Below are 53,535 nucleotides of genomic sequence, written 5' to 3'. Positions count from 1 at the left end.
GCTCTCCAGCGGCACGGTCGAGGTCAAGGTCAGGGAGAGCCCGGATGACTCGAACGTGGCCCGGCCGTCGTGCAGGCGCACGCTGTGCTCCTGCGCGGCGTAGTCGAACCGGGGCGCGACCAGCACGCGGAACGGCAGCGAGCCGCGTACGCAGACCAGCCGCCTGATCAGCCGGTGCCGGTCGGCCTCGTGCGTCTCCTCCTCGACGACCGGCATGAAGTCCTGGACCTCGGCCATCCCCTCGTCCGCGAAGAACCGGGTGACGAGCACGTTCGTGTCGGGGATGTAGAACTGTTTGGTCCGTATGTCGAGGTCGGCGGTCAGTTCGAAACAGCCGCCCCGCTCGGTGTCCAGGATCGAGCCGAAGACGCTCGGCGCGTCGAAGCGCGGGCAGCAGTACCAGTCGATCGTGCCGTCCGTGCCGACCAGGGCGACCGTTCGCAGGTCGCCGATCAGCCCATGTTCGCCGATCGGCAGATATCCCATGACATCAAACTAGACCCGTCAAGGTCGGCAGTTGCCAAAACATCCGGCAAGGGATGTACTGCGTCGTGGGTCCGGACGGCCTCGGGGAGATTGCCACGATGGATTTCTCGATTCTGGGGTCCTTACGCGTACAAGGCGCAGAAGGGCCCGTTCGGCTGAGCGCCAAGCAGCGCGCGGTGCTCAGCGTCCTGCTGCTCCATCCCAATGTCGTGATTTCAACCGAGCGCTTGGTCGCCGCCGTCTGGGACGACCCGCCGCGCTCCGCCGTGGCGAACCTCCAGACGTACGTCTCCCAGCTGCGCCGCGTCGTCAGCGGCACCGCGCTCCGCCTGCGCACGGAGCCCGCCGGGTACGCGTGCGAGCTGTCGCCCGACCGGCTCGACCTGCTCGCGTTCGAGGACCTCGTACGCCGGGCGCGGCGCGCGCGGCAGGCGGGCGAGCACCAGGCCGCGGAGCAGGCCTACAAGGCGGCGGTGTCCCTGTGGCGGGGCAGGCCCGCCGAGGACAGCCGGCTCGGCAGCGCCATGGAGCCCAGGATCGCCGAGCTGGAGGAGCAGCTCCTCCTGGCCAGGTCCGAGTGGATCGACGTCCGGCTGGAGCTCGGCGGGGAGGATCTGGTGGCCGAGCTGCGCACGCTGGTCGCGGCCGACCCGCTGCGCGAGCGGCTGTGGGCGCAGCTCATGCTGGCCCTGCACAGGAGCGGGCGGCGCAGCGAGGCGCTCGACGCCTTCCGCCAGGCCCGCGCGGTGCTCAGCAGCGAGCTGGGCATCGAGCCGGGCCGCGAGCTGGCCGACCTGCACGCCGCCCTGCTGGCCGGCGATCCCGCGCCGAGCGCCCCGGTCCCCCCGCGCGTGCCGCTGTGCCAGCTGCCCGCCGACACCTCCGACTTCGTGGGCCGCAAGGCCGAGCTGGACGTGCTGCTCCCCGCCGCGCGGGCCCGGCCGGAGCGGATGTCGCCGCCCATCGTGGTCGTCTCGGGGCTGCCGGGAGTGGGGAAGACCACGCTCACCGTGCACGCGGCGCACCTGTTACGCGCCGACTACCCCGACGGGCAGGTCTTCCTGCGGCTGGGCCGGGACGCGGCCGGCCCGCGGCGGCCGGAGGACCTGCTCGGCGAGCTGCTGCGCTCGCTGGGCGTGGACGGCACGCTGGTCCCGGGGCCGCTGGAGGAGCGGGCGAGCCTGCTCAGGCAGCGCCTGGCCGACATGGCCGTGCTCATCGTGCTCGACGACGCCCAGGACGAGACGCAGGTGCGCCACCTGCTGCCGGGCACCGCGCGCAGCTGCGTGCTGGTGACGTCCAGGTCGCGGCTGCCCGCCCTGGAGGGGGCCACCCGGCTGCAGCTCGACCTGCCCGGCGAGCACGACGCCCGGCTGCTGCTGGAGCGGGTGGCGGGCGGGGCGCGCTTCCGCGCGGCGCCGGAGGCCGCGCGGGCGATCCTGAAGGCCTGCGGGCTGCTGCCGCTGGCGATCAGGGTGGCGGGCGCGCGGCTGGCGATCCGCCCGTCCTGGCCGGTCGGCGTGTTCGCCAGCAGGCTCGAGGACCGGCGGCTCGACGAGCTGATCGTGGGCGGGCTGGACGTGCGGGGCACGTTCGGGGAGAGCTACGCGGCCCTGCCGGAGCCGGCGCGGCAGGCGTTCCGGCTGCTGGGGCTGGCCGACCTGGGGAGCATCGCCGAGTGGTCGGCGGCGGCCCTGCTCGGCTCGTCCGGGCTGGAGGCGGACGCGGCGCTGGAGACGCTGGTCGCCAGGGGGATGCTCGACTCGGGCGAGGTCGACGGGGCGGGGCAGCCGCGTTACCGCCTGCACGACCTGTTACGCGTGTACGCCGAAGAGCGGGCCCGGGTCGAGGACGACCTGGAGGAGCAGCGGGCGGCGCTGACCCGGCACGTGCTGGAGTGCCTGCGCCGGCTCAGGGCGGCCACCAGCGACCTGCCCATCCCGACCGCGCCGCCCTTCCCTCAGGCCGAGGCGATCGACGGGGTCGGGATCGCGTGGCTGGCAGCCGAGCGCAGGACGCTCGTCCACAGCGTGTCGGCGGCCGTCGAGCTGGGGATGGCGGAGGAGGCGGCCGAGCTGGCGCACCACCTGTCGGCGTACCTGAGCCTGGAGGGGTTCTTCGACGACGTGGAGCGGCTGCAGGGGATCGTGATCGCGGCGGCGCCGAGCGAGCGGATCGCGCTGCGGGCCGAGCTGGTGCTGGCCGGGGTGCCGCTGTCGCGCGGGGCCTACGGGCCGGCGGGAGAGCACTTCCATCGGATATATCAGGACTGCTTGCGGATCGGGGACTTGCACGGGGCCGCGTACGCGCTGATCAACCGGGCGGCCTGCCTCCACGGGGCCGGGCTGTTCGAGGAAGGGCTGGAGGAGGCGTACCGGGCCATCGCCCTGATGGAGGAGCTGGGTGACGAGGGCGGGCTTGACTACGCCTGGACATGGCCTGTCTGGATCCACATGGAGCTGGGCCGGTACGGCGAGGCGGTGCGGCTCTGCCAGGAGCGGCTGGCCAAGGCGGGGGAGGACCGGCGGGCCCGCGGCGACCTGCTGCGGGCCCTGGGCACCGCCTGCTACCTGCGCGGCGAGGTGGCCGAGGCCGTGTGGTGCTACCAGGAGAGCCTGGTGGTCAGCGAGATGATCGGGGATCGCGTCGCGTCCAGCAAGGTGCTGCGCAGGCTCGGCGAGGCGCTGGGGGCGCTCGGGCGGTTCGACGAGGCCGTGGACGCGCTCGACCGGGCCAGGTCGCTCTTCCGCGAGTGCGGGGACGGGCTGGGGGAGGCGCTGGCCACGTACGCGCTGGGGGAGGTGCGGCTGCGGCAGGGGCGCGCCGCGGAGGCGCTCGGCCTGCTGGTCACCGCCCGCGACGGGCTCGGGCCCGGCGGACCGCCGACCTGGCGGGCCCGCGTGCTCAGGGAACTCGGCCGCGCGTACGCCGAGCTGGGGGAGCACCCGTGCGCGGCGGCGGTGTGGCGCGAGTCGGCCGAGCTGTTCGAGAGCGGGCCGGAACGGGCCCAGGTCGAGGGCTTCCTGAACGAGGCCCAGGGCTGACCTACTCGGCCGGGCGGTGCCGTACCACGGGGACGGTTGCGAGGCCCGACTGCCGTGCCGCCCGCCGGGCGCTTCCCGGCGTGGGGCCCTCGCCCACGATCTCGCCGTCGGCCAGCGCCACCCACACGCCCGCGGGGATCATCTCGCCCAGCGCCCGCTCCACCACCGGCCGCGACGGCGCCGGGACCGGGCGGGTGCGCCAGAAGAGCCACTGCGCGACGATGAGCGGGCCGAGCGGGGTCAGCAGCGGTATCGCGCCGCTCCCGGACAGGAAGGCCGTGGCCGCGACGGCCAGCAGCGCGGCGTCGATCCCGGCGGCCAGCCAGCCGGCGCGCCGGCCGTACCTCTTGTACGCCACCAGCGGCCACAACGTGAGCATGAGGCAGTCGCCCAGCCCGACGAGCGAGGCGTCGGCCCCGTAGCGGGTGGCCAGCACCGGCGCGAACGGCAGCCCGTCCAGCCGCGCCACGAAGTCGAGCGTGAGCGAGCTGAGCCCGGTGGCGAGCGTGTCGTAGCAGGTCAACGCGGCGGCCAGGGCGGCCACCTGGGCCGGGGTGACGGCCGTCTGGACCCAGAGGTTGACCACGCCGACGACGAGCAGGATCACCGCCACGTCGTTCAGCACGAGGACGGCGGGCTCCCAGCCGGCGAAGTACGCGGCCACGTCGCCGCCGACCAGCACCGCCGCCGCGATCGCCGCCGTCCGCCCGCCGAGCACCGGCGCCAGCGTGAGCTGCGCGAGCGTGAACACCACGATGCCGAAGATCGTCACGACGATGCCGACGGGGATGTGCAGGTACGCGAACGGCATCGCCACCAGCGCCACGATCATGACGGCGATGTCGGACCCGACGAACTTGCCGACCGGCGGTCGCGGGATCTCGTACCGGGACAGGAACAGGGCCGCCAGCGCGACGGTCAGCGCGATGAGCGTGTGCAGGCCCAGGACGTGCGCGGTCATCGGACTCCGATCGGGAGGTGCGCGGCGTGCTCGAAGCTCTGCTCGATCAGGTCCGCCCGGACGTGGCAGGGGCGCGGCAGGTCGTCCGGGCTCTCGACCAGCACGATGCCCTTGAGCTTCGTCGCGGCGGCCCGCTCCTCCAGCCGGCTGAGCAGCGCCGGGTCGTCCTTGCCCGACACGACGTGCAGGATCCCGTCCTCGACCGCGAACCTGGTCGGCAGCGGCAGCGCGTGCTCGGCCTGCAGCAGGTCCAGCACGTCACGGGTGGTCACGTCGCCGTCCACCGCGCGTCCCAGGACGCGGGAGGTCGCCGGGATCGCCGCCAGCGCGCACGTGGGCAGCTCGGGCAGGGTTCTGACCAGGTCGCCGGTGACGTACCGGAGCAGCAGCGTGGTGTCGCGGAAGGTGGAGTACGGGGTGACGACCAGGACGCCGAGCGCGTCCGGCCCGGCGGGCTCCATGGTGACCGGGTCGAGCACCTCGATCAGGCCCTGGTCGGAGGGCAGATGCAGGTGGCCGTCATCGCACACCCGCCCGGTGACGGGCGCGATCTCGGTCATGGAGTAGCCGTCGTAGACCCTGGCGCCCAGGGCCTCTTCGGCGCGCAGGCGCAGCGCGTCGGTGAGCACCTCGCCGCCGGACGTCACCTCGATGAGCCCGAAGTCGCGCGGGCTCCAGCCACCGCGTTCGGCCTCCTGCACCAGCGCGGCCAGATAGGAGGCGGTCACGTTCAGGTGCGTGATGAGGGGCTGCTTGCCGGGGACGTGCATCGGCGTGGCCAGCCGGTCGAGCGTGGCGCGCGGGTCGATCATGCCGAGGTGTACGAAGCCCGCGCCCGTCATCGGCACCGCCCGCTCGGCCACGATCTGGGCGATGGAACGGGAGCTGATGGCGTTGGCCCACAGGTGCTCGGAGCGCAGGCCGCCGTTCAGCATCGCGGCCAGCGCCGCCATCGACGACATCAGCTCGATCTCGTACGCGGAGAACCACACGAGCGTGGGGCTGCCGGTCGTGCCGGTCGTGTGCGCGAGCACGGCGGGACGGGCCAGCTCGGAGACGAACGCGGCGGACATGCCGCGCAGTGCCTGCTTGGGGGTGGGGGCGATGCCGGCCAGGTCGTCCGACTCGAGACCGCGGTAGTACGGGACCTCCGCGCGGGCGTGCCTGATCGTGCGGCGCAGGCGCCGCTTGGTGAGGTCCTCCTGGATCTCCGGGTCGGCGGCGGCGAGCATGTCGTCGGAGCCCTCACCGGGCGATCCGAACGCCTCCATGGTCGCCCGCGTGTCCTCCACCAGCGCCCGCACGTCCTTGATCCGGAACCTGCGGCCGGACATCATCGTCCACGCGTAGCCCAGTTGCCGCACCGCTGTGCCGAACACGCCTCGCCCTCCTGTCGCGATGGTGCAGTGTGCCCCCGGGCCCGGAGCGCCCGGGGGACACCTGGGTGTCAGCCGTTGAGGACGAAAACCGCGGTCGACAGCGTGCTGATGGCGTACTTGGCGTACCGGCGAACAGTCTTGACCATGGGACTCTCCCTCGTTGTTCGGGGCAGGGGGGCTTCTTGCGCCCCTCTGCCGTAAACGATCAGCCCGGGTCCTACAGGGTCGCTACAAGCCCGCTACAACCCTGCGCCGCCGCAGGACCAGGCCGGTTGCGGAGGCGAGGACGAGCAGGCCCCCCACCCCCACCAGCACCCGCCCGTCGGGCCCCGCCTCACCACCGCCACCCGTGTCGGCCGCGCCCGCCGGGGTCCTGGTCTTCGTCGCCGTTTCGGCGGGGGTGGGGCTGGAACTGGGGTTCGTGGTCTCACCGGCTCTGGTGACGTTGAGGGGGTAGTCCGTCCGAGCGTCCCCGTTCTTGACCTCGCACTCGATCGCGCGATCGCTGGGGCTGGTGCCGAAGTTGATGGAGGCCGCGTGCACGGTGCCGGTGCCCGGGTTCTTGGGTGTCGTCTTCATGTCGACCGTCGTCGCGGGGAGTCGGACGGGTGCCCCGGGGATGATCGGCTCGAGCTCGGCGACGCCGGTGGCCGACGTCAGCTTGTCGATGCCGCTGATGCCCGCGTACGCGTACAGCTTGAGGCCGTCCTCCAGGCCCGTGGTGGGTGCGCGTAACTCGGAGCCCTCCACGTACGAGCCGTGCCAGCCGATGGCCATCTCCTTGCCCACCTGCGCGTCCGTGGGCACCGTCAGCTCGACCTCGACCTTCACGTCCTCGGTCTCGCCCGTGGCGCGGACCTTGCATTCGTACTCCACGACGTCGGCCCGGGCGGCGGCGGACGAGAGCAACAGGGTGGCGGCTGGGACGAGCAGCAGAACACGCACGGCGACTCCTTGCGACGGATGGGGACCATGAGGAGACGGTGCAGGGGGACGCCTGGTTGACAGCTCCGGCCGCAATAGGGTGACGGCATGGGGTTCATCGTCACCACCGGTGCCACCGGCCGCCTCGGCGGGCGGGTGGCAGCACTGCTCGCCGCCGCCGGGGTCGAGCAGCGGCTCGTCTCACGGCAGGCCGACCGCGTCGCCCCGCTCGCGGGCGCGAGCGCGGTCAGCGCCGAGTACGGCGATCCCGGCGCGGTGCGGCGGGCGCTCGAAGGGGCCTCCACCGTGCTGTTCGTGTCCGCGTCGGAGAGCGCCGACCGCCTCGACCGGCATCGCACGTTCGTGGACGCCGCCCGCGACGCCGGTGTCGCCCATCTGGTGTACATCTCGTTCTACGGCGCCGCCCCGGACGCCACGTTCACGCTGGCGCGCGACCATTGGGCCACCGAGCAGCACATTCGCGACAGCGGCCTGCCCTTCATCTTCCTGCGTGACAACCTGTACGCCGACTTCCTGCCGGGCATGGCGGGGGAGGACGGCGTGATCCGCGGCCCGGCCGGTCAGGGGCGGGTCGCGGCGGTGGCCCAGGACGACATCGCGGAGGCGGCAGCCGCGGTCCTGCTGGATCCGGGCGCGCACGAGGGCGCGACCTACGACCTCACCGGGCCGCAGGCCCTGACGCTGGACGAGGTGGCCGCCGCGCTGACCAGGGCGACCGGGCGCGCGATCACGTACCACCCGGAGACGGTCGAAGAGGCTTACGAGTCACGCCGCGGCTACAACGCGCCCGATTGGCAGGTGGCGGCGTGGGTGTCGACGTACGAGGCCATCGCCGCCGGTGAGCTGGAGGGGGTCGGCGACGCGATCCCCACGCTCACCGGGCACGCCGCGACCACGTTCGAGGAGCTCCTGGCCAGGGGCCAAGGCTAGTCCGGCCACTCCTCGCCCCAGCTCTCGCTGTTGCTGCAGATCTTCACCGTGGCGCTCTTCGTGAACCTCGTCGGGGTGACCACCTCGAAGACGACATTGTACGTCCCGGCCCCCTTCCAGGTGATGGACGGCAGCAGGGGTTTCGACGACGACGTGCCCTCCTGCCTGCCCTGGTTCTGGCCGTTGACGAGCCACCGGTAGCTGTAGGTGCCCGTGGCCGAGACCGTGGCCCAGATGTTCGTGTCGTTGCGCCAGCAGTCGCTCAGCTTGTAGCCCTCGTACCTGAAGGACACCGACTTCACCCCGCGGCCGCCGCTGGTCGCGGTCGGTTTGGAGGTGCTGGGTTTCGTGGTCGGTCTGGACGTCCGGCTGACGGTGGGCTCGGCGGTGGGGCGGGTCGTGGTGGTGGCCTTGGGGGTTGTGGAGGTCTTGGGCGTTTTCGGGGTTTTGGAGGTCTTCGGGCTCTTGGTGGGGTGCGGGGTCTTGGCGGATCCCTTCGCCCCGGTGCCCGAGCCGGAGACGGTCGGGGTGGAGGCTGTGACGATGTTGGCGGTGGTGGCACGGCCGGGCCACCACGGCGCCCAGGCCCAGGCGGCCACCACGGCGCCGGTCACGACGACCGCGGTCCCGCCGGCCAGGAACGCGAGGATGCGCCCGTTGCCGGAGGATCCCCGTCCGGGGTTGGTCCGGAGGTGGGCGATCGGCGGCTGGTGCGGAAAGGGTCCGCCGGGGTGATGCGCGGGCCCCCGGCCAGGCCCATGGGGTCCGCCCGGGAAAGGCGCCTGACCGGGGACGGCCCCATACGCGGGCCCTCCCGGAAACGCCCCCGGACCCGCATGTCCTGATCCCATGGGCGCCATTCCTTGAGGCACCGGGCCGCCTGGGAACGCCCCCGGCCCCGGTCCTCGTGAGGCCGGATGGGCCGAACCACCTGGCGGAGCTGCCTGGCCGCCGATCAGCTGGAAGAGGACGTCGTGCATGGCCGGGCGGGCCGCCGGATCCTTGGCCAGGCAGGCGTACACGATCGAGCGCAGCGGCTCCGGCACCCCGCCGAGCTGCGGCTCCTCGTACTGGATCCGTCTGAGCACCGCGGGCACGGAGTCGTTGCCGAACGGCGGGGCGCCCGTGGCCGCGTACACCATGACGGCCCCCCACGCGAACACGTCCACCGCCGGACCCGCGGCGGCGCCCATGAACTGCTCGGGCGCCATGTACGCGGGCGTCCCCACGACGCTGCTGGTACGGGTCAGCGCGGCGTCCATGGCGCGGGCGATGCCGAAGTCGATGACGCGCGGCCCGTCGCGTCCGAGCAGGACGTTCGCGGGCTTGAAGTCCCGGTGGACGACGCCGGCCCGGTGGATGGCGGCCAGTGCGGTGGCGGTGGCGACGGCGAGCCGTTGCAGGTCGGCTCCGCTGTGGCGGCCGGCCTGGTGGAGTGAGGGGCCGTCCACGTACTCGGTCACGATGTACGGTCGTGGGCCGCCCAGCGAGGCGTCCAGCACCTGCGCGATGCAGAACGGCTCCACCCGCCGCGCGGCCGCGATCTCCTTCGCGAACCGGCCGTCACCCGGCAGCCCCTCGTGCAGCGCCTTGACGGCGACCCGGGTGCCGTCGGGGGCGGTGGCCAGGTAGACCACGCCCTGGCCGCCCTCGCCGAGCTGCTTGACGACCCGGTACGGGCCGATGGCCTCCGGCATCATCATGTCGGGATGGCGCAGACGTTGAACGACACGCTCTTCTGCGTCGCCGACGGGGAGGTGACCTTGAGGGCGACCGTGTGGCGCCCGGCCTTGAGCATGTACTGGCCGGAGGTCGCGAACGCGGTGTACCCGCCCTCGGACACCCACGACCTGTTCCCCGTGACCGCCTTGCCGTCCAGCAGCCACTTGTAGGAGACCCACACCTCCTGCCGGGTCGACTCCACGTTGGTCTGGAAGTGGACCGGTGGCATGTAGCAGCCGCTTCCCTGGCTCTGGCCGGGGCCGCCGAACAGCTCGATCTCGAGGATGCTGATCCTGGCGTTCGCGACCGGCTTCTTGGTGGTCTTGGTGGGGGTGGGAGCCACGGTCGGGCGCGCCGTGGTGCGCGTGGGCGTCGCCGACGGTGGCGTGGACGTGACCTTGGGGGTGATCTTCTGGGTGGGTTTGGGGGTGGCCTTGCGGGTCTTCCGGGGCGGCGTCTTCGTGGCCGGGGGCTCCGTGGTCTTGGTGGCGGCGGACGGGCTGAGCTGATCGGCGGCGAACGACGCCTGACCGGGCTGCTTCGACCAGGGGGCAAGCCAGACGACGCCACCGACCAGCGCCACCACCATGACACCCGACACACCCACGGCCACCGGAAGCACAACCCGCCGCCCAGCCACCCCCCGCCGCCCCGGCCCATGCCCCTGGCCTGGGCCATACCCCTGACCCGGCCCAGGCACTGGTCCTTGCCCCGGCACCGGCCCATATCCCGGCCCGGGCACCGGTCCCTGACCCTGCACTGGCCCACGTCCCGGCCCGGGAATGGGACCTTGCCCCGGCACCGGCCCGTTCCCAGCCCCGAAAACCTGACCCCGCCCCGGCCCCGGCCCTTGCCCCGATATGGCCACCGGCCCCTGCCCCGGCCCTGGAATCGGCCCTTGCCCTGGCACCGACCCGTAACCTTGCCCCTGCCCCTGCCCCGGCATCGGACCGGACCCCGCTCCCTGGGGGACCCCGGACATCGGACCCTGCCCTCCGGAGTTCTGCCCGCTCAGCAGCCGCAGGATGACGTCCCGCATCGTCGGCCGGGCATGCGGATCCTTGGCCAGGCAGTCGTACAGGATGCCCCGTAACGGATGCGGGACGTCGCCGAGCTGGGGTTCGTTGTGGAGGATGCGGTTGATGATGGCCGGCAGCGTGTCCTGCCCGAACGGCGGCGTCCCGTTGGCCGCCCACGCCATGACCGACGCCCAGGCGAACACGTCCGCCGCCGGCCCCACCGACTGCCCCGCCAGTTGCTCGGGCGCCATGTACGCGGGCGTGCCGACGATGCTGCTGGTGTGCGTGAGGGCGTCGTCCATGGCCCGGGCGATGCCGAAGTCGATGACGCGCGGCCCGCCGGGACCGAGCAGGACGTTCGCGGGCTTGAAGTCCCGATGCACGATGCCCGCCTGGTGGATGGCGGCCAGCGCGGTGGCCGTGGCGACGGCGAGCCGTTGCAGGTCGGCTCCGCTGTGGCGACCGGCCTGGTGGAGCGAGGGGCCCTCCACGTACTCGGTCACGATGTACGGTCGTGGGCCGCCCAGCGAGGCGTCCAGCACCTGCGCGATGCAGAACGGCTCCACCCGCCGCGCGGCCGCGATCTCCTTCGCCAGCCTGTCGTCGAACCCCGCGCCCTCGCGCAGCACCTTGACCGCCACGGGGCTCCCGCCGGGAGCCTGCCCGAGGTAAACGGTCCCCTGGCCGCCCGCGCCCAGCCGGCCGAACAGGCGGTATTCCCCTACTGTCGCTGGGTCATCCTCCCGCAGCGGTTCGACTTGCGGCATGAGAGAAGTGACTCCTGAGACGGGGGCGGCTGATCGTTACGTACGATAGCGACTGCATGCGGATTTGTGGCGAAGTTCCGGATCTGTCGGAAACCTTCCGGTAATCCCAGGCGCGGCCAGAAGGGTGCGATCATGCCGCTGACCACGGACGACGAGTTGGAAGGCTCGCCCGTCGTGGCCAACAGCCTCATGAACCGCGAACGCCGCCTCCCCTCCTACAACCGAGAGCTCGGCATCGACGTCATCGACGTGCTCCGCGCCACGGAAGCCCGGCCGGCGCGCTGGCTGGACCTGTGCTGCGGCACGGCGAACGCCCTCAACGAGGCCACCGCACTGCTCGGACAGGACGCCGAGATCGTGGGCGTGGACCTGGTCGACTTCTTCGCCTGCCCACCGACCCCGCCACGGCTGCGACTGATCACCGCCTCCGTCACCACGTGGCGCCCCGATACCCCGTTCGACCTCATCACCTGCGTACACGGCCTCCACTACATCGGCGACAAGCTCGCGCTCCTGGCGAAGGCCGCCGACTGGCTCACCGAAGACGGCCTCTTCGTCGCGAACTTCGACACCCGCAGCATCCGCCTCCCGGACGACACCCCTGCCGGCCGCCCCCTGACCACCGCCCTGCGCTCGCAAGGGATGACGTACGACGGGCGCACGAGGAGGATCAGCTGCCGGGGTCGCAGACGCCTCGACCTCCCGTACCGCTACCTGGGCGCGGACGACCAGGCCGGCCCCAACTACACCGGCCAGCCCGCCGTCAACGCGCACTACGCCCCAGCCTGACCACCCCGGAACTGTCGGTGGAGCCTGGCAGAGTGTCCCCGAATCTTCAGACCGGCACCGGCGACCAGGGGCGAGTGCCGATGCCACGCGCGTCGAAAGGGGGCACGGTGTCCGATCGCAGCCACCGGAGCACAACCGAGCCCCAGCCACTCGACCCCACCGCACCCAACACTCACCACCCCGCCGTAGGTGACCCCCGCCACCTCGCGGCACCCGACAACCACCACCTCGCCATAGGCGAAGCCCGCCACCTCGCGGCACCCGACGCTCGCCACCTCACGACGCCACTCGGCCCGAGCACCCCGGGTGCCACGGGCGTCGAGCCCGATCCCCGTGCCATGGCCACCGTCCCTGACACCGCCGTTCCAGACGCCGCCGTTCCAGACGCTGCGCGCGTCCGGGCTGATGCCGGCGCTCGGCTCGCGGTGGATGGGCAGCGAGACGCCGGTGGCCGGGTGGTCTCGCCTCGTTCTCGTTCGCGTTCGATGTTCGCGCCGCTGGCGGCCAAAGGGTTCCGGCGCTACTACCTGGGTCAGACCGCCTCCGCGTTCGGTGACTCGCTGACCCCTCTGGCGATCGCGTTCGCCGTCCTGCACCTCACCGGATCACCCGTGGACCTGGGGATCGTGGTCCTGAGCACCCGGCTGCCCGTCATCCTCCTGACCCTGCTGGGCGGCGCGGTCGGCGACCGGTTCTCCCGCAGGACCGTGATGCTGCTTGCCGACCTGACCCGCTTCGCCGCGCACGGCATGACGGCGGTCCTGCTGCTCACCGGCGCCGCGCACCTCTGGATGCTGATCGCCCTGCAGTTGATCGCCGGCGCGGGATCGGCGTTCTTCACCCCGGCCGCGGCGGGCCTCGTGACCGGGCTGGCCGGCAGGGAGCATGTGCAGGCGGCCAACTCCCTGATCTCGATCTCCAGGAGCACGGCGTCGATCCTGGCGCTGGGCGTCGCCGGAGCCCTGGTGGCGCTGGTCGGGCCGGGCTGGGCCATCCTGGTCGACGCGCTGACGTTCCTGGTGAGCGCGGCCTTTCTGTACCGCCTGCCCCTCGAGACGGGACGACCGCGCCCGAGCGGCGGTGTGCTGGCCGGCATCGGCGGCGGGTTCGCGGAGTTCTCCCGGCACCGGTGGCTGTGGATGTGGACGATCCACAGCGCGCTCACGAACGTGCTCGTGGTCTCCCCGATCCTGGTCCTCGGCCCGTACGTAGCCGACCAGCACCTCGGCGGCGCGCCCGCCTGGTCGGCCATCGGCATCGCGTACGCCGTCGGCGGGCTGGCCGGGGGCTTCGTCGGCGCCCGGTGGCGGCCGGGGCGGCCCGTGGTCGCGGCGCTCCTCTTCTTCCTCCTGATGGCCCCGCTCCCGGCGCTGCTGGCGATCCCCGCCGCGCTCTGGTTACTGGCGCTCGCGGCGGCGGCCGCCGGCATGGAGCTGGTGGTCTACAACGTTCTCCAGACCACCTCGATCCAGCGCCACCTCCCCGAGGAATTCGTCGCCCGCGCCACCTCCGTCACCATGCTCGGCGCCCTCGTGGCCGCGCCCGTCGGCATGGGCCTGGCGGGGCCCGCGGCGGCGCTGCTGGGCAGCGGGCCCGTCCTGGGTGTGTGCGCCGTGGCGGCCGTGCTCGTCACGGCCGTGAGCCTGTTCGCGCCGCCGGTGTGGCGCGTTCGTGACTAATCCGGATGAACTTTCCGCCGGGTCCACCACTCGAAGCATGCGTACCGTTCGACACAGGGGAGATCATCGTGATGAAGGTGCTTGTGGCGGTCCTGGCAGGCGGGGCACTGCTCACCGCCGGCGCGCCGGCGTTCGCCCAGTCCGCCCAGACCACGCTGGGGCCCTATGGCTATGGCAAGGTCCGGCTCGGCATGAGCGAGAAGCAGGCCAAGGCGACCGGAGAGGTCGTGTTCAAGAAGGCCGGCGAGGCGGGCTCGTGCGCGGGCTGGGACCTGAAGGCCCTGCCCACTGGCAAGGACAACGTGGGCCTGTACATCTCCAAGAAGCGTGGCGTGGCCCTGATCTTCGCCGCGAAGGGTGTCAAGACGCCCGAGGGCATCGGCCTCGGCTCCACGATGACGCAGATCAAGAAGGCGTACCCGGGCGTCAAGACCGCGGCGAGCGGTTACCCGTACGTGAGCGTCCCCGGCAACTCCAAGGCCAACTACTCGTTCCTGCTCTCCAAGGGCAAGGTCTACGAACTGGCGCTCAGCCTCAAGACGCAGGACTGCGTCAACTGACCAAGCGATCCACACGGGGGTCGTAGGACCGCGTGCACCACGCCCCACCCCGTCGCAGCCGGGGGGAGTACGGCCGTGTACCGCCGGGCCGTCGTCGTCAACGACGGGGGCGATGCCCGCAGTTGGCCGGTGTCGGCGCCGATGATCCTCGCCGTCCGTCCCCGCGAGCACGACGATCTGCGCGTCCGCGCGGATACGGCCGAAATCGGAAATCGGCCGGACGAACGGATGGGTGGCTGCGGGGACCGCTGTGCCGCCGAGATGTGCGTGGGCGTGTTGCGGGCTTACTGCCGGGCCGCTGAGAAGGGCGCGGGCGCGTGGCGGCTGGCCGGCCGCGGCGCGGGGGTGGGGTGCGGGCGGGCGGTGGCCGGACCGACATGGCACCGAGATGGGTGCGGGCGTGTTGGTTTGGCGGTGGTTCGTGGCTGTCTGGTCGTGTTCGGTGGTGAGCTGTTGGGGACGGTCAGGGGAGTACGGAGCGGACGGCGTCCTCGGACCGGGCGACCACCGTCGTTCCGTCGTCGGCCGTGATGATCGGTCGCTGGATCAGGATCGGGTTCTCCGCCAGCGCCCTGATCCACCGGTCACGGGCGTCCGCGTCGCGCGGCCAGGTGGCCATGCCGAGTTCGGCCGCCCGCGCCTCGCCGGTCCTGGTGACGTCCCACGGTTCGAGGCCCAGCCGGGCCAGGACCGCGCGGATCTCGGCCTCGTCGGGTGGGTCCTCAAGGTAGCGGCGCACGGTGTACTCGGCGGCCTCGGCGTCCAGGATGGACAGCGCGGAGCGGCACTTCGAGCACGCCGGATTGATCCAGATCTCCATGACACCCGACAGTACCGAGCTAATGGAAGGCGAGCGGCAGCGACGCGGTCACGACCAGGCCGCCGCCCTCCCGGGGCTTCGCCCGGACGTCGCCGCCGTGCGCCACCGCCACCGACCGTACGATCGACAGCCCCAGCCCCGCGCTCCTGGCCGTGATCACGCGCTCGGCCCCGTGCCGGTGGAACGGCTTGAAGAGCTGCGGGATCTCGTACGGCGGCACGTCCGGCCCGGTGTTGCTGACCTCGACCTCGGCTCTCCCGTCCGAGCCGCCGAAGCCACCCGAGCCACCCGAGCCGCCCGACCCGCCCGACCCGCCCGACCCGCCCGACCCGCCCGATCCGGCCGATCCGCCGGAGCCGCCCAAGCCACCCGAACCGCCCGGGCCGCCGGACACGACTCGGCTCACCACCCGCACCCACCCGGTCCCGTCGTCCAGGTTGTGCCGGATGCCGTTCTCGACCAGGTTGTGCACCAGCCGTTCCAGCAGCAGGGCGTCCCCGACGGTGGGCGCCTGCGCGGTGACCTCGTGCACGGTGACCTTGGAGTCGTGGGCGTCCGCGGCGGTCTGCCTGACCACGTGCGTCACCACGTCGGCCAGGTCCACCGGGGAGCGGTCCGTGATCTCCTGCTCCGACCTGGCCAGCAGCAACAGCCCGGAGATGAGCCGCTCGTGGCGGGCGTTGATCTCCAGCAGGCTCTCGCCCAGCTCCTTGATCTCCGCCGAGGCCGTACGGCGGTGCATGGCCAGCTCGACCAGCGCCCGGTTCAGCGTCAGCGGCGTGCGCAGCTCGTGGGAGGCGTTCGCCACGAACCTGCGTTGCCCGTCGAAGGACTGGTCCAGCCGCTCCACCATGGTGTCGAACGTGTCGGCGAGCGTCTTGACGTCGTCGTCCGGCCCCGCCAGCGCGATCCGCTCGTGCAGCCCGCGCTCGGCCATGGGAGCGGCGGCGATCCTGCGTGCCGTCTCGGTGACCCGGTGCAGCCGGGCCAGCACCCGTCCGGCGACCACCCAGCCGAGCCAGACGGCCACGGCGCCGACCACGACCAGCGCGATCAGACCCTGCGTGAGGAGCGACGTGATGGCCGCGCCGCGCAGCGTCAGCTCCTGCTGCCGCATCCACTCGTACGCCGCCTCGCCGGAGAGCTGGACGCCGTCCTGGACGAAGAACAGCTGCTTGGACTTGCCCGGCGGGGCGATGAACCGGCTCTCGAACGAGTTCGTCAGCTGCTGGTTGAACAGCAGATAGGTGACGCCGAGCAGGGTCAGCCCGGCGAGCATGAACAGGGCGCCGAACAACAGGGTGAGCCGCAGCCGCAGCGTGGGCCGCGGCCGTACGAGCCGCCTCAGGAAGCTCATGCGAGGGAAGCTCATGCGAAGGAAGCTCATGCGAAGGAAGCTCATGCGATCCGGTACCCGACCCCCGGCACGGTCTCCACCACCGGCGGGTCGGCGAGCTTGCGGCGCAGCTTGAGAATGGTGAGCCGGACCGCGCCCGTGAACGGGTCGGCGTGCTCGTCCCACGCCTTCTCCAGCAGCAGCTCGGCCGAGACCACGGTGCCGTTCGCCCGCATCAACTCCGTCAGGACGGCGAACTCCTTCTTCGACAACGGGACGAACCGCCCGTTCCTGAAGACCTCCCTGCGCGCCGGGTCCAGCGTGATCCCGGCCCTGCGCAGCACCGGCGGCACGGCCGGCCGCGAGCGCCGCCCCAGCGCCAGGACCCGCGCGGCCAGCTCGGGGAACGCGAACGGCTTCGACAGATAGTCGTCGGCCCCCAGGGACAGCCCCGTGACCCGGTCGTCGAGCTGGACGGCGGCGGTCAGCATCAGCACCCGCGCGTCGCGCTCGGACGCGACGAGCTCACGGCACACGTCGTCGCCGTGCACGCGCGGCAGGTCGCGGTCCAGCACGACCACGTCGTATTCGTTGACCGCGATCCGTTCCAGCGCCGCCGCACCGTCGCGCGCCAGATCGACCGCGTGCGTCTCCTCACGCAGCCACTCGGCGATCGCGTCGGCGAGCAGCGGCTCGTCCTCCACCACCAGCACCCGCATCGTGCACCTTTCTTCTGCTTACGGAGCTGAGTGTGGCGTAGACGGCATTTGCTCAAAATAAGCCGCGGAACAAACAGCGGACGGAAACGCTGAGGAAACAGCGGCCCCTATTGCATCTCTCCTCGAACCACGTTCATTCGACGGAGGAGAACACCCATGCGAGGACCAGTCCTCAGCGCGATGGCCCTGGCGCTCACCATGACCCTGGCCGCCTGCGGTTCGGGCGGTGGCGGCGGCTCGGACGTGGCGTCGGTGTCCGGTACCGGCACCCAGGCCGCGGCCAGCGCGAAGCCCAGCGAGGACCCGCAGGAGCGCGGTCTCAAATTCGCCCAGTGCATGCGCGAGAACGGCGTCGAGGTCCCCGACCCCGAGCCCGGCAAGGGCATCATGATGAAGTTCGACGGCAGCGTCCCGCGGGAGAAGGTCGAGGCCGCCCAGCAGGCGTGCAAGCAGTATGCGCCGAAGATGGGCGGAGAGGGCGGCAAGATCGACCCCCAGCGGGCCGAGGCGCTGCGCAAGGTCGCGCAGTGCATGCGTGACAACGGCGTCGAGTCCTACCCCGACCCCGAGGGCGGCATGGTGCGCATCAACGCCGAGGTCGGCCAGGACCCCGATTTCAAGTCCGCCCAGCAGAAGTGCGAGAAGGAGCTCTCTGAGGCGGGCATGGGAGGCATGTGATGGGGATGGCCACCATCGACGGGAAGGCGGAGCCCGGCTCCCCGCCCTCCCGGCCGCGCCGCCGGCGCGGCCGGGGCAAGGTGGTCGCCGGGCTCCTGATCGCGCTGGTCGCCGCGGGCGGCGGGTTCGTGGCGATCAACAGCGCAGGTCTGCTGAAGGGCGGCGCCGGCCCCACCCGGTCGGCCACCGCCCTGCCCCCGGCCACCACCGCGGTGACCAGGCAGACCCTGAACGACACCAGGGACGCCGACGGCGAGCTCGGCTACGGCCCCGTGACCACGGCGATGAGCAGGAAGCCCGGCACGATCACCTGGCTGCCCGACAGCGGCGCCCAGATCACCCGCGGCCGGTCGCTGTACCGGGTGGACAACCAGCCGGTCATGCTCCTGTACGGCGACACGCCCGCCTACCGCGACCTCAAGGTCGGCGTGGAGGGCAAGGACGTCGAGAACCTGGAGCGCAACCTCAAGAAGCTCGGCTACGACGGTTTCACGGTCGACGACGAGTACACCTACGACACCGCCGAGGCGGTCAAGGAGTGGCAGGAGGACCGCGGCCTGGACGAGACGGGCGTGGTCGAGCTGGGCCGGGTCGTCTTCGCCCCCGGCAAGATACGGGTGGAGAGCCTGGAGTCCGAGGAGGGCCAGCCGGCCACCCCCGGGCAGAAAATCCTGACCTATACGGGCACGTCCAAGGTGGTCACGGTCGAGCTGGAGGCCGAGGACCAGCGGATGGCCAAGAAGGGCGCCAAGGTCGAGGTCACGCTGCCGGACGGCAAGAACGTACGGGGCAAGGTCACCGAGGTGGCCACGGTCGTCAAGCCGGGCGAGGGCCAGAACGCCGAGCCGGAGACCCGGGTCGAGGCGCTCGTCTCGATCGGCGAGTCCAAGTCCGCCAAGGGGCTGGACAAGGCGGCGGTGGACGTGACGTTCACGGCCTCCCAGCGCAAGAACGTGCTGACCGTGCCGGTCGCGGCGCTGGTGGCGCTGCAGGAGGGCGGCTACGGCCTGGAGATCGTCGAAGGGGGCAGGTCCCGCTACATCAAGGTCGAGACGGGGCTGTTCGCCGGGGGACGGGTCGAGGTCAGCGGTGACGGGCTCACCGAGGGCATGACCGTGGGGATGCCGAAATGACGTACCCCATGATCGCGCTGACGGACGTGTCCAGGACGTACCCCGGCGGCGTGGCGGCGCTGCGGGAGGTGTCGCTGCGCATCGAGCACGGCGAGCTGATCGCCATCGTCGGGCCGTCCGGCTCGGGCAAGTCGACGATGCTCAACGTCGTCGGCACCCTCGACCGGCCCACCTCCGGGACCATCCACATCGACGGGTACGACGTGTCCAAGCTCTCCGACAACCAGCTGTCGGCGCTGCGGGCCACCACGATCGGGTTCGTGTTCCAGTCGTTCCACCTCGCCGCGAAGGTCCCGGCGCTGGACAACGTGGCCGACGGCTTGGTCTACACCGGCCTGAGCCGGTCGGAGCGGCGCCGCCGCGCGGCCAAGGCGCTCGAACGGGTGGGGCTCGGGCACCGGATGGACCACGAGCCGCACGAGCTGTCCGGCGGCGAACGGCAGCGCGTGGCCATCGCCAGGGCGGTGGCGGGCGAACCGCCGCTGCTCCTGGCCGACGAACCGACCGGGGCCCTGGACTCGGTGTCGGGTACGGGGGTGATGGAGCTGCTGCACGAGCTGAACGCGAGCGGCACCACCATCGTGATCATCACGCACGACCGGGAGATCGCCGCCAGCCTGCCCAGGCAGGTGCGGATGCGCGACGGCCAGATCATCTCCGACAGCGCGCGGGTCCCGCTGGAGGCGGTGTGATGGCCGTCGTGGAAGCGCCCCGGCCGAAGTTGTCCCCGGCCAGGATGCGGCCCCGCGACGTGATGCGCGTCGGGGCGGTCGGCCTGCGCACGCGACCGTTGCGGGCCTTCCTGTCGGCGCTCGGCATCGCCATCGGCATCGCGGCCATGGTCAGCGTGGTCGGGCTGTCGTCCTCGTCGGGCGCCGAGCTCGACCGTACGCTCTCCGCGCTCGGCACCAACCTGCTCACGGTCTCGTCCGGAACCACGCTCATGGGCGAGGCCGCGCAGATGCCGAAGGACGCGGAGGCGATGATCGAACGGATCGGCCCCGTCCAGGCGGCCTCGTCGATCGGGCGCATAAGCGAGGCCAAGGTCTACCGGTCGGAGGAGATCCCCGAGGCCCAGACCGGCGGCATGAACACGTACGCGGCCCGCCTCGATCTGCCCGCCACCGTCGGCGCGACGCTGCGGAGCGGGACCTGGCTCAACGCCGCCACCGAACGCTACCCGGCCGCCGTGCTCGGCTCCTCCGCCGCCCAGCGGCTCGGTGTGGGCTCGATCGGGCCCGACACGCAGGTCGTGATCGGCGGCGTCCGCTTCGCGGTCGTCGGGGTCATGAACCCGGTGGCGCTCGCCACCGAACTGGACAGCGGCGTCCTGGTGGGCTGGCCGGTGGCGGAGTCCAGGCTGGGCTTCGACGGGCACCCGACCACGCTCTACACCCGTTCGGAGGAGTCCAAGCTGGAGGCCGTACGCCAGGTGCTGGCCGGCACCGCCAACCCGGAGGCGCCCAACGAGGTGGACGTCTCCCGCCCGTCCGACGCCCTGGCCGCCAAGCAGGCGACCAGCCAGGCGTTCGCCAACCTCCTGCTGGGGGTGGGGGCGGTGGCGCTGCTCGTGGGCGGGGTGGGGGTGGCCAACACGATGGTCATCTCGGTGCTGGAACGCCGCGCCGAAATCGGCCTCCGCCGCTCGCTCGGGGCCACCCGGGGGCAGATCCGCACCCAGTTCCTGGCGGAGTCGCTGCTTCTGTCGGCGCTTGGCGGGGGAGGGGGGATCCTGCTGGGGACGGGTGTCACGATGGGCTACGCGCTGTACAGCGGCTGGCCTTCCGTGGTCCCGGCCTGGGCCACCGTCGGCGGCCTCGCCGCCACCCTGGCCATCGGCGCCGCGGCCGGCCTCTACCCCGCCATCCGCGCCTCCCGCCTCTCCCCGACCGAGGCCCTGTCCACCCCCTGAGGCCCTCCCGGCGGCGGACCCAAGGGGCCGGGTGGTGTCAGTCGGTGGCGTAGCAGGTGGTCTTGCCGATGACCCGGATGCCGGGCCGGTCGCCGGAGAGCACGGTCAGCTCGAACGTCAGCCGGGTCTCGGGATTGCGCAGCACGGAGACGTCCTGATCCCCATCCCGCAGGTCCAGGTCGTCGACCACCTTGTCGTACCCCATCGCCTGGAGCCGATCCAGCAGCCCCGAGGAGGCGGAGGCGAGGTCACTCTCGGCGCGGAAGTACCGCCGCACCTGACCCGGCACGCACGAGTCGTCGTCCACCGGCGACTCGGTCGACAGCCGGAGGCCGGCGGAGCTGAGCAGGGCGCCGCCGTCGGAGTCGAGCTGCCGGGCGGCGTCTTCGAGTGTGGGCAGCTCGGCCGCCGCCGTGCAGGCCGTCATCGCCGCGACGCAGAGAAGCACCGCGGATAAGCCGTGACGGCAGGCGCGCACGATCGGACCATATCCGAGATCGTCCGGGGCCCTCCACCAAAAAGCGAAAACAGAATGATCAACGGCGCCGGCGGAGCCGGGCACGCAGTCCCAGGTCGTCCACGCAGGTGCCGAGGCCGAGCGCCACGCACTCCAGCGGCCGTTCCGCCCGCCGTACCGGCATGCCCAGGGACTCCCGCAGCCGCTGCGCGAGCCCCGCGAGCAGCGCGCCGCCCCCCACCAGCACCGCGCCGCGTTCCCCGAGGTCGCCGATCAGCTCAGCGGGGCAGCGCTCGACGGTCTCCCTCGCCGCCCACACGATGGACTCGATCGCCGGCCCGGCCGCCTCCCGGATCCGCTCCACGGGCAGCCGCACGTCGTGCTCCTGACCGGTTTCGGGGTCCCTGACGCGTACGGTGACGGGGCTCCCGTCGGCGCCGGCGTGGTGTTTGGCCGCCTCGGCCTCGCGTTCGTCGATCGTGCGGCCGTGCTCGTGCTCGACCAGGCGGGCGATGGCCCGGTCCACGGCCCGGCCGCCGCCCGGGACCGCCGTCGTGGCCACGGCCTCCCCGCCGGAGAGTACGGCGATCCGGGCGGAGTCGCGCCCGATGTCGATCACCATGCCTCCCACGTAGTCGCGGACCGGCAGGCCCGCGCCGAGGGCCGCCGCGAGGGAGTGCGGGATCAGCCGGATCTGCCTGGCCTCCGCCTCGTACGCCACGTCGCGCAGCGTGGCCCGCTCGATCGGCGTGGAGCCGTCGGGCAGCGCCATGATCAGGCGTGGCCTGGCGAGCGGGCGCCGGTGCACCTTGCTCAGGAAGTGCTTGACCATCCGCAGGGTGAGGTCGCCGTCGGCCGGCAGGCCGCCGCTGACCGGCCGGCAGATCTCCTCGCCCGTCGCGTCCGCGCCGTACCCGATGATCTTGCCGGTACGGCCGTCGATCGTCACCGCGGAGGGCTCGTCGAGCACGATGCCCTTGCCCCTGACGTAGATCCGCGTGCGGGAGCCCCCGAGGTCCATCGCCAGGTCGCGGCCGAGGAGACTCATGACGCGACTGCGGACGTGGCGATCGTGGCGGGCATGCCGGGTCTATTTCCTGGGCCGCTCCAACGCAACACCAGGAACGGAGTGGTTCCCCTTTACCTGAGCGGGCGGGCTCAGCGGCTCCTGAGGGCGGCCAGGGTCTCCTCGGCCCACTCGATGCCGGTGCGGACCTGGGCCAGCCCGAGCCGCAGTGCGTAGTGGCCGGTCCCCTCCGCAGGCTGGCAGTCGAGGACCACCAGCCGTGCCTCGTACCCGGCCTTGATCCGCTCGACCACCGCGATCGCCTCCTCCGTGGAGAGCAGCGGCAGCAGGAACGCCTGCAGCGCGGTCTCGTTGCGTACGACGAAGACAGGCTCGTGCTCCACCAGCCACGTGTGCAGCTCCCGCGCCCCCTCGGGGGTGATCGTGTAGATCTTGCGCCCCCTCGCGCCCTCCGACGAGGCCGCCACCAGGCCGTCGGCCGCCATCTTCACCAGCTCGGGATAGATCTGCGTGTGCCCGGCCTGCCACACGTGGTTGAGCGAGTGCTCGAACTTCTTGGCCAGGTCATACCCGCTCGCCGGGCCCACGGCCTCCAGCAGCCCGAGAAGCGCGATCCGAAGGGACATGCGCGCCAGCATATCGAAGACTTGACATGTCACGACTTACATATCAGTCTTCACATGTGAATGATGACATGAAGCCTCAAGGGCTCCTCTTGCTCGCGGTGCTCGGCGGGATGTTCCTGGCGATGCTCGACCAGACGATCGTCGGCACCGCGTTACCGCGGATCACGGCCGAGTTGGGCGGTACGACGCTCTACGTCTGGGTGGTGACGGCGTACCTGCTCACCTCGACGGTGACCGTGCCGCTCTACGGCCGGCTCTCCGACCAGCACGGCAGGAAGGCGCTGCTGCTGATCGGGATGGTGGTGTTCGTGGCCGGGTCCGCGCTGTGCGGGGCGGCGCAGGACATGCCGCAGCTCATCGCGTTCCGTGCGCTGCAGGGGCTCGGCGCGGGCGCGCTGCTGCCGCTGTCGATGGCGTTGGTGATGGAGATGTTCCCTCCGGGTACGAACGGCGCCCGCGTGCAGGGTGCGCTCGGCGGCGTGATGGGCCTGACGTACCTGGCCGGGCCGTTCCTGGGCGGGTTGTTCACCGACCACGCGACCTGGCGGTGGGCCTTCTACGTGAACGTGCCGATCGGCCTCGTGCTGATCGCGATCGTCGCGCGCCGCCTGCCGAACCGGCCGGGCGTGGGCGGCGGCGGGCGCCCCGACTACGCGGGCATCGCGGTCTTCACCGTGGCCATCAGCGCGCTGCTGCTGGGCCTGACGGAGAAGGGCCTGGACGGCAACACCTGGACCGACGCCGCCGTGGCCGGGCCGATCGTGCTCGCGGCCGCGTTGCTGGCGGTGTTCGTGCTGGTCGAGAGGCGGGCGGTCAGCCCGATCATGCCCATGCACCTGTTCGGCAACCGCACCTACACGCTCGTGAACGTCACGTCCTTCTTCACGGCCTTCTGCATGTACGCCGGCGTGGTGTTCCTGCCGCGTTACTTCCAGCAGTCCCTCGGCGTCAGCGCCACCGAGTCCGGGCTGAGGATCTACCCGATGACGCTGGCCATGGTCCTGGGCAGCGTCGTCATGGGCACGCTCATGTCCAGGACCAGGGTCTACAAGCCGTGGCTGGTCGCCTCCCCGTTCCTGCTCGTCGCGGGCACCCTGCTCTGCCTGAACCTGACCGCGCACACCAACGGGCTGCTGCTGGCCGGCTGGATGCTGCTGATCGGGCTGGGCATGGGCCCGATGCTGTCCGGCCTGACCGTGGCCTCCCAGCAGTCCGTCGAGCCGCAGTACATCGGCGTCGCCTCCGCGAACCTGACCTTCTTCCGCCAGATCGGCGGCTCCGTGGCGCTGGCCGTCGGCGGCACCCTCTACAGCTCGACGGTCACGGTGGACGCGCCCGTGCACGGCCTGGCCGCCGCGCACGCCTCCGCCGCGGCGGCGGTCATCCCGTCGCTGGGGGTGGCAGGGGCGCTGCTCGCCCTGATCGCGCTGGTGGCGATGCCGGCCAGGCGGCTGGAGGTGCCCGCCACGCCGCAGAACAGGGTTGAGGCCAGTTTCGCGTCATAAGCGGCGCCATGCGAAGCTGTGATAGTCCCCAACACCATGGAGGTCCTCATGGCGGAAACACCGGAGCCGGAAGTCAGCGAGACTCCCGAGGACGAGATGAAGCGCAGGTTCCGCGAGGCGCTGGAGCGCAAGCGTAACCAGCACGCGGACTCGGGCGCGGGTGGCAAGGGCGGCGACCCATCGAAGATCCACGGGGCGCACGGTCCGGCTGCGAGTAAAAGATCGTTCAGGCGCAAGAGCGGCGGCTGAGGCCGGGAATTTCAAGGGGGTACGGCAATGCCGTGCCCCCTTTCTCTATGCCGGAGGCAGGTAGATCTTTACACCGATTCATGACGAACTGTTTGTGTTTGTCCGGAATACGTGGTTAGAGTGATGCCCACTTACCAGCCGGTGGCGTGGACCACACAAGGGAACCAGCCGGCTGGCGCCTAATCCCGATCACTCGGGAGCCGGGGACCCACCTCCCTGGGGTGAATCCGACCTTGCGTCGGTAGGGCAACTCCACCGCCCGAACCCGTCAGCTAACCCGGTAGGCGAGATGGAGAGGACTTATGCAGAACTTGAATGATCACGTAGAACACCCATACAGCGTGATGACGGCCGCCCTCTGAGCGGTCCCTTCTCCAGGTTCGTTTCGCGCTCCGCGTAGCTTTCCCCCTGTCAGGTGCTTTCCCCTGCTACGCCCTTTTTCAAGCGAGCGCAATCTCCCTGCCCCCTCGCGAAGGACTGTACTTTTCATGTCTGCACGTTCTGGTTTGCGTACCCTCGCTCTGCTCACCGCCTCCACCGTCGGCGCGCTCACCATCGCCGGCACCGCGGCCCACGCCGACTCCAACACGGACGAGAAGGTCCTGCTCAAGGGCTCGACCACCGCTTCGTACTTCTGGGACGACTCCTCCGGCCGCGCCGGGGACACCGGTCTGCCCGCCAGCGGCAAGCCCATGCAGAAAGGTCTGGCCGCCAGCCCGAGCTGGCCGCTCATGACCGAGGGATACGTGATCCACGACGGCAAGAAGCTGCCCTTCTTCGTCGGCGACCGCGGTCCGGGCGTGCCCTCCAACAACGGCGTCATGCTCGACCTGGACGGCAAGACGTTCGCGGAGCTGACCGGCGGCTCGTTCAACATGGAGACGCTCGGCGTCGACGGCGTCGGCGGCCAGGGGCACATCAAGGTCGACTACGTCATCACCAAGTGGGGCAACGGTCCCGGCAAGAAGAACTACCCGGTCCCGTTCTCGACCGGCGCCTGGTCCGAGCGCGACGACAACCCGGCCGAGCCCCCGGCGGCCGGTGCGGCCGTGCCGCCGCCGGCGCGCGAGGCCGGAGAGTGGAGCGCCAGCACGGGCGCCGTCGTCGCCAGCGCCGTGGCCGCGGTGGGCGGCGGCGTGGTGCTCGCCAGCGACCGCGTTCGCAATCTTCTCAAGGGCTGAACTTTACGGACCTGGACCAGAATGTCATTCTGGTCCTCGTGACCACCCGCGTAGCCGCGAACGGCATCGAAATCGCCTACGAGAGCTTCGGCTCGCACGAGGGGCGCCCCCTGCTCCTCATCATGGGGCTCGGCGCGCAGCTCATCCACTGGGATGAAGGGCTCTGCGCGCTGCTGGCGGACCAGGGACACCACGTCGTACGGTTCGACAACCGCGACGCCGGTCTCTCCACACACTTCCACGACAAGGGCGTTCCCGCGATGGGGGCGCCCTCGCCGTATCTGCTGGACGACCTGGCCGACGACTCGGCGGGACTCATGGACGCGCTGGGCTGGCCGGCCGCCCACGTGGTCGGGGCGTCGATGGGCGGCATGATCGCCCAGGCGCTGGCCATCCGCCACCCGGACCGGGTGCTGACCCTGACCTCGATCATGTCCACCCCCGGCCCCTCGGCGGCCCCGCCCACCGAGGCCGCGCTCGCCACCCTCATGGCCGCGCCCCCCGCCGACCGCGAAGCGGTCCAGGCCCAGGCGGTGCGGACCTGGTCGGTCATCGGCTCGCCCGGATACGAGCTGGACCGCGAGCGGATCACCCTGCTGGCCGGACTCGCGTTCGACCGCTGCTTCGACCCCGGCGGGACGGCCCGGCAGCTCGCCGCCATCATGGCCTCGGGCGACCGCACGGCGGGGCTCGCCGGGGTGCGGGTGCCCACGCTGGTGCTGCACGGGGAGGCGGACCAGCTCGTCCCCGTCGCCGGTGGCCACGCCACAGCCGCGGCCGTGGCGGGCGCCCGGCTGGTGACCTACCCGGGCATGGGCCACGACCTGCCGCGCCCGCTCTGGCCGTCCGTCGTGGCCGAGATCAGCAAGCTCACCGCTCCCTAGCCGAAGTGGGCACGGGTCTCCGCGAACGCCTGGTCCGTGCCCTCCAGCGCCCTGGCCACGTCGGCCTCCGTGTGCGCGGCCGACATGAACCAGTTGTGCCACGGGTGCAGGTAGACCCCGTGCCGCAGGCAGGCGTCGCTCCACCACATCGCGACGGAGAGGTCGGCGTCCCCGTCGAAGCTGAGCCACGGGATCGTGACGGGTCCTGTCTGGTTCACCACGAACCCGTGGGACTTGGCCTGCGCGTAAAGCCCCTCGCGGAGCTGCGTGCCCGCGCGTTCCATGGCGCCGATGCCGTCCGTGTCGCGTAGCGTCTCGATGGTCGCCTTGGCCGCCGCCATGGCGACCGCCGAGAACCAGAACGACCCCGTCGAGTACAGCGTCTGCGCCGGTCCGCGCAGCGCGTCCGTGCCGGTGACGGCGGCGATCGGGTAGCCGTTCGCCATGGCCTTCGACCAGGCGGTCAGGTCGGGCCGCACCCCGTACGGCTCCCAGGACCCCCGCAGGTCGACCCGGAACCCGGCCCGCACGTCGTCGATCACCAGCGCGGCCCCGAGCCGGTCGGCCAGGGCGCGGGCGCCCCGCGCGAAGGCGGGCTCCACCAGCTCCTGGTCCTCGAACGAGTCGTGCTTGAACGGCGTCACGATGATCGCCGCCACGTCGCCCTCCACGGTCGCCGCCGCGGCCTCCAAGGACTCGAGTGAGTTGTACGTGAACTCCACCAGGTCGGCCCGCTCGTTGGGCGTCGTGCCCGCCAGGGAGGGCGTGCACCAGGGGTCCGCCCCGTGGTAGGCGCCGTGCGCCATCAGGACCTTGGTCCGCCCGGTGGCGGCGCGGGCGACCATGAGCGCCTGCGTGGTGGCGTCGGTGCCGTTCTTGGAGAACATCGCCCAGTCGGCGCTGGGCACGGTGTCCACCAGCAGCTCGGCCAGCTCCACCATGATCGGGCCGGGGCCGTTGAGGCAGTCGCCGAGCGCGGCCTGCCGGGCGGCCGCCTCCTCCACGCGCGGGTGGCGGTGGCCGAGCACGACCGGGCCCCAGCTGCACATGAAGTCGATGTACTCGCGACCGTCAACGTCCCACTGGCGGCAGCCCTCGCCGCGTTCGAAGAACTGCGGGAAGCCGGGGGCGAAGAGGGCGGCGTTGAGGTGGCCGTACATGCCGCCGGGGACGACCTTCAGTGCGCGCTGACGGAGTTCTGCGTCGGTCATCCGAGAGTCCTTAGAGTCGAGTCGAGATCGATGAGGCCGGCGTCCGAGCCGAGCCCGGTGGCGACGCGGGCGGCGGCGGCCGTGCCCCAGCGGGCCGCGGTCAGCACGTCCTGCCCGTGCAGGAGGCCCGTCAGGAACCCCGCGCAGTACGCGTCCCCGCAGCCGGTCGTGTCCGAGACGTCCACCTTGAGTGCGGGCACCGTCTCCGCGCCTTCCGCAGTGACCACCAGGCTGCCCGCGGCCCCCAGCGTGACGAGCACGCCGCGCGGCCCGTCGGCCAGCAGCGCCCGGGCGGCCTCGCCGACGTCGGAGGCGCCGGTCATGAGGAGGGCCTGCGACTCGTTCGGCAGCACGTAGTCCACGTGCGGCAGGAAAGCGCGGGCCATTCCCAATAAGTCGGGCATCTCCGAGAGGAGGTCCATGGTGATGACGGTGCCGGACGCGCGTACCTCGTCCAGGAGGGCGAAGAACGCCGGGTCGCCGAGGCCGAAGGTGACGTCCATCCCGCCCAGGTGGATCGCCCGGACGCCGCGCAGCACGTCGGGGTCGAGGTCCGCGTACGTCACGCTGAGGTTGGCCCCCGGCACGTGGAAGCTGGGCCGCCCGCCGTCGAGCCTGATGGGCAGGATCGACGCGGCCGTCTGCTCGCCCGCCCTGCGCACGAGGCGCGAGACGTCGACGCCGCGCTTGGCGAGCACCGCCACCAGGAAGTCACCCAACTCGTCGTCGCCGGCGGCTCCCATGGTGATCACGGGGTTGCCCAGCTTGACCAGGTCGACGGCGGTTCCGGCGGCGGCGCCGGCGGCGGTGAGGCGGATCTGCTCCACCAGTACGGTGTCCTGGCCCTCGGGGATGTGATCGATGGGCCTGGCGAGAATGTCGACGATGTGGACGCCGACGGTGGCGACGGTCATAGTCTAAATAGACAGACGTCCGAATAAAAAGTCAATGGAGGAGCCGATGCCCAAGATCGTCGATCACGACGAGCGCCGGCGCGAGGTCCTGTCAGCCGCCCGCCGGGTGATCGTCAGGGACGGGATCGACGCCGCCACCACGCGGGCCATCGCCAAAGAGGCCGGATACTCCAACGGCGTGCTCGCCCACTACTTCGCCGACAAGGACGAGATCCTCCTGTCTGCGCTGCGCCAGTCGCACCAGCGCATCCGCGACCGGCTGACCCGCAAGGTCGAGGGCGCGACCGGGCTGGCCGCGCTGCGCGAGCTGCTGCTGGACAACCTGCCGCTGGACGCCGAGCGCACCCAGGAGTCGCGCCTGGAGGTCAGCTTCTGGAGCCGCAGCCTGGCCTCGGAGCGCCTGGCCGAGGTCCAGCGCACGGAGGCGGACGAGCTGCGCGCCGCCGTACGCGACCTGCTGGCGCAGGCCCGCGCGGCGGGTGAGCTGCGCACCGAGGACAACCTGGACGACCTCACCGAGCACCTGCTCGCCCTGGTCGACGGCCTCAGCCTGCACCTGCTCCTCTACCCGGGCCGGCTCAAGCGCGTCGACGTCGAGCGCCTCATGCTCCAGGCGCTGGATCGTTTGTGACCGTTGATGTATTTCGGACGACCGACTACATTTGCCGCGCATGAGCCTGCGCGAGCAGTTGTGCGAGTACGGCCGGCGCGCGGTCGAGCTCGGCCTGGTCATCGGCACGTCCGGCAACCTGAGCGTGCGTGAAGGGGATCTGGTCGCGGTCACCCCCTCGGGGGCGGCGCTCGACCGGCTGACCCCGGAGATGTGCCCGGTCGTGGACGTCGAGGGCTACCTCGTCGAGGGCGACCTGCAGCCGTCCAGCGAGACCCCCATGCACCTGGCCGTCTACGCGACCACGGACGCCAAGGCCATCGTGCACACGCACTCGGTGTTCGGCACGATCGTGGCCACGACGATGACCGAGCTGCCGCCCGTGCACTACAACGCGCTGCTGCTCGGCGGCGTGGTCAAGGTGGCCGAGTACGCCACGTACGGCACGCCCGAGCTGGCCGCCAACGTCCGGGCGGCGATGGAGGGCAAGAAGGCCGCCCTGATGGCCAACCACGGCGGGGTGACCGTCGGGGCGACGCTGGAGGAGGCGTTCGAGGCCACCCGGCTGCTGGAGTGGCTGTGCGAGGTCTACGTCCGGGGGCTCAGCGTGGGCAAGCCGGCCATCCTCACGAACGAGCAGCTCAACGCGGTGATCGAGCGCGCGCTGAACCCCCCGACGTTCCCTCGCCGTCTATGAGAGCGCCGCCTGCTCCGCCAGGCCCAGCGGCAGCCCGCCCGACCCGGCGATCCGGTCGTGGAACTCCTTCAGCGACCCCTGGAACGACTCCCGGATGCGGTCGATCTCGATCGCGCCCGTGAGATAGGAGGGCGCCTGCGTAGGCCACGCGCAGTAGCGGTTCACCTCGCCCTGAGCGGTGCCCGGCGACAGCGACGCCCTGGTCGCCATGAACGTCTCCGCCTCCTCGATCGACATGTCCTCGCAGTGCAGCGCGGTGTCCACGACGATCCTGGCGGCGCGGAAGATCCGGCAGTCCAGGTGGGCCAGCTCGGTGGCGGGGGTGTCGAAGTAGCCCTGCTCGTGCAGGAGCTTCTCGACGTACAGGGCCCAGCCCTCGGTGAAGTACGGGGTGCGGAAGACCTTCCTGGCAGTACGGGGATTGCCCGCCATGTACGACAGGTGCCAGTGATGCCCCGGGTAGGCCTCGTGCACGGCGATCGAGGGCATCTGGGCCCGCGAGTTCGTACGGAGGCGCTGGCGTACCTGCTCGGGGGTGAAGTCGTCGGGCGTGTAGGGGACGAAGAAGACGCCCTTGCGCGAGGCGCTCAGCGGGGGCGGCGCCAGGTAGTGGGCGACGGACAGCACCGGTCGGGTGTACTCGGCGGACGGGAGCACGTCGCACTCCTCGCCGTCGGCGAACGTGACCAGGTCCCGCTCCCGCACGAACTCCCTGGCCCGCTGGGTCTCGGCCGCGTACTCGGCCCGCATGTCGGCCAGGGTCGGCGGATGGTCGTCCATGAGGAACTCCATCGCCGCCCGCCAGTCCTCGCTGCCGTTGACCCGCAGCGCCACCTGGCGCATCCGCGCGTCCAGCTCGGCCCAGGCGGCCTTGCCCTTCTCGTGCAGCTCGGCGGCGCCGTAGCCGAGCATCTCGCGTTCGCGCAGCAGTGTGGAGTAGAGCTTCTCGCCCATCCGCCAGGTGCCGCCGCACTCGAAGCCTTCGAGGAAGGCGACCAGCTCGTCGAACGCCCGCGCGGCCGGTTCGGCGGCCTCGGCCAGCTTGGCGGCCAGGTCGGGGTCCTCGACCATGGACGGGATCGTACGCGTGAGGAAGTTGCGGCCGGTGCGGGCCTGGCCGAGCCCGCGCTTGATCAGCAGCGGGGCGGCCAGCTCGGGGTCGAGGTTGGCGCGGCAGGCGGCCAGCACGCCGGGCACCTCGGCCAGACGGGAGACGGCCGAGGACACCAGCTCGGGCTCCGGCCTGAGGCGCCGCTGGAACGGCGTGTACATGGAGGAGAAGATCGCGGACAGGTAGACGGCCGGGTCACGCCGCCACTCGGGCCAGGAGGCGAGCGCGGTCGAGCCTCTCAGCTGGGAGAGGACCAGATCTCTGTCGATGGCGTCGTCAAGGGTGGCCGTTTGGAGGGAGGAGAGGCGGTCGAGCCAGCGGGCCTCTTCCCGCTCGCGGGCGGTCCAGCCGGAGGCCGTGAAGTCGCCGAGGGTGTGATCATAACCGTCGGCCCCCAGTAAGCTGGCCACGACGGGACGGTCGGAAAAGTACCACTTGAGAAACTCGTCCACCAATGCACCATATCCTGTGGAAATGCCCCTGCAGATCACTGGCGCGCTAGGCGACCCTGACCTGATCCGCCTCCCTTGGGAGGTCCCCCTCCAAGACTGGCCGCAGTACCATCTCGTGGATCTGCCGCGCGGCATTTCACGGCACGTGGTGCGGTTCGCCCGGCTGTCCGGCAAGGTGTACGCGATCAAGGAGATCAGCGAACGGTACGCCAAGCGTGAATACCAGCTGCTGTGGGACCTGGCCCGCCTCGACGCGCCCGCCGTGGAGCCCGTCGCCTACGTGACCGGCCGCGAGGAAGGGCTGGACGCGGCGCTGATCACCCGGCACCTGCAGTTCTCGCTGCCGTACCGCGCCGTCATGTCGGGCACGCTGCGGCCCGACACGCTCACCCGCCTGCTGGACGCGCTGGCCGTGCTGTTAGTGCGACTGCACCTGAACGGGTTCTACTGGGGCGACTGCTCGCTGTCCAACACGCTGTTCCGCAGGGACGCCGGGGCCTTCGCCGCGTACCTGGTGGACGCCGAGACCGGCGAGATGCACCCGATGATCAGCGAGGGGCAGCGGCTGGCCGACATCGACACCGCGCACATGAACATCTTCGGCGAGATGCTCGACCTGGAGGCCGGCGGGCTGCTGCACCCGTCCATCGACCCCATGGAGACCGCCGAGGACATCGTCACCCGCTACCACCGCCTGTGGGACGAGATCACCCAGAGCGAGATCATCGAGGAGGTCGACTGGCACCGCGTGGAGCAGCGGATCCGCCGGCTGAACCTGCTCGGCTTCGACGTGGCCGAGATGATGGTGCGGCGCAAGGTCGGCACCGGGCGGCTCATCGTACGGCCCAAGGTCGTGGACTCCGGCCACCACCAGCGGCGGCTGCTCCGGCTGACCGGGCTCGACGTGGAGGAGAACCAGGCGCGGCGGCTGCTCAACGACCTCGACGGGTTCAGGGTGGCCAAGGGGCTGCGGCACGAGGACGAGGCCATCGTGGCGCACCGGTGGCTGGCGGAGATATTCCAGCCGACGGTCGAGGCCATCCCCGCGGAGCTGCGCGGCAAGCTGGAGCCCGCGCAGCTCTTCCACGAGATACTCGACCACCGCTGGTACCTGTCCGAGGAGACGGGCGCGGACGTGGGGCTGGCCGCGGCCGTGAAGTCGTACGTGGACAACGTGCTCGTCCACAAGCCCGACGAGAAGGCGCTGCTCCCGGAGGAGGCGGCTCAGTAGGCCACAGTGATGCGCTTGCGCGGGTGGGCGCCGTTCTCCAGCTCGTCCGCGACGGCGACCGCGTAGTCCTCGGCCGAGATGAAGCTGCGGCCCTCGGGGTCGGCGAGCAGCGTGTCGCCGCCGATGCGGTAGACGCCGGTGCGCTCGCCCGGCGCGATCTCCGCGGCCGGTGAGATGTACGTCCAGTCCAGGTCCTCGACCTCCCGGTAGAGGCCGAGGGCCGACCTCTGGGCCTTGGACTCCTTTTTGTAGAGCTCCGGGAAGTCGGGCGTGTCGACCAGGTCCTGTCCCGGCGCGATCTGGAGGCTGCCGGCGCCGCCCACGACGATCAGCCTGCGTACGCCGGCGGCGCGCACGCCCTCGATGAGCGCGCGGTTGGCGTCCAGGAACGGCGGCTCGGGCTCGGTGCCGTCGCGGGGCGGGGCGATGGCGGAGACGACGGCGTCGTAGTCCTTGGCCAGGGTGGCTGCGTCGTGGACGTCACCCTTGACGGGGCCCTTGCGGCTGACGGCGGTCACCTGGTGGCCGCGATTCGCGAGCTCGGCGGCTATGCGCTGGCCGATCATGCCGGTCGCGCCAAAGAGCAGGATCTTCATGTGCGCAAGAGTATCCATCGGATACTGGTTACTTCATCGTGCTATAAGTACCTTATGGATACTGGCGATGTCTTCGACCCTAACTGTCCGACCCGGGTGGTTCTGGATCGGATCGGCGATAAATGGTCGGTGCTGGTACTCCTCAGTCTCGTCCACGGCCCCATGCGCTTCACCGCCCTCCGGGGTCGGATCGGCGGGGTCACCCCCAAGGTGCTGACGCAGACGTTGCGGGCCATGGAGACGGACGGGCTGGTGACGCGGGAGGTGTTCGCGGAGGTGCCGCCGCGGGTGGAGTACGAGTTGACGTCCCTGGGGCGCTCACTGCACGAGCCGATCTCGGCGGTGGCGGCATGGGCCGAGGGCCACATAACCGAAATCCTCACCCACCGCACCCAATCCACCTAACCTCCACCCGGCCCCCTCACCGCCCCACCCCCTCACCACCTCACCGCCCGTCCCTCACCCCTCGTCCCCGCTCCTCACCACCGCACCGTCGGCTCCCCACCACCGCACCCCGCCCCTCAACGGCCCGCCATCGCCGCTCGCCGCCGCCCCCCTCGCGTTGTTGCGCGCTTCCGTAGTCGAGGGCGGTCGGTAATGGTGGCGGGAATCCGGACATGGGGTGAGTGGTGGTGGACCACAGTGAGGAGAACGGATGGGAGTCGATCCCGAAAGCCGGTTCGAGGCGATATACGAAGCGGCATACCCCCAACTGCTCGGATACGCCTTACGCCGATGCCCGGACCCGGACGACGCGGCCGATGTCGTGGCGGAGACGTTCATGGTCGCGTGGCGCCGGATAGAGGAGGTGCCCGAAGGCGACGAGGCGAGGTTGTGGCTCTTCGGTGTGGCCAGGAGGGTGCTGGCCAACCAGCGGCGCGGTGAGCGGCGGCATGAGCAGCGCACCGCCGCCCTGCGCGAGCAGCTGGCCGCCTCGCCGCTCGTCGCCGAGTTGCCATTGCCCGGCGACGACCTCTCGCAGATGGGCAAGGTGTTCCGGGCCCTGTCCGAGGACGACAGGGAGTTGCTCGCTCTGGTCGCGTGGGAGCGGCTGGATCCGGGTCAGATCGCCAAGATCCTCGGCATCTCGCGCAACGCCGTGCGGGTCAGGCTCTTCCGTGCGCGAAAACGCTTCGCCCGTGGCCTGGCCGAGGCCGGGGTCGAGTACTCGAATGCCGTCGCGATCGAAGGGAGCAGCCTGTGAGCATCCGAAGGGAGCAGCCCGTGAACATCGCCGAGCTCGCCCGCGTACGGGACGAGGATCTGGCCGAGGACCCGGTGGGGCAGGCGTCCGGCGCGGGGGCGCGGGCGCTGATGGAGTCGATCATGGCCGAGGAGCGGGTGCCGGCGCGGAGACGTTCGCCGCGCAGAGGGCGGTGGCTCGGGCTGGCCGTGGTGGCGGTCGCGGCGTCCGTCGTGCTCGTCGTCGGAGTGCCGTTCGGCGGGCCCGTCACCGAGTACGCCAACGCCGCCGTCTCGGTCAAGGCGGGCGACGACTACCTGGAGGTGGCGATCAACGATCCCGAGGCCGAGGCGGCGCAGTTCACGGAGGCGTTCCGGGCGGTCGGGCTGGACGCCGAGGTGAAGAAGGCGCCGGTGGCGCCGGAGGACGTGGGCCAGCTGGTCGGCCCGGTCATGGACGGAGAGTTCCCGCCAGGCACGGGGGTGACGAGCAGCCGTAAGGAGGACTGCGCTTCCGCCTGGTGCGGCACGGTCTCCATCCCCATCCACTTCAAAGGAAAGGTCATCTTCGGGATCGGCCGACCGGCCGCGCCGGGGGAGCGCTACGCCAGACAGGGCCAGGTCTCCCCGTCCTCCGACGGCGGGCCCATCGACGGCTACAAAGCTCATGGCAAGCGGGTTGCCGAGGTCAGGGCCGATATGGAACGTCTCGGGCTGAAGATCACGTACATAGTGATGTGGACGACCAGTCCCGACGGCAGCGGCGAGGGATACAAAGTGGACGACGCGTACATCAAGGACGACTGGACCGTCGCTTTTGCCAGCAAGACCGCGTCCGACGCCGTCCGATTGACGGTCGAAGCCGGTCCCGGGGTGCCGCTGGGGTCGCTGCCCAAATCAGCCCTGCTCGATGATCCGGGCTGGTGGAAGAACTGAGCCTGGTCTTGCCGTTCACGTTCTGGTCCACGATGCTGGCATCTGTTCAGGCGAGTGGATCACGAGGGAACACGGCAAGGTCACGTCTCGATTGCGCCCCCTTGACGCGCGTCGGCGGCCGTTCGTACGTTCGGGCAAACGTTTAGGAAACTTTCCTAATTCAGGAGCCCTCATGACCCATCCGGGCGAGATCACTCGGCGTCAGCTGCTGCGCCGCCTCGGTATGACCGCGTTCGTCGCCGGCCCTGGTGCGGGCCTCCTGAGCGCCTGCGCCACGGCCGGCACGGGCGGCGAGCCGTCGGCCGCCCCCAGCATCACCGCCTCGGCCGACACCAAGAACCCGTTCGGCGTCGACCCCAAGAAGCCGCTGGAGGTGGTCATCTTCAGCGGCGGGTACGGTGACGCGTACGCCAAGGACCTGCACGAGGAGCTCTACAAGAAGGAGTTCCCCGGCGTGTCGATCAAGCACAACGCCACCCAGCAGATCGGCACCCAGTTACGCCCGCGCTTCGCCGCCGGCGACGTGCCCGACGTGCTCAACAACTCCGGTCCCGACTCGATGGACCTGGCCGCGCTGGCCGCCGAGAACCACCTCGCCGACCTGACCGTGCTCTTCGACGCCCCGTCGATCGACGACCCGGCCAAGAAGATCCGCGACACCGTCACCCCCGCCGTGATCGACAACGCCAAGATCAACGGCAAGGACCTCGTCCTGAACTACACCGTCTCCCACCGCGCGCTCTGGTACAACGCCAAGCTGTTCGCGTCCAAGGGATGGTCGCTGCCGAGGACGTGGGCCGAGTTCACGGCGCTGGGGGACACGGCCAAGCAGGAAGGCATCCTGCTCTTCGCGTACCCGGGGCAGAAGGGGCCGTACTACCAGCTCTGGAACGTCCTCTACACGGCCGCCAAGATCGGCGGGAACCAGGTCATCATCGACATCGACAACCTGGTCGACAACGCCTGGAACGCCGAGCCGATGAAGCAGGCGGTCACGGCCTGGGTGGAGATTCAGGCGAAATATGGCGACAAAGCGTACTTCGGCCTCGACCACACCCAGACCCAGGTCAAGCAGCTCCAGAACAAGCTGCTCTTCTACCCCGTGGGCTCCTGGGTCGAGAACGAGATGGCCAAGGACAAGCCCGACGACTTCGAATACGCCATCGCCCCCATTCCCGACGTCACCGCCGCCGACAAGATGCCGTACGGCGCCATCCAGGTCGGCGTCGGCGAGAACTTCGTCGTCGCGGCCAAGGGCAAGAATCCGCAGGGCGGCCTCGAATACCTGCGCATCATGCTGTCCAAGGACGGCGCGCGCGGATTCACGGAGAAGACCGAGAACCTCACCGTGGTGAACGGCGCCGCCGCCGGACTCGACCTGCCCGCCGGACTGATGAGCGCCGCCAAGGCCCAGGACGCGGCCGGCCAGAACATCATCACCGACGCGCGTTTCGAGGGCTGGTACAAGGAGCTGTTCGACTACGGCACCCAGCAGATCAACGTGGTCATGGCCGGGCGCATCACCCCGGAGAGGTTCTGCGCGAACATGCAGAAGAAGGCCGACGAGATCAAGAAGGACGACGCGGTCGCCAAGCAGACGCGGAGCCAGTGAGCAGATGGAGCGGCTGCGCAAGTACGGGTTCGTCGCCGGATTTCTCGTCGTCCCTCTGGCGCTCTATTCGGTCTTCGTCATCAGCCCCTATGTCCAGGCCTTCCAGCTCTCCCTGACGAGCTGGAACGGATACAGCTCGATCGTGCGGTACGTGGGGCTGGACAACTTCGGCCGGCTGTTCGACGACGAGGTGTTCTGGCAGGCCCTGCGCAACCACGGGATCATGCTGCTCGTGTTGCCGATCGCGACGATCGTCATCGCGCTGTTCCTGTCGTTCCTGCTGAATCTGGGCGGCGGCACGCGCGGCGCGGGCATGAGAGGGGTCTGGGGGTCGAAGTTCTACCGGGTGGTGTTCTTCTTCCCCCAGGTCCTGGCCGTCGCCGTGGTGGGCGTGCTCTTCCAGGCGGTCTACCGCCCCGACGCGGACGGCGTCATCAACGGCGTGCTCGCCAGGTTCGGCGCCGAGCCCGTCGGCTGGCTCACCGAGCCGGACCTCGCCCTCTGGTCGATCATCGCGGTGATGATCTGGCAGGGCGTCGGCTTTTACGTGGTGCTGTTCTCGGCGGGCATGGCGGCCATTCCCAAGGACTATTTCGAGGCCGCCGCGCTGGACGGCGCCGGACGCGTCCGGCTGTTCTTCTCGATAACGCTGCCGCTGCTGCGCGACACCATCCAGGTCGGCTGGATCTACCTGGGGATCGCGGCCTTCGACGGATTCGCTTTGGTGCAGGTGCTGGCCGGCGACAAAGGCGAGCCGGACGGCGCCACGACCATTCTCCCGGTCACCATCTACAAAACGGCTTTCGCCTACAACAAGGTCGGATACGCCTCCGCGATGGGCGTGGCGCTGTTCTTCCTCACCGTGACCTTCGCCGTGCTGACACTGCGGACGACCAGGCGTGAAAGGGTTGAGCTCTAGATGGCCAGAAACAGGCCGCGGCCCGGCGTGCTCAACGGGCTCTCGCACGTGGCGCTGGCCGTCTGGGCGTTACTGATCATCCTGCCCCTGCTGTGGACGTTCCTGGCGTCGTTCAAGAACAACACCGAGATCTTCGGCGACCCGCTGCAACTCCCGGGGGCGCTGCGGCTGGACTCGTGGGGCCGGGCCTGGGACAAGGCGCACATCGGGCAGTACATGCTCAACACCGTGGTCGTCGTCTTCTTCGGCACGGCGGGCACGATGTTGTTCGGGTCGATGGCGGCGTACGTGCTGGCCCGCTACACCTTCATCGGCAACAGGCTGATCTACTACTACTTCGTGGCCGGGCTGGCGTTTCCCGTGTTCCTGGCCCTGGGGCCGCTCTTCTTCGTCGTCAAGCAGTTGGGCCTGCTGAACTCCCACGTCGGGCTCGTTCTCGTTTACATCGCCTATTCCCTGCCCTTCACCGTCTTCTTCCTGGCGGCGTTCTTCCGGACGCTGCCGGAGACCGTCGCCGAGGCGGCGATGATCGACGGCGCCTCGCACACCCGGACGTTCTTCCAGATCATGGTGCCCATGGCCCGGCCCGGCCTGATCAGCATCACCATCTTCAACGTCCTGGGCCAGTGGAACCAGTATCTGCTGCCCCTCGTGCTCCTGGCCGGCGACCCGGACAAATGGGTCCTGACCCAGGGCATCGCCAAGATCTCCACCCTGGCCGGATACGAGGCGGACTGGCCGGGTCTGTTCGCCGCGCTGAGCATGACGATCCTGCCGGTCATGGTCGTCTACATCATCTTCCAACGCCAGATCCAGTCCGGGCTCGGCTCGGGGGCGCTGAAGTAACGTGGCGCCATGAGCGAGAACCTGCCCGAATGGCGTCGCGAGGGCGACGAGATCCGGCGCACGATCGAGGCGCCCGACTTCCCCACGGCCATCCGCATCGTCGACGAGATCGCGGTCAAGGCCGAGGAGCTCAACCACCACCCCGACATCGACATCCGCTGGCGTACTCTCCACCTGGTCCTCACCACCCACGACGCGGGCGGGCTCACCGACCTCGACTTCACGCTGGCGGCCGTCATCGATGACATCGCGGCGAAACACGGCGCCTAACCGCTGAATACTCACCGTAGTAGCTCGATTACTCGTTAGAGTGGGTGCCCTCCCGGAGCCCTCCTGTCGAAGGGGCTCGAACCATGGAGGGTCTCATGCGCGTGCCCGCACTCCTGTTCATCATGCTCACCGCAGCCTGCGCGGGCCCGCCCGCCCCGCTCCAGCAGGCCATGGGCCCCAGCGAGGGTCCCAGCGAGGGGGCCACGAGCGCGGCGATCAGGCTGTCCGGCGAGGGGGAGTTCACCGCCTCCGACACCGCCGCCATCGTCTACGACCGCAAGCTGGTCCCGCAGGGCGCCCAGGGCAGCGCCCACGTCGAGTCGGCCGACGGCCAGACCCGCACGACCCTCGTCGTCGAGGGCCTGCTCCCCAACCGCCACTACGGCGCCCACCTGCACGTCAAGCCCTGCGGGAAGAAGCCCGACGAGGCGGGGCCGCACTACCAGCACAAGGCCGGCGAGATCAGCCCGGCCAGCGAGGTCTGGCTCGACTTCACCACCAACGGTGAGGGTGCGGGCCGCTCGTCCGCCCGCAACGACTGGGTCCTCGACCCGGCCAAACTGCCCGGCTCGCTCGTCATCCACGCCAAGGCCACCAAGACCTCAGGTCCGGAGGTCGGTACGGCGGGGGACCGCGTGGCCTGCCTGACCCTTAAAAAGGTGTCGTAACCACCCAGCCACGGGCATAATTACACAATTACATAACGGAAGGTGTAGTTGTGACCCAGTGGCAGCCCCCTAGATTACGGCTGTTCGAAGACGTGCACCGCAGGGCGACCTGGCTGGAGCTCCTGTACGACCTCGTCTTCGTCGTCGCCGTGGCCGAACTGGCCGATGTGCTCCCCACGAGCCTGCCGGCCTTCGTGGGCCTGTTCGTACCGATCTGGTGGGCCTGGCTGGGCTACGTCTTCTACGCCAACAGGTTCGACACCGACGACGTCAGCCACCGGTTGCTCGCGCTGCCGCAGATCCTGGCCGTGGCGGCCATGGCGGCGAGCGTGAGCGACATCGAGCAGCGTTCCGGACTTTTCGCCATCGCGTATGCGGTGGTAAGAGTGCTGCTGATCGTGGCCTACGTCCGCGCCGGTCGCCACGTGCCCGAGGCCCGGCCCCTGACGACCCGCTACGCCATCGGGTTCACGGTGGCGGTGCTCATCTGGCTGGCCTCGCTCGCCGTCGACCCGCCCCAGCGCTACGCGTTCTGGGCCGTCGCCCTTGCGATCGACCTCGTCACACCCCTGCTGACCCGGCGGGCCCAGGGCAAGCTGCCGCCGCAGTCCGAGCACCTGCCGGAGCGCTTCGGCCTGTTCGTGGTGATCGTCCTGGGCGAGGTCGTGGCGGCGGTCGTCCTCGGGCTGAAGGGCCACGACGTGACGCCGGGCACGCTGCTGATCGCCCTGGCCGGGGTGGCGATCGCGATGGGCTTCTGGTGGCTGTACTTCGGCCACACCGACGAGTCCGTCGTGCTGCGTACCCGGCTGGCCGGACAGGTGTGGGTCTACTCGCATCTGCCGCTTTCGCTGGGACTGGTGGCGTTCGGGATCGGGATCGAACACGCGATCATGGACCCGTCCTCGTCGAGCTGGTCCTTCGGGCTGCCCGCCGCCTTGGTGCTCGCCGTGCTCGGCCTGCAACACCTGTGCTCGTCCGACCGGCGGGCGGGCACCATCCGCCTCGGCGCGGCGGCGCTCACGCTCGCCACCTCGGCGCTTCCCGTGGCCGCCGCGCTGCCCCTGATCATCCTGTACGCCGCGGCGCAGGTCGCGTACGACCTGTTCCGCCCGCAGCCGGAAGGTGTCGCATGACCGCCAAGGACCTGTTCGACCGCCAGCTGGCCGCCATCGCCGACCGCGACCTGGAGGCGCTGCTGGGCCAGTATCACGACGACGCCACGGTCATCCGCTTCGACCGCGTCGCCCGGGGCCCCGCCGAGATCAGGGAGCTGTTCACCGCGTACCTCTCGGCGGAGCCCAAGGTGGACGAGATCGTCTCGGTGCGGACGACCGACGACGTGATCTTCTACAACGCCCTGATGACGATCGCCGGGAACCGCGTCACCACGTACGGCACCCTGGTCGTCAGGGACGGCAGGATCTGGCGGCAGACGGCGGCCGCCGCGCCCGTCACCTGATCGCGGCCGCCATCGGCTGCCACGGCGCCGCGTCGAAGATCAGCATGATCGTGCTGATCTTCCCGTCGCGGAGCCGGAAGTGCTCGGCCGTGCGCTGGATCCCGGCCGGCGTCGCCGTGTGCACGTCGTAGACCAGCGTCGCCTCCGACTCCCCGTACAGCTCGCTGATCATCTCCACCTCCGTCACCACCCGCAGGAAGCCTTCCAGCCCTGCCAGGTGCCCGGCCGGGTCGGCGGAGGAGATGAACGGGCTCCTGAACGAGAACGGCTCGCCGACCAGCGCCGCCGCCTCCCCGACCGCGCCCCGGAAGCGGGCGTCGTGATAGGCCCTGACGACCTCGCGCGCGTTCATCGGGCCTCCTGGGCGGCCAGGTGCTCGGCCAGCCGCTGCTGGTTGTCGGCCAGCCGCAGGCACAGGTGGCGCAGCGACGTCAGCTCCTCGGGGGAGAACCCGCGGAAGATCGCCGCCATGGCGAGCTGCGACGGCCTCCTGAACGCCTCGATCCACGCCCGCCCCTCGGGGGTGATCCGGGCCAGCACCGACCGCCGGTCGCGCCGGTCCTGGACCCGCTGCACGAGCCCGTCCTTCTCAAGGGTGTCGACGAGGCCGGTGGCGTTCCTCGAACTCACGCCCGCCGACTGGGCCAGCTCGCCGATGCTGACGCCGTCGTCGTCCGTGTCACTCAGCCGCAACAGCAGGTCCATCGCCCCGGAGCTGAGCCCGCGGCCCTCGCTGCCGTGGGCGCGCATGCGCTCGATGGCCTGGAAGGCGGTGCGGACGGCGGCGGCGGCTTCGAAGGTGAGGGTGTCGTCGCCGGCGAGCCGGCTCATGGCGGCTCTGGCGTTGGGGTCGTAGAGCAATCCGGTGTCATCATGTTCTAGCTTCATAATGAAGCCGTACTTTATTACGTACTTCCATAAATCGCCACTCAACCGGCGCTCTCGGCGGCCTGCAGGTTCTTCCGCAGCGCCGTGGTGATCGGCTCGATGGGCGCCGACAGCTGCTCCACCCTGTGCTGGTGGCGGCGCCACTCCCGGCCGGGCAGGACCGTCTTGAGCTGGGCCGCCGCGGCCAGCGCGGCCAGGACGCGGACATCCGGGCTCAGCCGGCTGACGGGCCGGCCGCCGTGGACCGCGCGGGCGACGCGCTCGACGAGCCTGCGCGAGAGGTGTGGCCTGCGTGGCGTGACCCGTTCGACCGGGAACAGCAGAACCCGGTGGCGCTCCACCCGGACCAGCCGGGCGGCCTCCAGCTCGTCGCGGACCAGCCGGTACGCCTGCACGTGGTCCTTGCGGATCCAGCTCGCCCACGACCGGGGCGGAGAGCCGGCGATCTGCTCCCAGACGGCCGCCTGCAGCCGGCCGGGGGCGGCGGGTGCGGTGACCGCCCGCGCCTTGCCCGACTCGTCCGCCAGGCTGCCGCTCGTCATGAGCTCGGCGAGCGCCGCCGCGCGCAGGAGGCAGCCCAGCTCGCGGCGGTTGGCCGGCCGTTCCTTGCGGAGGTCGAAGGCCAGCAGGAAAACCGACCTTGGCCAGGGCTCACCCTGCTGCGTCGTCGTCCGCGGTTCCATCCGCCGTCTCCCCTCCTTCCAGGGCTTCTTCCGTCTCCGGGGCCTTGCGCGGGCGCCCGCGGGGGCGCATGCGCCCCACGCTGTCGGGCAGGCGACCGGCCTCCGAGAGGGCCTTGCGCAGCAGGAACTCGATCTGCGAGTTCGTGCTGCGCAGGTCGTCGGCGGCCCACTTCGCCAGCGCGTCGTGGACCACCGGGTCGAGCCGCAGCAGGATCTTCTTCCGCTCCACGGCGATTACTGGTAGAGCGTGCCGGTGTTGACCACCGGCTGGGTGTCACGGTCGCCGACCAGCACCACGAGCAGGTTGCTGACCATGGCCGCCTTGCGCTCCTCGTCGAGCTCCACCACGTCGTGCTCGGCGAGCCTGGCCAGCGCCATCTCGACCATGCCGACCGCCCCCTCGACGATCCGCTGCCTGGCCGCCACCACCGCGCCCGCCTGCTGGCGGCGCAGCATGGCGTGGGCGATCTCGGGCGCGTACGCCAGGTGGATGATGCGCGACTCGATGACCTTCACCCCGGCCGAGGCCACCCTGGCGCCGATCTCCGCGGACAGCCGCTCGTTGATCTCGTCGGCGTTGTCCCGCAGCGACAGCCGCGGCTCGCCGTGCGCGTCGTACGGATAGCTGCCCGCGATGTGCCGCACGGCCGTCTCCGCCTGGATGGCGACGAACTCCACGAAGTCATCCACCTCGAACACCGCCTGCGCCGTGTCCTGCACCTGCCAGACCACCACGGTCGCGATCTGGATCGGGTTGCCGTCGGCGTCGTTGACCTTCGTCACCTCGGTCTCGTGGTTGCGGATCCTGGTGGACACCCGCCGCCGCAGGGTGAACGGGTTGACCCACTGGAAGCCCGGCGTCCGCAGGGTGCCGACGTACCGGCCGAGCAGCTGCACCACCCTGGCCTCGCCCGGCGCCACGGCGGTGAGCCCGCAGCACAGCGTCGCGCCCACGAGGACCACGAGGGGGGCCGCCACCACCAGCCACGCGCCGGACTGCCCGGCCCCGCCGGCGAGCATGATGATCCCCAGCGCGAGTAACGCTGCCCCGCCCAGGATCAGCACCACAGCCACCCCCAGCAGCACGAATCCGTTGGCCGCCCGGACGGGGTGCTCGCTGGTGTGCGGCGCCGGCATGTCCACGACGGTTCCTTCGAACGATGTGTCTGTCATCGCCCGTCCCCTTTTCTAGCTGACTTTGTCGGCTATCAAAGTGATATCACTTTTTGGGCGCACGGGGAAGAGGTCTCGACTCGGGAGGGTCGGGCCGGTCAGCCGAAGACGGCGGGCGGGGGGACGGGGGCGAGGACCGGGTCGCCGTCCTTGATGGGGGCGGCGCCGGCGATGAAGTTCGTCAGCGCCTCGCCGTGCACGCATCTCGCCTGCGTCAGCCCGCCCGCCGCGCGCCGCGTCAGGAGGTCCAGCGGCAGGCCCGTACGGGACGCGGCCACGATCAGGTTGCCGAAGCGGCGGCCCCGCATGATGCCCGGCTCCGCCAGCAGGGCCACGTGGCCGAACGTGCCGGTCACCGTGGCGAGCAGGCGCCTGGCGAAGGCCAGGCCCTTGCCGTCGGCCAGGTTGATCAGGAGGGTCCCGTCCGGGCGGAGGATCCTGGCGATGTCCCCCATGTACTCGGCCGTGGCCAGGTCGACGGGCATCGTCGCCCCCGTGAAGGCGTCCAGCACCACCAGGTCCGCCGAGTCGTCCCACACCTTGGCGGTGCCCTCGCGGCCCCCGGCCACGATGACCTTCAGGCGGGGCACCGAACGCAGGTCCAGCTGCTCGCGTACCAGATTGACGAGGAGGCCGTCCGGCTCGATGACGATGTGGCGGGAGCCGGGCCGGGTGGCGGCGACGTAGCGGGGGATGGTGCAGGCGCCGCCGCCCACGTGTACGCAGCTCAGCGGTCCTTCCGACAAAAGGTCGATCACATCCGCCATGAGTCGTACATACTCAAATTCCAGAAATGTCGGGTCTTGAAGATCAACATACGACTGAGGTACGCCATCTTTGGACAGCACCCAGCCGTCCTGCCGGTCCAGGTCACGGAGAAGCTCGACCTCGCCGAACGTCACCGGATACACGCCGGGCATCGGTTCCCGTTGTCCTCGTGCCACGCTGATCCCCTCCTGGGAGAAACCGTATGCGACGACGAAGGCTGATTGTGCTCGTTATCGCACTTGTCGCGGTAGTTGGGGCGGGTGCGTTCGCAGTCGCGGCGTCGAACCGGGTCAAGGGGAGCGCTTCCCAGACCGCCGCGGACTACTTCGACGCCTGGCGCAAGGGTGACGTGTCGCGCATGGCGCGCCTGGTGTACCAGCCGCCGGCCGACTTCGCCGTCCGGCATCACCGGCTGACGGAGGAGCTCCACATCGAGTCCATCCGGCTGACCCCGGGGCGGTTGAAGAGCACGGGGGAGGGGGCCGCCGAGGTGCCGTTCGCCGGGGTGCGGCAGCTCGCCGACCTCGGGGCGTGGCCGTTCGACAGCACGTTGCGGCTCGGCGTACGGGACCGGGCCTGGAAGGTGCTGTGGGCCCCCGAGACGCTGCACCCCCTGCTCAAGGACGGCGGCACGCTGGAGCTGGACGAGGTCGACGCGTCGGTGACCGAGCTGGTCACCAGCGAGGGCGAGCGGATCCCGAACGACAGCTACGCGGACGCCTATCTCAATCAGCTCAAACCCGAGTTCGGGTCGTCGTCCCGCGGCTGGGAGCTGGTGTCGAAGGCGCCGGGGCAGCCCGCCAGGCAGCTGCTGACCCGCCTGCCCAAGGCGGACGTCGAGCGCACCACGCTGTCGCGGCCCGTGCAGGCGGCGGCCGCCAGGGCGCTGGACGGGGTCGACGACTCCGCGATCGTCGTCATCCGGCCGAGCACCGGCGAGATCCTGGCGCTGGCCGACCGGCTCAAGAACAACTACAGCGCGGTCCGGGACGTCTTCCCCCCGGGGTCCGTCTTCAAGACGATCACGGCGGCGGCGCTGCTCGGGAGCGGGCTCGACCCGGCGGCGGAGGTCCGGTGCCCCGGCACGTACACCATCCCGTTCCACGCGCCCTTCAAGAACGACGGCGAGGTGGACCGCGGGCTCATCAGCTTCACCGACGCGTACGCGTACTCGTGCAACACGACGTTCGTCGAGCAGGCCACCACCAGGCTCACCGCGGACCGGCTGCGTGAGACGGCGGACGAGTGGGGGTTCAGCCGGCAGATCGCGACCGGCATCGGCGGCACCTGCGGGGCCATGCAGGAAACCGACGATCCCGACATGTTCGGCCTCGATGCGATCGGCCAGGGCCAGGTGGTCGCGACGCCGCTGTGCATGGCCGCGCTCGCCGCCGCCGTGCAGAGCGGCACCTGGCGCTCGCCCCGGCTGCTGTCGGACGCGGAGGTGCGCCGGATCGACGGCATCCCGCACAAGGACGTGCGGATGGACGAGGGGATCGTGGCCTCGCTCAGGGACATGATGGCCGCCGTGGTCGATCACGGCACGGCGAGCGACATGGGGCTGCCGGCGGGCGTGGCGGGTAAGACGGGGACGGCCGAGGTGCCGGACGAGGAACTGTCGCACGCGTGGTTCATCGGCTACCGGGAGGACCTGGCCTTCTGCGTCTTCGTACGGCACGGCGGCTCGGGCCGGCAGGCCGCCGTCCCCATCGCCGCACGTTTCTTCAACGGCCTCTGAGCTGCGAAAGGCCACCTCCGGCGGACGCCTCCGCCTTTTCCCTCAAAGGCCCCCAGCCCCTGACTGCGAACACCTTGGGGTCGGTGAGAAGGCGACCCTAACCTACGGTACCGTAGGTTTCATGACGACCATCACCGTCAAGCCCAGGCTGCGAGGCTGGTTGCACACCGGGGCGCTGCCCGTGACGCTGGTCGCGGGGTTCGTGCTCGTGGCGCTCGGCCCGACCTTGCAGGCGCGGGTGGCCTCCGCCGTCTACGCCATCACGTCCGGTCTGTTGTTCGGGATCTCGGCGACCTACCACCGGGGCACGATGGGGCCGCGGCTGGCGGAGTTCCTGCGCCGGTTCGACCATGTCAACATCTATTTGATCATTGCCGGCACGTACACGCCTTTCGCCCTGCTCGCGCTGGACGGGGTGGCGAGGATCGCGGTGCTCTCCGTGATCTGGGGCGGCGCGCTGGCCGGGGTGCTGTTCCGGGTGTTCTGGATGGGTGCGCCGCGCTGGCTCTACACCGTCCTCTACCTGGCGCTGGGCTGGACCGCGATCTTCGTGATGCCGCAGTTGCTGGCGGGCGCGGGCGTGGCCGCCGTCGTGCTGGTGGCCGTCGGGGGCGTCTTCTACTCGGCCGGGGCCGTCGTGTACGGCCTGCGCCGCCCGGACCCGTCGCCCCGCTGGTTCGGCTTCCACGAGGTGTTCCACGCCTTCACCCTGGCGGCGTACCTGGTCCAGTACATCGCGGTGTCGATTGTGGTTTATTCGCACGTGTGATGAACCTTGGGGCAGAGCAGTACATCTCGGTGACCACGTACCGGAGGGACGGCACCCCCGTCGCGACCCCGGTGTGGGCCGTGCAGGACGGTGACGCGGTGGTCTTCTGGACCGTCGCCGACTCCGGCAAGATCAAGCGGATCCGGAACAACCCCGAGGTCAGCGTGGCCGGGTGCGACGTGCGGGGGAAGGTGAAGACCGAGCCGGTCAAGGGCCGGGCCGTGGTGCTGGACGCGGCGGAGACCGAGCGGGTGCGCGGGCTGCTGCGGCGCAAGTACGGCCTCCTGGGGCGGATCACGCTGCTCGGCAGCAGGCTCCGCAGGGGGAACACCGGCACCGTTGGAGTGCGGATCACCGACATTTGACCCCACACTGGTCTGATTTCCGGCATTACCTGGAAATCAGATCAGTATGGGAGATATCACACGGTCGTGGTGGCTTCTACTCATACGCGGCCTCGCCTCGCTGATCTTCGGCATCCTGGCGCTCATCTGGCCGGCGATCACGCTGCTCGTGCTCGTGATCTTCTTCGGTGCGTACGCGCTGGTCGGCGGTGTGGCTGAGCTGTTCGCCGGGTTCCGGCACGGGGCCGAGTCGCGAGTTTGGCTGATCATCTCGGGAATTATCGGGATATTGGCCGGTATCGCGACATTTATCTGGCCGGGCATCACGTCACTGGCTCTGCTCTACGTCGTGGCCTTCTGGGCCATCTTCGCGGGCGTTTCGGAGATCATCGCCGGCATCAAACTCCGCAAGTCCATCGACAACGAATGGATGCTCATCGTCGGCGGCATCCTGTCGCTGATCTTCGGCATCCTGCTGCTCATCTGGCCGGCTGCGGGACTGCTCAGCCTCGTCTGGCTGGTCGGCATCTTCGCGATCCTGCACGGCATCGCCATGATCGCCCTGTCGTTCCGCGTGAAGAACTTCACTCACGGGGTAGGTATGCCGTAAATTTTGCGTAGATGCCCGCGTTCCTCAAGAGGAACATCCGGTCAGACCGACGCACGTGGAGTCGCCATGGACGTACACGCCCGCCTCGCCCGCCACCTGCTCGTCGACGGATACCGGCTCGTGCTCGATCTCGAGCTCAGCCGCGGCTCCTGGCTCGTCGACGCCCGAAACGGCCGCCGCTACCTCGACTTCTACACGTTCTTCGCCTCGGCCCCGCTCGGGGTGAACCCGCCCTTCGACCCCGACTTCGCTCTCCTGCTGGGCCAGGTCGCCCGGAACAAACCGGCGAACCCCGACATCTACACCGAGCATCTGGCGGACTTCGTCGACACCTTCGTCCGCGTGCTGGGCGACCCCGACCTGCCGCACCTGTTCTTCGTCGAGGGCGGCGCCCTGGCCGTCGAGAACGCGCTCAAGACCGCCTTCGACTGGAAGAGCCGCCGCAACGAGGCCGCCGGACGCTCGCGTGACCTGGGCACCAAGGTCCTGCACCTGGCCAAGGCCTTCCACGGCCGCAGCGGCTACACCCTGAGCCTCACCAACACCGAGCCGGGCAAGACCGACCGCTTCCCCAAGTTCGACTGGCCGCGGATCGACGTGCCCGCCATTCACTTCGGAGACGTGGAGGCCGCCGAGGAGCGCGCGCTGGCCCAGGCCCGTGAGGCGTTCGAGCGGAATCCGCATGACATCGCCTGCTTCATCGCCGAGCCCATCCAGGGCGAGGGCGGCGACAACCACATGCGGCCCGAGTTCCTGCAGGCCATGCAGCACATGTGCCATGAGTACGACGCCCTGTTCATCCTTGACGAGGTTCAGACGGGCGGCGGGACGACCGGGACGCCGTGGGCGTACCAGCAGCTGGGTCTCGCTCCGGACGTGGTGGCCTTCGCGAAGAAGGTGCAGGTGGGCGGGATCATGGCGGGCCGCCGGGTGGACCTGGTGCCGGACAACGTGTTCCGGCAGAGCGGGCGGATCAACTCGACCTGGGGCGGCGGCCTGGTGGACATGGTGCGCAGCCGGGGCATCCTGGAGATCGTCGAACGCGACGGCCTGATCACCCGCGCCGGCGCCCTCGGCAACGTGCTGCTCGAAAGCCTCACCAAGCTGGAGGCCGAGCGCCCCGAGTCGATCTCGAACGTCCGCGGCCGGGGCCTGATGTGCGCGTTCGACCTGCCCGACCAGGCCGAGCGCGACGCGCTGGTGACCCGCCTCAGGGAGGAGCACGGGGTGCTGGTGCTGCCCTGCGGGTCTCGTTCGATCCGCCTGAGGCCCGCGCTGAACATCCCGGAGGCCGACGTCGACCACGGCCTCCGGGCCCTGTCGGCGGCCCTTACTGCGTGACGCTGGTGGCCGCGCGGCGCGGCCCGAAGTAGCGCCAGAAGAAGTTCAGCAGAACGCTCATGCGGTTGCGCCCGCCCAGCAGGTACGCCACGTGGATGAAGATCCACGCCAGCCAGGCGGGCAGCCCGTACATGATCAGCCCGTTGGACAGCTGCAACACGGCCTCCGCCTTGCCGACGGTGGCCATGATGCCCGGATCGTGATACTTGAACGCCGCCGGTGACCGCCCCCGGTGCACCGCGACGATCTGCCGCCCCACGTGCTCGCCCATCTGGATCGCCGGCTGGGCGAGCTGGGGGAGCAGGTCGGGCGGCCCCGCCAGGTCGCCCGCCACGAAGATCTCGGGATGGTCCGGTACGTTCAGCGCCTGCGTGACCGTGATCCGCCCGCCCTTGCCCTGCGGCAGGCCCCAGTCGCCCGCCTGCTTGGGCGCGGTGACGCCGAGCGCCCACACGGTGACGTCGGACGGCAGCCGCGTGCCGTCGGACAGCACAACGGCGTCCGGCTCGACGGACGCCACCGTGGCGCCCAGCCGCAGGTTCACCCCTCGCTTGCGCAGCGCGGCCGCCGCCCTGTCGCGCAGCCGCGGCTTGTACGGCGCCAGCACGTAGTCGAACCGCTCCACCAGCGTCACGCTGGTCTGCTCCGGCTTGATCTCGGGATGCGTCAGCGGCAGCGTGCGCCGCCGCAGCTCGGCCAGCGTGCCCGCCATCTCGACCCCGGTCGCGCCCGCGCCGACCACCACGACGTGCACGCTCTCGCGCCGGCCCGCCGCGGTGTCCTCCAGGTAGTGCTGGAACCGGCGGCGCAGCACCGCCGCGTCGCCGAGCGAGTAGATGGGCAGCGCGTTCTCCTGCGCGCCCTCTATGCCGAGCCAGTTGGTGGTGACGCCGGTGCCCAGCACGAGGTAGTCATACTCGATCCCGCTGCCGTCGTCGAGCTCCACCCGCCGCTCGCCCGGCAGGATCTTGCTCAGCGCGGCCCGGCGCGCCCGCACGTTGGGCCACCTGGCGGCGAACGTGCGGATCGGGTACGCCACGTCCGCGCTGCCCATGCTGGCGGTGGCCACCTGGTAGAGGAGGGGTTGGAAAGTCGCGTACGGGTTGCGGTCGATGAGCGTCACCAGTGCTCCGGCCTTGGCCAACTCCTTGGTGGCGGCCAGCCCGGCGAATCCGCCGCCCACCACCACGACTCGCGGTCTCTGAACCATGCCATGGGGTCTGCCCCTGAATGTGCTCACGGAACCGGCGGCTCAGGCCTGTGGGCGGCCCGCCGGATCGGGAAGCGGGTCGCTCGTGACGGGGTGGAGCAGAGCGGGCTACTCCTGGCGGGACCGCCACAGGCCGATGGCGGTGACCCGGGAGTCCACCCCTAGCTTGGCGTAGATGCGATTGACGTGGTTCTTGACCGTCTTCTCGCTGAGGAACAGCCGTTGAGCGATCTGCCCGTTGGACTGACCGGTGGCGATCAGATCCATGACCTCGGCTTCACGCTTGCTCAGGGACGTGAACACGCTATCGAACGCTGCGTCGTCGACTCTCATCCGGCCTCCGGGTGGCGCGCAGACGGTCAGATCGCCGATGGCCCCCGTGCTTCCGGCGTTAGCGGTAGACAGCGAGCATAACTCGCAATGTCATGATTTGGGGCCGTTGTTGGGAGAAAACGACAACGGCCGGCCCCGAAGGACCGGCCGTGCCTCATTGGGGTGAGTGAAGGGACTTGAACCCTCGACATCCAGGACCACAACCTGGCGCTCTGCCAACTGAGCTACACCCACCATGGCCACCGCTGTGTGGTGGCACAGGAAAAGTGTAGCGGGGTTCGGGAGTCTTTACGCCACTCCTTTAGCCGCTGACACGCTCAGCCAGGGATCTCGCGGTTGCCGAATCGGGCCCCGGCTGGGCGACGAAGATCGCCGCGCGGTAGTAGCGAAGCTCCCTGATGCTCTCCGTGATGTCCGCCAGAGCCCGGTGTCCGCCCTGCTTCTCGGGTGCCGCGAAGTAGACGCGGGGGTACCAGCGGCGCACCAGCTCCTTGATCGACGAGACGTCGACCATCCGGTAGTGCAGATAGCCATCGACCCCGGGCATGTCGCGCGCGATGAACGTGCGGTCGGTGCCGATCGAGTTGCCGCACAGCGGCGCCTTCTTCGGCTCGGGGATGTGCCGCCGGATGTAGTCGAGCACGACCGACTCGGCCTCCGCCAGCGTCACACCGCCCGCCAGCTCGGGCAGGAGCCCCGAGGCGGTGTGCATCTCGCGTACGACCTGCGACATCTGCTCCAGCGACTCCGGCGGCGGCTTGATGACCACGTCGACGCCCTCGTCGAGCTGATTGAGCTCGCTGTCGGTGATGACGCACGCCACCTCGATCAGCGCGTCGCGACCCAGGTCGAGCCCGGTCATCTCGCAGTCGATCCAGACCAGCAAGTCACTCATTCGATCTCCTCGCCCAGCGGCTCGGAGCAATCCGCCCGCTTGTTACCCCACCAGCCTAGTGCCACTGATTAGGCGGGCTTGAGCGAGCCGAGAACCTTGGCCAGCACGTCGGTGCCGAGATTGTCGGGAATGGAGGCGTACATGATGGCCGGACGCTGCCCGTCGCCACGGTCCATGAGCACGATCGCGCCGTTCTCCTTCTTCCATTTGTAGCCCTTCTCCTCCGAGACCTTGGAGAAGTCGAGCTGGAACTGCAGCACCCAGGCGTCCTTGTCGCCGATCTTCATCGCCTTGTCCTCCACCACCTTGGTCTCGTGAGCGAGCTGGTAGAACTTGGTGGAGAAGTCGACGAAGACCGCCTTGGCCGTGTCGCCCATGCCGGAGGCGCCGGAATAGGGATAGAGCTCGTTGAGCACGCCCGTGTAGATGTTGCCGATCCAGTCGCCCTCGCCGTCGTACTTCGCCTGCGAGACGGCCTGCACCCCGCCCGACCACAGCTGCTGGGTCGGGGTCGGGTTGGAGCCGTTGATCTCGGCGGACTTGGGCACCGTCCAGCTGTCGGGCACCTGGAAGGACAGGCCGGCCCGCGGGTCGGTGATGCGGCCGCCGACCGGCTGGGGCAGCTCGGTGACGCCCTGGGAGGGCGGCTCGTTGGACGGGGGCTCCTGGCTCGGCGGGTCCTCCTGCTCGAACGTGTCGGCCGGTGTCGGCAGCGACGCCGTCGGGCTGGTGCTCCGGTTGACGAAGAAGATGCCGGCCACCACGATCAGCGCGACCACCACCAGGGCCGCCAGCCCCCCGAACACCCAGGGCAGCGGGTTGGACTGCTTGGGCGGCGGGCCGTAGTTCACGCCGGGCAGGGGCGGGCCGCCCCACTGGGTGGGCGCCGTCGGCTGGCCGTAGCTTCCCTGCCCGTACGTCGGCTGGCCGAACTGGAGCGTGGGGTTCGCGGGCGTCGCCGACCAGTCGGGGCTCGACTGCGGCTGCGGCTGCGGCTGTGACTGGGGTTGGGGCTGGGGCTGCGACGGGGGCTGCGGCTGCGGCCCGGAGGGCTGCTGCGGGGGTCCGCCCGGCCCGGGCTGCTGCTGCGCATGGAGGGCGTCGGTCCACTGGGTGCCGTCCCACCAGCGGAGCTGGGGCTCTCCGTACGGGTCCGGGTACCAGCCCGCGGGGGTCTGCGTGGTCATGTTCGCCAGATTAGTAAGAACCTCCTTGATATGCATTGTCGCGAGGGCATCAGCACTTGTACGTGAAGCTG

General features: G+C 70.4%; 58 protein-coding genes, 1 tRNA gene and 1 riboswitch (2 of these 60 running past the window's edge). Of the genes, 31 read left to right on the top strand and 28 right to left on the bottom strand.

Going from position 1 to position 53,535, the window contains the following annotated elements:
* Nucleotides 1-486: the start of a glycoside hydrolase family 15 protein gene (locus ACIHFD_RS05860; RefSeq protein WP_397365796.1), read on the bottom strand. Its footprint begins 1,314 nt before the window's first position; 486 of the gene's 1,800 nt are visible here — the first part of the coding sequence; it begins with the start codon at nt 484-486; its stop codon lies off the left edge, out of view.
* Nucleotides 487-584: 98 nt separating this feature from the next.
* On the opposite strand from ACIHFD_RS05860, the gene ACIHFD_RS05855 reads away from it, so the two are divergent.
* Nucleotides 585-3,530: a BTAD domain-containing putative transcriptional regulator gene (locus tag ACIHFD_RS05855; RefSeq protein ID WP_397365795.1), complete on the top strand. Its 2,946-nt coding sequence runs from the start codon at nt 585-587 to the stop codon at nt 3,528-3,530.
* A 1-nt stretch (nt 3,531) separates the two neighbouring features.
* On the opposite strand, the gene ACIHFD_RS05850 is transcribed toward ACIHFD_RS05855, so the two are convergent.
* The 3 genes from ACIHFD_RS05850 to ACIHFD_RS05840 all read right to left on the bottom strand — a co-directional run bounded on the left by ACIHFD_RS05850 (nt 3,532) and on the right by ACIHFD_RS05840 (nt 6,815).
* The gene (locus ACIHFD_RS05850; protein ID WP_397365794.1) at nt 3,532-4,491 is read right to left on the bottom strand and encodes a hypothetical protein; all 960 of its coding nucleotides are present in this window, start codon (nt 4,489-4,491) and stop codon (nt 3,532-3,534) included.
* Nucleotides 4,488-5,870 (bottom strand): phenylacetate--CoA ligase family protein, encoded by a 1,383-nt coding sequence (locus ACIHFD_RS05845; protein ID WP_397365793.1) that lies wholly within the window; start codon nt 5,868-5,870, stop codon nt 4,488-4,490. Before ACIHFD_RS05845 ends, ACIHFD_RS05850 begins: the two co-directional genes overlap by 4 nt.
* Nucleotides 5,871-6,098: 228 nt before the next feature.
* The gene (locus ACIHFD_RS05840; protein WP_397365792.1) at nt 6,099-6,815 is read right to left on the bottom strand and encodes a hypothetical protein; all 717 of its coding nucleotides are present in this window, start codon (nt 6,813-6,815) and stop codon (nt 6,099-6,101) included.
* 87 nt (nt 6,816-6,902) lie between these two features.
* Here ACIHFD_RS05840 and ACIHFD_RS05835 point away from each other — a divergent pair, with 87 nt between their 5' ends.
* Complete coding sequence (locus tag ACIHFD_RS05835; protein ID WP_397365791.1) at nt 6,903-7,745, top strand: SDR family oxidoreductase; 843 nt, start codon at nt 6,903-6,905, stop codon at nt 7,743-7,745.
* Here ACIHFD_RS05835 and ACIHFD_RS05830 read toward each other — a convergent pair.
* Both ACIHFD_RS05830 and ACIHFD_RS05825 read right to left on the bottom strand, forming a co-directional pair.
* The gene (locus ACIHFD_RS05830) at nt 7,742-9,448 is read right to left on the bottom strand and encodes a serine/threonine protein kinase (RefSeq protein ID WP_397365790.1); all 1,707 of its coding nucleotides are present in this window, start codon (nt 9,446-9,448) and stop codon (nt 7,742-7,744) included. The genes ACIHFD_RS05835 and ACIHFD_RS05830 overlap by 4 nt on opposite strands.
* A complete protein-coding gene (locus ACIHFD_RS05825) occupies nt 9,445-11,253 on the bottom strand; it encodes a serine/threonine-protein kinase (protein WP_397365789.1) in 1,809 nt (602 codons plus the stop codon). Before ACIHFD_RS05825 ends, ACIHFD_RS05830 begins: the two co-directional genes overlap by 4 nt.
* Before the next feature lie 132 nt (nt 11,254-11,385).
* Here ACIHFD_RS05825 and ACIHFD_RS05820 point away from each other — a divergent pair, with 132 nt between their 5' ends.
* The 3 genes from ACIHFD_RS05820 (at nt 11,386) to ACIHFD_RS05810 (ending at nt 14,281) form a co-directional block, all read left to right on the top strand.
* Nucleotides 11,386-12,042: a methyltransferase domain-containing protein gene (locus ACIHFD_RS05820; RefSeq protein ID WP_355199535.1), complete on the top strand. Its 657-nt coding sequence runs from the start codon at nt 11,386-11,388 to the stop codon at nt 12,040-12,042.
* Nucleotides 12,043-12,527: 485 nt separating this feature from the next.
* On the top strand, nt 12,528-13,721 hold the full coding sequence (locus ACIHFD_RS05815; protein WP_397365788.1) for an MFS transporter: 1,194 nt from the start codon (nt 12,528-12,530) through the stop codon (nt 13,719-13,721).
* A gap of 71 nt (nt 13,722-13,792) precedes the next feature.
* Nucleotides 13,793-14,281: a hypothetical protein gene (locus ACIHFD_RS05810; protein ID WP_397365887.1), complete on the top strand. Its 489-nt coding sequence runs from the start codon at nt 13,793-13,795 to the stop codon at nt 14,279-14,281.
* A 463-nt stretch (nt 14,282-14,744) separates the two neighbouring features.
* Here ACIHFD_RS05810 and ACIHFD_RS05805 read toward each other — a convergent pair whose 3' ends face one another.
* Genes ACIHFD_RS05805 through ACIHFD_RS05795 form a run of 3 tightly spaced genes read right to left on the bottom strand, consistent with a single transcriptional unit; the run spans nt 14,745 to nt 17,156 of the window.
* Nucleotides 14,745-15,101 (bottom strand): ArsC/Spx/MgsR family protein, encoded by a 357-nt coding sequence (locus tag ACIHFD_RS05805; protein WP_363981664.1) that lies wholly within the window; start codon nt 15,099-15,101, stop codon nt 14,745-14,747.
* A gap of 19 nt (nt 15,102-15,120) precedes the next feature.
* Nucleotides 15,121-16,458 carry a sensor histidine kinase gene (locus ACIHFD_RS05800; RefSeq protein ID WP_397365787.1) on the bottom strand — a complete coding sequence of 446 codons (1,338 nt, stop codon included), beginning with the start codon at nt 16,456-16,458 and terminating at the stop codon, nt 15,121-15,123.
* A 41-nt stretch (nt 16,459-16,499) separates the two neighbouring features.
* A complete protein-coding gene (locus ACIHFD_RS05795; RefSeq protein ID WP_397365786.1) occupies nt 16,500-17,156 on the bottom strand; it encodes a response regulator transcription factor in 657 nt (218 codons plus the stop codon).
* 156 nt (nt 17,157-17,312) lie between these two features.
* Here ACIHFD_RS05795 and ACIHFD_RS05790 point away from each other — a divergent pair, with 156 nt between their 5' ends.
* The 4 genes from ACIHFD_RS05790 to ACIHFD_RS05775 are packed head-to-tail and all read left to right on the top strand — an operon-like array spanning nt 17,313 to nt 20,879.
* Entirely contained in the window at nt 17,313-17,834 is a 522-nt protein-coding gene (locus ACIHFD_RS05790; protein WP_397365785.1) for a hypothetical protein, read from the top strand.
* Complete coding sequence (locus ACIHFD_RS05785) at nt 17,834-18,967, top strand: efflux RND transporter periplasmic adaptor subunit (protein WP_397365784.1); 1,134 nt, start codon at nt 17,834-17,836, stop codon at nt 18,965-18,967. Before ACIHFD_RS05790 ends, ACIHFD_RS05785 begins: the two co-directional genes overlap by 1 nt.
* Nucleotides 18,964-19,659: an ABC transporter ATP-binding protein gene (locus ACIHFD_RS05780; RefSeq protein ID WP_397365783.1), complete on the top strand. Its 696-nt coding sequence runs from the start codon at nt 18,964-18,966 to the stop codon at nt 19,657-19,659. Before ACIHFD_RS05785 ends, ACIHFD_RS05780 begins: the two co-directional genes overlap by 4 nt.
* The gene (locus tag ACIHFD_RS05775) at nt 19,659-20,879 is read left to right on the top strand and encodes an ABC transporter permease (protein WP_397365782.1); all 1,221 of its coding nucleotides are present in this window, start codon (nt 19,659-19,661) and stop codon (nt 20,877-20,879) included. The genes ACIHFD_RS05780 and ACIHFD_RS05775 overlap by 1 nt, the downstream gene beginning before the upstream one ends.
* 37 nt (nt 20,880-20,916) lie before the next feature.
* On the opposite strand, the gene ACIHFD_RS05770 is transcribed toward ACIHFD_RS05775, so the two are convergent.
* The 3 genes from ACIHFD_RS05770 to ACIHFD_RS05760 form a co-directional block, all read right to left on the bottom strand.
* On the bottom strand, nt 20,917-21,357 hold the full coding sequence (locus tag ACIHFD_RS05770; protein WP_397365781.1) for a hypothetical protein: 441 nt from the start codon (nt 21,355-21,357) through the stop codon (nt 20,917-20,919).
* A gap of 58 nt (nt 21,358-21,415) precedes the next feature.
* The gene (locus ACIHFD_RS05765; RefSeq protein WP_397365780.1) at nt 21,416-22,384 is read right to left on the bottom strand and encodes a rod shape-determining protein; all 969 of its coding nucleotides are present in this window, start codon (nt 22,382-22,384) and stop codon (nt 21,416-21,418) included.
* 110 nt (nt 22,385-22,494) lie between these two features.
* A complete protein-coding gene (locus tag ACIHFD_RS05760; protein WP_363981688.1) occupies nt 22,495-22,989 on the bottom strand; it encodes a PadR family transcriptional regulator in 495 nt (164 codons plus the stop codon).
* A 56-nt stretch (nt 22,990-23,045) separates the two neighbouring features.
* On the opposite strand from ACIHFD_RS05760, the gene ACIHFD_RS05755 reads away from it, so the two are divergent.
* The 4 genes from ACIHFD_RS05755 (at nt 23,046) to ACIHFD_RS05740 (ending at nt 26,808) form a co-directional block, all read left to right on the top strand.
* A complete protein-coding gene (locus ACIHFD_RS05755) occupies nt 23,046-24,494 on the top strand; it encodes an MDR family MFS transporter (RefSeq protein WP_397365779.1) in 1,449 nt (482 codons plus the stop codon).
* Nucleotides 24,495-24,542: 48 nt separating this feature from the next.
* The gene (locus tag ACIHFD_RS05750; protein WP_397365778.1) at nt 24,543-24,743 is read left to right on the top strand and encodes a DUF5302 domain-containing protein; all 201 of its coding nucleotides are present in this window, start codon (nt 24,543-24,545) and stop codon (nt 24,741-24,743) included.
* Nucleotides 24,744-24,909: 166 nt separating this feature from the next.
* A riboswitch (cyclic di-AMP (ydaO/yuaA leader) is annotated at nt 24,910-25,045 on the top strand.
* A gap of 186 nt (nt 25,046-25,231) precedes the next feature.
* Nucleotides 25,232-25,924 (top strand): hypothetical protein, encoded by a 693-nt coding sequence (locus ACIHFD_RS05745; protein ID WP_397365777.1) that lies wholly within the window; start codon nt 25,232-25,234, stop codon nt 25,922-25,924.
* Nucleotides 25,925-25,962: 38 nt separating this feature from the next.
* Nucleotides 25,963-26,808, top strand: coding sequence for an alpha/beta fold hydrolase (locus ACIHFD_RS05740; RefSeq protein WP_397365776.1), 846 nt, complete (start codon nt 25,963-25,965; stop codon nt 26,806-26,808).
* Here the strand turns inward: ACIHFD_RS05740 and ACIHFD_RS05735 are convergent.
* Together ACIHFD_RS05735 and ACIHFD_RS05730 are read right to left on the bottom strand one after the other, a co-directional pair.
* Nucleotides 26,805-28,019 (bottom strand): aminotransferase class III-fold pyridoxal phosphate-dependent enzyme, encoded by a 1,215-nt coding sequence (locus ACIHFD_RS05735; RefSeq protein WP_319719253.1) that lies wholly within the window; start codon nt 28,017-28,019, stop codon nt 26,805-26,807. The genes ACIHFD_RS05740 and ACIHFD_RS05735 overlap by 4 nt on opposite strands.
* Nucleotides 28,016-28,933: a carbohydrate kinase family protein gene (locus ACIHFD_RS05730; protein ID WP_397365775.1), complete on the bottom strand. Its 918-nt coding sequence runs from the start codon at nt 28,931-28,933 to the stop codon at nt 28,016-28,018. Before ACIHFD_RS05730 ends, ACIHFD_RS05735 begins: the two co-directional genes overlap by 4 nt.
* Nucleotides 28,934-28,979: 46 nt before the next feature.
* Between ACIHFD_RS05730 and ACIHFD_RS05725 the strand changes: the two genes are divergently transcribed.
* Together ACIHFD_RS05725 and ACIHFD_RS05720 are read left to right on the top strand one after the other, a co-directional pair.
* Nucleotides 28,980-29,564, top strand: a complete 585-nt coding sequence (locus ACIHFD_RS05725; protein WP_397365774.1) for a TetR/AcrR family transcriptional regulator — start codon at nt 28,980-28,982, stop codon at nt 29,562-29,564.
* A gap of 40 nt (nt 29,565-29,604) precedes the next feature.
* The gene (locus tag ACIHFD_RS05720) at nt 29,605-30,240 is read left to right on the top strand and encodes a class II aldolase/adducin family protein (RefSeq protein ID WP_397365773.1); all 636 of its coding nucleotides are present in this window, start codon (nt 29,605-29,607) and stop codon (nt 30,238-30,240) included.
* Here ACIHFD_RS05720 and ACIHFD_RS05715 read toward each other — a convergent pair.
* Entirely contained in the window at nt 30,235-31,761 is a 1,527-nt protein-coding gene (locus ACIHFD_RS05715) for a DUF885 domain-containing protein (protein WP_397365772.1), read from the bottom strand. The two genes, ACIHFD_RS05720 and ACIHFD_RS05715, sit on opposite strands and share 6 nt — an antisense overlap.
* A gap of 64 nt (nt 31,762-31,825) precedes the next feature.
* Here ACIHFD_RS05715 and ACIHFD_RS05710 point away from each other — a divergent pair, with 64 nt between their 5' ends.
* Nucleotides 31,826-33,034 carry a DUF4032 domain-containing protein gene (locus ACIHFD_RS05710; RefSeq protein WP_350728191.1) on the top strand — a complete coding sequence of 403 codons (1,209 nt, stop codon included), beginning with the start codon at nt 31,826-31,828 and terminating at the stop codon, nt 33,032-33,034.
* Here ACIHFD_RS05710 and ACIHFD_RS05705 read toward each other — a convergent pair.
* On the bottom strand, nt 33,028-33,630 hold the full coding sequence (locus tag ACIHFD_RS05705) for an NAD(P)-dependent oxidoreductase (RefSeq protein WP_397365771.1): 603 nt from the start codon (nt 33,628-33,630) through the stop codon (nt 33,028-33,030). The two genes, ACIHFD_RS05710 and ACIHFD_RS05705, sit on opposite strands and share 7 nt — an antisense overlap.
* Nucleotides 33,631-33,684: 54 nt before the next feature.
* On the opposite strand from ACIHFD_RS05705, the gene ACIHFD_RS05700 reads away from it, so the two are divergent.
* The 10 genes from ACIHFD_RS05700 to ACIHFD_RS05655 all read left to right on the top strand — a co-directional run bounded on the left by ACIHFD_RS05700 (nt 33,685) and on the right by ACIHFD_RS05655 (nt 41,525).
* Nucleotides 33,685-34,035 carry a winged helix-turn-helix transcriptional regulator gene (locus ACIHFD_RS05700; RefSeq protein ID WP_397365770.1) on the top strand — a complete coding sequence of 117 codons (351 nt, stop codon included), beginning with the start codon at nt 33,685-33,687 and terminating at the stop codon, nt 34,033-34,035.
* A 250-nt stretch (nt 34,036-34,285) separates the two neighbouring features.
* The gene (locus ACIHFD_RS05695) at nt 34,286-34,834 is read left to right on the top strand and encodes an RNA polymerase sigma factor (protein ID WP_397365769.1); all 549 of its coding nucleotides are present in this window, start codon (nt 34,286-34,288) and stop codon (nt 34,832-34,834) included.
* On the top strand, nt 34,831-35,748 hold the full coding sequence (locus ACIHFD_RS05690) for a hypothetical protein (RefSeq protein WP_397365768.1): 918 nt from the start codon (nt 34,831-34,833) through the stop codon (nt 35,746-35,748). Before ACIHFD_RS05695 ends, ACIHFD_RS05690 begins: the two co-directional genes overlap by 4 nt.
* A 172-nt stretch (nt 35,749-35,920) precedes the next feature.
* The gene (gene ngcE, locus ACIHFD_RS05685) at nt 35,921-37,360 is read left to right on the top strand and encodes an N-acetylglucosamine/diacetylchitobiose ABC transporter substrate-binding protein (protein ID WP_397365767.1); all 1,440 of its coding nucleotides are present in this window, start codon (nt 35,921-35,923) and stop codon (nt 37,358-37,360) included.
* Nucleotides 37,361-37,364: 4 nt separating this feature from the next.
* On the top strand, nt 37,365-38,279 hold the full coding sequence (locus ACIHFD_RS05680) for a sugar ABC transporter permease (RefSeq protein WP_350728185.1): 915 nt from the start codon (nt 37,365-37,367) through the stop codon (nt 38,277-38,279).
* Entirely contained in the window at nt 38,280-39,125 is an 846-nt protein-coding gene (locus tag ACIHFD_RS05675; RefSeq protein WP_363981726.1) for a carbohydrate ABC transporter permease, read from the top strand. It begins immediately after the preceding gene.
* A 9-nt stretch (nt 39,126-39,134) separates the two neighbouring features.
* A complete protein-coding gene (locus ACIHFD_RS05670; RefSeq protein ID WP_185067795.1) occupies nt 39,135-39,395 on the top strand; it encodes a 4a-hydroxytetrahydrobiopterin dehydratase in 261 nt (86 codons plus the stop codon).
* A gap of 95 nt (nt 39,396-39,490) precedes the next feature.
* Complete coding sequence (locus ACIHFD_RS05665) at nt 39,491-40,063, top strand: superoxide dismutase family protein (protein ID WP_397365766.1); 573 nt, start codon at nt 39,491-39,493, stop codon at nt 40,061-40,063.
* Nucleotides 40,064-40,155: 92 nt separating this feature from the next.
* Nucleotides 40,156-41,199 (top strand): low temperature requirement protein A, encoded by a 1,044-nt coding sequence (locus ACIHFD_RS05660; RefSeq protein ID WP_397365765.1) that lies wholly within the window; start codon nt 40,156-40,158, stop codon nt 41,197-41,199.
* Nucleotides 41,196-41,525 carry a nuclear transport factor 2 family protein gene (locus ACIHFD_RS05655; RefSeq protein WP_397365764.1) on the top strand — a complete coding sequence of 110 codons (330 nt, stop codon included), beginning with the start codon at nt 41,196-41,198 and terminating at the stop codon, nt 41,523-41,525. The genes ACIHFD_RS05660 and ACIHFD_RS05655 overlap by 4 nt, the downstream gene beginning before the upstream one ends.
* On the opposite strand, the gene ACIHFD_RS05650 is transcribed toward ACIHFD_RS05655, so the two are convergent.
* The 6 genes from ACIHFD_RS05650 to ACIHFD_RS05625 form a co-directional block, all read right to left on the bottom strand.
* Nucleotides 41,518-41,877: a hypothetical protein gene (locus tag ACIHFD_RS05650; RefSeq protein ID WP_397365763.1), complete on the bottom strand. Its 360-nt coding sequence runs from the start codon at nt 41,875-41,877 to the stop codon at nt 41,518-41,520. The two genes, ACIHFD_RS05655 and ACIHFD_RS05650, sit on opposite strands and share 8 nt — an antisense overlap.
* Complete coding sequence (locus ACIHFD_RS05645; protein WP_397365762.1) at nt 41,874-42,413, bottom strand: MarR family winged helix-turn-helix transcriptional regulator; 540 nt, start codon at nt 42,411-42,413, stop codon at nt 41,874-41,876. The genes ACIHFD_RS05650 and ACIHFD_RS05645 overlap by 4 nt, the downstream gene beginning before the upstream one ends.
* 41 nt (nt 42,414-42,454) lie before the next feature.
* The gene (locus ACIHFD_RS05640; protein ID WP_397365761.1) at nt 42,455-43,096 is read right to left on the bottom strand and encodes a GPP34 family phosphoprotein; all 642 of its coding nucleotides are present in this window, start codon (nt 43,094-43,096) and stop codon (nt 42,455-42,457) included.
* Complete coding sequence (locus tag ACIHFD_RS05635) at nt 43,065-43,331, bottom strand: hypothetical protein (protein WP_363982047.1); 267 nt, start codon at nt 43,329-43,331, stop codon at nt 43,065-43,067. The genes ACIHFD_RS05640 and ACIHFD_RS05635 overlap by 32 nt, the downstream gene beginning before the upstream one ends.
* Nucleotides 43,331-44,269 (bottom strand): SPFH domain-containing protein, encoded by a 939-nt coding sequence (locus ACIHFD_RS05630; RefSeq protein ID WP_355199507.1) that lies wholly within the window; start codon nt 44,267-44,269, stop codon nt 43,331-43,333. The genes ACIHFD_RS05635 and ACIHFD_RS05630 overlap by 1 nt, the downstream gene beginning before the upstream one ends.
* Before the next feature lie 98 nt (nt 44,270-44,367).
* The gene (locus tag ACIHFD_RS05625) at nt 44,368-45,189 is read right to left on the bottom strand and encodes a spermidine synthase (RefSeq protein WP_397365886.1); all 822 of its coding nucleotides are present in this window, start codon (nt 45,187-45,189) and stop codon (nt 44,368-44,370) included.
* Between the two features lie 71 nt (nt 45,190-45,260).
* Between ACIHFD_RS05625 and ACIHFD_RS05620 the strand changes: the two genes are divergently transcribed.
* The 5 genes from ACIHFD_RS05620 to lat all read left to right on the top strand — a co-directional run bounded on the left by ACIHFD_RS05620 (nt 45,261) and on the right by lat (nt 49,839).
* Nucleotides 45,261-46,775, top strand: coding sequence for a penicillin-binding transpeptidase domain-containing protein (locus ACIHFD_RS05620; RefSeq protein WP_397365760.1), 1,515 nt, complete (start codon nt 45,261-45,263; stop codon nt 46,773-46,775).
* A gap of 121 nt (nt 46,776-46,896) precedes the next feature.
* Nucleotides 46,897-47,544 carry a hemolysin III family protein gene (locus ACIHFD_RS05615; protein WP_397365759.1) on the top strand — a complete coding sequence of 216 codons (648 nt, stop codon included), beginning with the start codon at nt 46,897-46,899 and terminating at the stop codon, nt 47,542-47,544.
* Nucleotides 47,544-47,909, top strand: coding sequence for a PPOX class F420-dependent oxidoreductase (locus ACIHFD_RS05610; RefSeq protein ID WP_397365758.1), 366 nt, complete (start codon nt 47,544-47,546; stop codon nt 47,907-47,909). Before ACIHFD_RS05615 ends, ACIHFD_RS05610 begins: the two co-directional genes overlap by 1 nt.
* 46 nt (nt 47,910-47,955) lie before the next feature.
* A complete protein-coding gene (locus ACIHFD_RS05605) occupies nt 47,956-48,498 on the top strand; it encodes an HdeD family acid-resistance protein (RefSeq protein ID WP_397365757.1) in 543 nt (180 codons plus the stop codon).
* A 66-nt stretch (nt 48,499-48,564) separates the two neighbouring features.
* A complete protein-coding gene (gene lat / locus ACIHFD_RS05600; protein WP_397365756.1) occupies nt 48,565-49,839 on the top strand; it encodes an L-lysine 6-transaminase in 1,275 nt (424 codons plus the stop codon).
* Here lat and ACIHFD_RS05595 read toward each other — a convergent pair.
* The 6 genes from ACIHFD_RS05595 to ACIHFD_RS05570 all read right to left on the bottom strand — a co-directional run.
* Complete coding sequence (locus ACIHFD_RS05595; protein WP_397365755.1) at nt 49,829-51,049, bottom strand: NAD(P)/FAD-dependent oxidoreductase; 1,221 nt, start codon at nt 51,047-51,049, stop codon at nt 49,829-49,831. The two genes, lat and ACIHFD_RS05595, sit on opposite strands and share 11 nt — an antisense overlap.
* A 108-nt stretch (nt 51,050-51,157) precedes the next feature.
* Nucleotides 51,158-51,382, bottom strand: a complete 225-nt coding sequence (locus tag ACIHFD_RS05590) for a helix-turn-helix transcriptional regulator (RefSeq protein ID WP_103963514.1) — start codon at nt 51,380-51,382, stop codon at nt 51,158-51,160.
* A 158-nt stretch (nt 51,383-51,540) separates the two neighbouring features.
* Nucleotides 51,541-51,616: transfer RNA gene (locus tag ACIHFD_RS05585), tRNA-His, on the bottom strand.
* A 67-nt stretch (nt 51,617-51,683) separates the two neighbouring features.
* Nucleotides 51,684-52,277 carry an oligoribonuclease gene (gene orn / locus ACIHFD_RS05580; RefSeq protein ID WP_397365754.1) on the bottom strand — a complete coding sequence of 198 codons (594 nt, stop codon included), beginning with the start codon at nt 52,275-52,277 and terminating at the stop codon, nt 51,684-51,686.
* A gap of 68 nt (nt 52,278-52,345) precedes the next feature.
* On the bottom strand, nt 52,346-53,464 hold the full coding sequence (locus ACIHFD_RS05575) for a DUF2510 domain-containing protein (RefSeq protein ID WP_397365753.1): 1,119 nt from the start codon (nt 53,462-53,464) through the stop codon (nt 52,346-52,348).
* Between the two features lie 49 nt (nt 53,465-53,513).
* A protein-coding gene (locus ACIHFD_RS05570) for a hypothetical protein (RefSeq protein ID WP_397365752.1) crosses the window boundary here: on the bottom strand, nt 53,514-53,535 show its end. Its footprint extends 1,313 nt past the window's final position; only the last 22 of its 1,335 coding nucleotides appear in the window; the start codon falls outside the window, past its right edge — the gene reads right to left on this strand; it ends in the stop codon at nt 53,514-53,516.

The sequence above is a fragment of the Nonomuraea sp. NPDC051941 genome (assembly GCF_044593615.1).
Note: the sequence above shows the minus strand (reverse complement) of the source record. Positions and strands in the feature narration are given on the sequence as shown.

Bases quoted from the DNA above. Each gene is read 5' to 3' on its own strand.
- ACIHFD_RS05835 (WP_397365791.1), top strand. From the start codon at position 6,903: ATGGGGTTCATCGTCACCACCGGTGCCACCGGCCGCCTCGGCGGGCGG.
- ACIHFD_RS05850 (WP_397365794.1), bottom strand. From the start codon at position 4,491: ATGACCGCGCACGTCCTGGGCCTGCACACGCTCATCGCGCTGACCGTC.
- ACIHFD_RS05735 (WP_319719253.1), bottom strand. From the start codon at position 28,019: ATGACCGACGCAGAACTCCGTCAGCGCGCACTGAAGGTCGTCCCCGGC.
- ACIHFD_RS05615 (WP_397365759.1), top strand. From the start codon at position 46,897: ATGACGACCATCACCGTCAAGCCCAGGCTGCGAGGCTGGTTGCACACC.
- ACIHFD_RS05700 (WP_397365770.1), top strand. From the start codon at position 33,685: ATGGATACTGGCGATGTCTTCGACCCTAACTGTCCGACCCGGGTGGTT.
- ACIHFD_RS05730 (WP_397365775.1), bottom strand. From the start codon at position 28,933: ATGACCGTCGCCACCGTCGGCGTCCACATCGTCGACATTCTCGCCAGG.
- ACIHFD_RS05825 (WP_397365789.1), bottom strand. From the start codon at position 11,253: ATGCCGCAAGTCGAACCGCTGCGGGAGGATGACCCAGCGACAGTAGGG.
- ACIHFD_RS05800 (WP_397365787.1), bottom strand. From the start codon at position 16,458: ATGAGCTTCCTGAGGCGGCTCGTACGGCCGCGGCCCACGCTGCGGCTG.
- ACIHFD_RS05780 (WP_397365783.1), top strand. From the start codon at position 18,964: ATGACGTACCCCATGATCGCGCTGACGGACGTGTCCAGGACGTACCCC.
- ACIHFD_RS05675 (WP_363981726.1), top strand. From the start codon at position 38,280: ATGGCCAGAAACAGGCCGCGGCCCGGCGTGCTCAACGGGCTCTCGCAC.
- ACIHFD_RS05720 (WP_397365773.1), top strand. From the start codon at position 29,605: ATGAGCCTGCGCGAGCAGTTGTGCGAGTACGGCCGGCGCGCGGTCGAG.
- ACIHFD_RS05630 (WP_355199507.1), bottom strand. From the start codon at position 44,269: ATGACAGACACATCGTTCGAAGGAACCGTCGTGGACATGCCGGCGCCG.
- ACIHFD_RS05575 (WP_397365753.1), bottom strand. From the start codon at position 53,464: ATGACCACGCAGACCCCCGCGGGCTGGTACCCGGACCCGTACGGAGAG.
- ACIHFD_RS05590 (WP_103963514.1), bottom strand. From the start codon at position 51,382: ATGAGAGTCGACGACGCAGCGTTCGATAGCGTGTTCACGTCCCTGAGC.
- ACIHFD_RS05650 (WP_397365763.1), bottom strand. From the start codon at position 41,877: ATGAACGCGCGCGAGGTCGTCAGGGCCTATCACGACGCCCGCTTCCGG.
- ACIHFD_RS05805 (WP_363981664.1), bottom strand. From the start codon at position 15,101: ATGGAGATCTGGATCAATCCGGCGTGCTCGAAGTGCCGCTCCGCGCTG.
- ACIHFD_RS05595 (WP_397365755.1), bottom strand. From the start codon at position 51,049: ATGGTTCAGAGACCGCGAGTCGTGGTGGTGGGCGGCGGATTCGCCGGG.
- ACIHFD_RS05765 (WP_397365780.1), bottom strand. From the start codon at position 22,384: ATGAGTCTCCTCGGCCGCGACCTGGCGATGGACCTCGGGGGCTCCCGC.
- ACIHFD_RS05785 (WP_397365784.1), top strand. From the start codon at position 17,834: ATGGGGATGGCCACCATCGACGGGAAGGCGGAGCCCGGCTCCCCGCCC.
- ACIHFD_RS05855 (WP_397365795.1), top strand. From the start codon at position 585: ATGGATTTCTCGATTCTGGGGTCCTTACGCGTACAAGGCGCAGAAGGG.
- ACIHFD_RS05665 (WP_397365766.1), top strand. From the start codon at position 39,491: ATGCGCGTGCCCGCACTCCTGTTCATCATGCTCACCGCAGCCTGCGCG.
- ACIHFD_RS05760 (WP_363981688.1), bottom strand. From the start codon at position 22,989: ATGTCCCTTCGGATCGCGCTTCTCGGGCTGCTGGAGGCCGTGGGCCCG.
- ACIHFD_RS05610 (WP_397365758.1), top strand. From the start codon at position 47,544: ATGAACCTTGGGGCAGAGCAGTACATCTCGGTGACCACGTACCGGAGG.
- ACIHFD_RS05680 (WP_350728185.1), top strand. From the start codon at position 37,365: ATGGAGCGGCTGCGCAAGTACGGGTTCGTCGCCGGATTTCTCGTCGTC.
- ACIHFD_RS05775 (WP_397365782.1), top strand. From the start codon at position 19,659: ATGGCCGTCGTGGAAGCGCCCCGGCCGAAGTTGTCCCCGGCCAGGATG.
- ACIHFD_RS05670 (WP_185067795.1), top strand. From the start codon at position 39,135: ATGAGCGAGAACCTGCCCGAATGGCGTCGCGAGGGCGACGAGATCCGG.
- ACIHFD_RS05815 (WP_397365788.1), top strand. From the start codon at position 12,528: ATGTTCGCGCCGCTGGCGGCCAAAGGGTTCCGGCGCTACTACCTGGGT.
- ACIHFD_RS05830 (WP_397365790.1), bottom strand. From the start codon at position 9,448: ATGATGATGCCGGAGGCCATCGGCCCGTACCGGGTCGTCAAGCAGCTC.
- ACIHFD_RS05750 (WP_397365778.1), top strand. From the start codon at position 24,543: ATGGCGGAAACACCGGAGCCGGAAGTCAGCGAGACTCCCGAGGACGAG.
- lat (WP_397365756.1), top strand. From the start codon at position 48,565: ATGGACGTACACGCCCGCCTCGCCCGCCACCTGCTCGTCGACGGATAC.
- ACIHFD_RS05820 (WP_355199535.1), top strand. From the start codon at position 11,386: ATGCCGCTGACCACGGACGACGAGTTGGAAGGCTCGCCCGTCGTGGCC.
- ACIHFD_RS05645 (WP_397365762.1), bottom strand. From the start codon at position 42,413: ATGAAGCTAGAACATGATGACACCGGATTGCTCTACGACCCCAACGCC.
- ACIHFD_RS05810 (WP_397365887.1), top strand. From the start codon at position 13,793: ATGAAGGTGCTTGTGGCGGTCCTGGCAGGCGGGGCACTGCTCACCGCC.
- ACIHFD_RS05710 (WP_350728191.1), top strand. From the start codon at position 31,826: ATGCCCCTGCAGATCACTGGCGCGCTAGGCGACCCTGACCTGATCCGC.
- orn (WP_397365754.1), bottom strand. From the start codon at position 52,277: ATGAGTGACTTGCTGGTCTGGATCGACTGCGAGATGACCGGGCTCGAC.
- ACIHFD_RS05695 (WP_397365769.1), top strand. From the start codon at position 34,286: ATGGGAGTCGATCCCGAAAGCCGGTTCGAGGCGATATACGAAGCGGCA.
- ACIHFD_RS05605 (WP_397365757.1), top strand. From the start codon at position 47,956: ATGGGAGATATCACACGGTCGTGGTGGCTTCTACTCATACGCGGCCTC.
- ACIHFD_RS05640 (WP_397365761.1), bottom strand. From the start codon at position 43,096: ATGGAACCGCGGACGACGACGCAGCAGGGTGAGCCCTGGCCAAGGTCG.
- ACIHFD_RS05655 (WP_397365764.1), top strand. From the start codon at position 41,196: ATGACCGCCAAGGACCTGTTCGACCGCCAGCTGGCCGCCATCGCCGAC.
- ACIHFD_RS05725 (WP_397365774.1), top strand. From the start codon at position 28,980: ATGCCCAAGATCGTCGATCACGACGAGCGCCGGCGCGAGGTCCTGTCA.
- ACIHFD_RS05795 (WP_397365786.1), bottom strand. From the start codon at position 17,156: ATGCGGGTGCTGGTGGTGGAGGACGAGCCGCTGCTCGCCGACGCGATC.
- ACIHFD_RS05745 (WP_397365777.1), top strand. From the start codon at position 25,232: ATGTCTGCACGTTCTGGTTTGCGTACCCTCGCTCTGCTCACCGCCTCC.
- ACIHFD_RS05790 (WP_397365785.1), top strand. From the start codon at position 17,313: ATGCGAGGACCAGTCCTCAGCGCGATGGCCCTGGCGCTCACCATGACC.
- ACIHFD_RS05625 (WP_397365886.1), bottom strand. From the start codon at position 45,189: ATGCCCGGCGTGTATCCGGTGACGTTCGGCGAGGTCGAGCTTCTCCGT.
- ACIHFD_RS05705 (WP_397365771.1), bottom strand. From the start codon at position 33,630: ATGAAGATCCTGCTCTTTGGCGCGACCGGCATGATCGGCCAGCGCATA.
- ngcE (WP_397365767.1), top strand. From the start codon at position 35,921: ATGACCCATCCGGGCGAGATCACTCGGCGTCAGCTGCTGCGCCGCCTC.